At 68.9% G+C, this 56,964-nt stretch carries 51 protein-coding genes (1 of these 51 only partly in view); 38 read left to right on the top strand and 13 right to left on the bottom strand.

Features of this window, described 5'->3' with window-relative positions; genetic code table 11:
• Positions 1–1,338: YadA family autotransporter adhesin (locus tag BM133_RS31740; protein ID WP_256219421.1), on the top strand; the 1,338-nt coding region annotated here is incomplete at its 5' end.
• A 108-nt stretch (positions 1,339–1,446) separates the two neighbouring features.
• Complete coding sequence (locus BM133_RS31745; protein ID WP_177225011.1) at positions 1,447–2,133, top strand: winged helix-turn-helix domain-containing protein; 687 nt, start codon at positions 1,447–1,449, stop codon at positions 2,131–2,133.
• Here BM133_RS31745 and BM133_RS31750 read toward each other — a convergent pair.
• Positions 2,130–3,050, bottom strand: a complete 921-nt coding sequence (locus BM133_RS31750; protein WP_093443078.1) for a LysR family transcriptional regulator — start codon at positions 3,048–3,050, stop codon at positions 2,130–2,132. The genes BM133_RS31745 and BM133_RS31750 overlap by 4 nt on opposite strands.
• Before the next feature lie 49 nt (positions 3,051–3,099).
• On the opposite strand from BM133_RS31750, the gene BM133_RS31755 reads away from it, so the two are divergent.
• Positions 3,100–3,633 carry a GNAT family N-acetyltransferase gene (locus tag BM133_RS31755; RefSeq protein WP_093443080.1) on the top strand — a complete coding sequence of 178 codons (534 nt, stop codon included), beginning with the start codon at positions 3,100–3,102 and terminating at the stop codon, positions 3,631–3,633.
• 38 nt (positions 3,634–3,671) lie between these two features.
• Here the strand turns inward: BM133_RS31755 and BM133_RS31760 are convergent, their stop codons facing one another.
• Positions 3,672–4,064, bottom strand: a complete 393-nt coding sequence (locus BM133_RS31760; protein ID WP_093443082.1) for a tautomerase family protein — start codon at positions 4,062–4,064, stop codon at positions 3,672–3,674.
• 98 nt (positions 4,065–4,162) lie between these two features.
• Between BM133_RS31760 and BM133_RS31765 the strand changes: the two genes are divergently transcribed.
• Positions 4,163–4,636 (top strand): winged helix-turn-helix transcriptional regulator, encoded by a 474-nt coding sequence (locus tag BM133_RS31765; protein WP_093443084.1) that lies wholly within the window; start codon positions 4,163–4,165, stop codon positions 4,634–4,636.
• A gap of 23 nt (positions 4,637–4,659) precedes the next feature.
• Here the strand turns inward: BM133_RS31765 and BM133_RS31770 are convergent, their stop codons facing one another.
• Entirely contained in the window at positions 4,660–5,106 is a 447-nt protein-coding gene (locus BM133_RS31770) for a tautomerase family protein (RefSeq protein ID WP_093443086.1), read from the bottom strand.
• Between the two features lie 41 nt (positions 5,107–5,147).
• Between BM133_RS31770 and BM133_RS31775 the strand changes: the two genes are divergently transcribed.
• The gene (locus tag BM133_RS31775) at positions 5,148–5,810 is read left to right on the top strand and encodes a TetR/AcrR family transcriptional regulator (RefSeq protein WP_256219422.1); all 663 of its coding nucleotides are present in this window, start codon (positions 5,148–5,150) and stop codon (positions 5,808–5,810) included.
• Between the two features lie 6 nt (positions 5,811–5,816).
• Here BM133_RS31775 and BM133_RS31780 read toward each other — a convergent pair whose 3' ends face one another.
• The 3 genes from BM133_RS31780 to BM133_RS31790 are packed head-to-tail and all read right to left on the bottom strand — an operon-like array spanning position 5,817 to position 8,964.
• Positions 5,817–7,148 (bottom strand): AI-2E family transporter, encoded by a 1,332-nt coding sequence (locus BM133_RS31780; RefSeq protein ID WP_093443090.1) that lies wholly within the window; start codon positions 7,146–7,148, stop codon positions 5,817–5,819.
• Positions 7,145–7,891 (bottom strand): LytR/AlgR family response regulator transcription factor, encoded by a 747-nt coding sequence (locus tag BM133_RS31785; protein WP_093443092.1) that lies wholly within the window; start codon positions 7,889–7,891, stop codon positions 7,145–7,147. The genes BM133_RS31780 and BM133_RS31785 overlap by 4 nt, the downstream gene beginning before the upstream one ends.
• A complete protein-coding gene (locus BM133_RS31790; RefSeq protein WP_371286377.1) occupies positions 7,888–8,964 on the bottom strand; it encodes a sensor histidine kinase in 1,077 nt (358 codons plus the stop codon). The genes BM133_RS31785 and BM133_RS31790 overlap by 4 nt, the downstream gene beginning before the upstream one ends.
• Positions 8,965–9,022: 58 nt before the next feature.
• Between BM133_RS31790 and argH the strand changes: the two genes are divergently transcribed.
• From argH to BM133_RS31835, 9 genes are all read left to right on the top strand, one after another.
• On the top strand, positions 9,023–10,420 hold the full coding sequence (gene argH / locus BM133_RS31795) for an argininosuccinate lyase (RefSeq protein ID WP_093443096.1): 1,398 nt from the start codon (positions 9,023–9,025) through the stop codon (positions 10,418–10,420).
• Positions 10,421–10,554: 134 nt separating this feature from the next.
• On the top strand, positions 10,555–12,033 hold the full coding sequence (locus tag BM133_RS31800; protein WP_093443098.1) for a rhomboid family protein: 1,479 nt from the start codon (positions 10,555–10,557) through the stop codon (positions 12,031–12,033).
• Positions 12,034–12,235: 202 nt separating this feature from the next.
• A complete protein-coding gene (locus BM133_RS31805) occupies positions 12,236–13,489 on the top strand; it encodes an efflux RND transporter periplasmic adaptor subunit (protein ID WP_093443100.1) in 1,254 nt (417 codons plus the stop codon).
• A 9-nt stretch (positions 13,490–13,498) separates the two neighbouring features.
• The gene (locus tag BM133_RS31810; protein WP_093443102.1) at positions 13,499–16,684 is read left to right on the top strand and encodes an efflux RND transporter permease subunit; all 3,186 of its coding nucleotides are present in this window, start codon (positions 13,499–13,501) and stop codon (positions 16,682–16,684) included.
• On the top strand, positions 16,684–18,132 hold the full coding sequence (locus BM133_RS31815) for an efflux transporter outer membrane subunit (RefSeq protein ID WP_093443104.1): 1,449 nt from the start codon (positions 16,684–16,686) through the stop codon (positions 18,130–18,132). The genes BM133_RS31810 and BM133_RS31815 overlap by 1 nt, the downstream gene beginning before the upstream one ends.
• A gap of 208 nt (positions 18,133–18,340) precedes the next feature.
• Positions 18,341–19,033: a GntR family transcriptional regulator gene (locus BM133_RS31820; protein WP_093443105.1), complete on the top strand. Its 693-nt coding sequence runs from the start codon at positions 18,341–18,343 to the stop codon at positions 19,031–19,033.
• Positions 19,034–19,082: 49 nt separating this feature from the next.
• Positions 19,083–20,057 carry a Bug family tripartite tricarboxylate transporter substrate binding protein gene (locus tag BM133_RS31825; RefSeq protein ID WP_093443107.1) on the top strand — a complete coding sequence of 325 codons (975 nt, stop codon included), beginning with the start codon at positions 19,083–19,085 and terminating at the stop codon, positions 20,055–20,057.
• 50 nt (positions 20,058–20,107) lie between these two features.
• The gene (locus BM133_RS31830; RefSeq protein WP_093443109.1) at positions 20,108–21,478 is read left to right on the top strand and encodes an MmgE/PrpD family protein; all 1,371 of its coding nucleotides are present in this window, start codon (positions 20,108–20,110) and stop codon (positions 21,476–21,478) included.
• A gap of 26 nt (positions 21,479–21,504) precedes the next feature.
• Positions 21,505–22,338, top strand: coding sequence for an ABC transporter substrate-binding protein (locus BM133_RS31835; RefSeq protein WP_093443111.1), 834 nt, complete (start codon positions 21,505–21,507; stop codon positions 22,336–22,338).
• Here the strand turns inward: BM133_RS31835 and BM133_RS31840 are convergent.
• Entirely contained in the window at positions 22,335–23,648 is a 1,314-nt protein-coding gene (locus BM133_RS31840) for a DUF4013 domain-containing protein (RefSeq protein WP_093443113.1), read from the bottom strand. The two genes, BM133_RS31835 and BM133_RS31840, sit on opposite strands and share 4 nt — an antisense overlap.
• A 19-nt stretch (positions 23,649–23,667) precedes the next feature.
• Entirely contained in the window at positions 23,668–24,207 is a 540-nt protein-coding gene (locus BM133_RS31845; RefSeq protein ID WP_093443115.1) for a hypothetical protein, read from the bottom strand.
• Positions 24,208–24,364: 157 nt separating this feature from the next.
• Between BM133_RS31845 and BM133_RS31850 the strand changes: the two genes are divergently transcribed.
• The 3 genes from BM133_RS31850 to BM133_RS31860 are packed head-to-tail and all read left to right on the top strand — an operon-like array spanning position 24,365 to position 26,531.
• The gene (locus BM133_RS31850) at positions 24,365–24,940 is read left to right on the top strand and encodes an RNA polymerase sigma factor (protein WP_256219423.1); all 576 of its coding nucleotides are present in this window, start codon (positions 24,365–24,367) and stop codon (positions 24,938–24,940) included.
• 25 nt (positions 24,941–24,965) lie between these two features.
• The gene (locus tag BM133_RS31855; protein ID WP_093443119.1) at positions 24,966–25,724 is read left to right on the top strand and encodes an anti-sigma factor; all 759 of its coding nucleotides are present in this window, start codon (positions 24,966–24,968) and stop codon (positions 25,722–25,724) included.
• A gap of 30 nt (positions 25,725–25,754) precedes the next feature.
• Positions 25,755–26,531, top strand: coding sequence for an SGNH/GDSL hydrolase family protein (locus BM133_RS31860; protein ID WP_093443381.1), 777 nt, complete (start codon positions 25,755–25,757; stop codon positions 26,529–26,531).
• A gap of 6 nt (positions 26,532–26,537) precedes the next feature.
• On the opposite strand, the gene BM133_RS31865 is transcribed toward BM133_RS31860, so the two are convergent.
• Both BM133_RS31865 and opgC read right to left on the bottom strand, forming a co-directional pair.
• Positions 26,538–27,350, bottom strand: coding sequence for an SEL1-like repeat protein (locus BM133_RS31865; RefSeq protein ID WP_143100270.1), 813 nt, complete (start codon positions 27,348–27,350; stop codon positions 26,538–26,540).
• Between the two features lie 40 nt (positions 27,351–27,390).
• Positions 27,391–28,533, bottom strand: a complete 1,143-nt coding sequence (gene opgC / locus BM133_RS31870; RefSeq protein ID WP_093443123.1) for an OpgC domain-containing protein — start codon at positions 28,531–28,533, stop codon at positions 27,391–27,393.
• 182 nt (positions 28,534–28,715) lie between these two features.
• Between opgC and BM133_RS31875 the strand changes: the two genes are divergently transcribed.
• The 19 genes from BM133_RS31875 (at position 28,716) to BM133_RS31965 (ending at position 47,073) form a co-directional block, all read left to right on the top strand.
• The gene (locus BM133_RS31875) at positions 28,716–34,748 is read left to right on the top strand and encodes an alpha-2-macroglobulin family protein (protein ID WP_093443125.1); all 6,033 of its coding nucleotides are present in this window, start codon (positions 28,716–28,718) and stop codon (positions 34,746–34,748) included.
• A gap of 105 nt (positions 34,749–34,853) precedes the next feature.
• Entirely contained in the window at positions 34,854–35,498 is a 645-nt protein-coding gene (locus BM133_RS31880) for a hypothetical protein (protein WP_093443127.1), read from the top strand.
• Between the two features lie 36 nt (positions 35,499–35,534).
• Positions 35,535–36,074, top strand: coding sequence for a protein-tyrosine phosphatase family protein (locus BM133_RS31885; RefSeq protein WP_093443129.1), 540 nt, complete (start codon positions 35,535–35,537; stop codon positions 36,072–36,074).
• Entirely contained in the window at positions 36,074–36,487 is a 414-nt protein-coding gene (locus BM133_RS31890) for a VOC family protein (protein WP_093443131.1), read from the top strand. Before BM133_RS31885 ends, BM133_RS31890 begins: the two co-directional genes overlap by 1 nt.
• Complete coding sequence (locus BM133_RS31895; protein WP_093443133.1) at positions 36,484–36,795, top strand: antibiotic biosynthesis monooxygenase; 312 nt, start codon at positions 36,484–36,486, stop codon at positions 36,793–36,795. The genes BM133_RS31890 and BM133_RS31895 overlap by 4 nt, the downstream gene beginning before the upstream one ends.
• Positions 36,796–36,835: 40 nt before the next feature.
• Positions 36,836–37,327, top strand: a complete 492-nt coding sequence (locus tag BM133_RS31900) for a YcxB family protein (protein ID WP_093443135.1) — start codon at positions 36,836–36,838, stop codon at positions 37,325–37,327.
• A gap of 87 nt (positions 37,328–37,414) precedes the next feature.
• Complete coding sequence (locus BM133_RS31905; protein ID WP_093443137.1) at positions 37,415–37,780, top strand: nuclear transport factor 2 family protein; 366 nt, start codon at positions 37,415–37,417, stop codon at positions 37,778–37,780.
• A 25-nt stretch (positions 37,781–37,805) separates the two neighbouring features.
• Positions 37,806–38,237 carry a GNAT family N-acetyltransferase gene (locus BM133_RS31910; protein ID WP_093443139.1) on the top strand — a complete coding sequence of 144 codons (432 nt, stop codon included), beginning with the start codon at positions 37,806–37,808 and terminating at the stop codon, positions 38,235–38,237.
• A gap of 129 nt (positions 38,238–38,366) precedes the next feature.
• A complete protein-coding gene (gene blaOXA, locus BM133_RS31915) occupies positions 38,367–39,233 on the top strand; it encodes a class D beta-lactamase (protein WP_093443141.1) in 867 nt (288 codons plus the stop codon).
• A 54-nt stretch (positions 39,234–39,287) separates the two neighbouring features.
• The gene (locus tag BM133_RS31920) at positions 39,288–40,205 is read left to right on the top strand and encodes a LysR family transcriptional regulator (protein WP_093443143.1); all 918 of its coding nucleotides are present in this window, start codon (positions 39,288–39,290) and stop codon (positions 40,203–40,205) included.
• Between the two features lie 144 nt (positions 40,206–40,349).
• Positions 40,350–41,027 (top strand): DUF4286 family protein, encoded by a 678-nt coding sequence (locus BM133_RS31925; RefSeq protein ID WP_093443145.1) that lies wholly within the window; start codon positions 40,350–40,352, stop codon positions 41,025–41,027.
• Positions 41,028–41,083: 56 nt separating this feature from the next.
• Complete coding sequence (locus tag BM133_RS31930) at positions 41,084–42,400, top strand: MFS transporter (RefSeq protein ID WP_093443147.1); 1,317 nt, start codon at positions 41,084–41,086, stop codon at positions 42,398–42,400.
• Between the two features lie 7 nt (positions 42,401–42,407).
• A complete protein-coding gene (locus tag BM133_RS31935; RefSeq protein WP_218158418.1) occupies positions 42,408–43,121 on the top strand; it encodes a DUF2848 domain-containing protein in 714 nt (237 codons plus the stop codon).
• Entirely contained in the window at positions 43,121–44,470 is a 1,350-nt protein-coding gene (locus BM133_RS31940) for an amidase (protein WP_093443149.1), read from the top strand. Before BM133_RS31935 ends, BM133_RS31940 begins: the two co-directional genes overlap by 1 nt.
• A 60-nt stretch (positions 44,471–44,530) precedes the next feature.
• Positions 44,531–45,115, top strand: coding sequence for a GNAT family N-acetyltransferase (locus BM133_RS31945; RefSeq protein WP_093443151.1), 585 nt, complete (start codon positions 44,531–44,533; stop codon positions 45,113–45,115).
• The gene (locus BM133_RS31950) at positions 45,112–45,606 is read left to right on the top strand and encodes a GNAT family N-acetyltransferase (RefSeq protein WP_093443153.1); all 495 of its coding nucleotides are present in this window, start codon (positions 45,112–45,114) and stop codon (positions 45,604–45,606) included. The genes BM133_RS31945 and BM133_RS31950 overlap by 4 nt, the downstream gene beginning before the upstream one ends.
• 35 nt (positions 45,607–45,641) lie before the next feature.
• Positions 45,642–45,920, top strand: coding sequence for a DUF2277 domain-containing protein (locus BM133_RS31955; protein WP_093443155.1), 279 nt, complete (start codon positions 45,642–45,644; stop codon positions 45,918–45,920).
• A 75-nt stretch (positions 45,921–45,995) separates the two neighbouring features.
• Positions 45,996–46,397, top strand: coding sequence for a GFA family protein (locus tag BM133_RS31960; RefSeq protein ID WP_093443157.1), 402 nt, complete (start codon positions 45,996–45,998; stop codon positions 46,395–46,397).
• 49 nt (positions 46,398–46,446) lie between these two features.
• Positions 46,447–47,073 carry a LysE family translocator gene (locus tag BM133_RS31965; protein WP_093443159.1) on the top strand — a complete coding sequence of 209 codons (627 nt, stop codon included), beginning with the start codon at positions 46,447–46,449 and terminating at the stop codon, positions 47,071–47,073.
• A gap of 58 nt (positions 47,074–47,131) precedes the next feature.
• On the opposite strand, the gene BM133_RS31970 is transcribed toward BM133_RS31965, so the two are convergent.
• Positions 47,132–47,335, bottom strand: coding sequence for a thrombospondin type 3 repeat-containing protein (locus tag BM133_RS31970; RefSeq protein WP_371286374.1), 204 nt, complete (start codon positions 47,333–47,335; stop codon positions 47,132–47,134).
• A gap of 265 nt (positions 47,336–47,600) precedes the next feature.
• Here BM133_RS31970 and pbpC point away from each other — a divergent pair, with 265 nt between their 5' ends.
• Together pbpC and BM133_RS31980 are read left to right on the top strand one after the other, a co-directional pair.
• The gene (gene pbpC, locus BM133_RS31975; RefSeq protein ID WP_093443161.1) at positions 47,601–49,838 is read left to right on the top strand and encodes a penicillin-binding protein 1C; all 2,238 of its coding nucleotides are present in this window, start codon (positions 47,601–47,603) and stop codon (positions 49,836–49,838) included.
• On the top strand, positions 49,835–51,301 hold the full coding sequence (locus BM133_RS31980) for a TPM domain-containing protein (protein ID WP_093443163.1): 1,467 nt from the start codon (positions 49,835–49,837) through the stop codon (positions 51,299–51,301). Before pbpC ends, BM133_RS31980 begins: the two co-directional genes overlap by 4 nt.
• Positions 51,302–51,311: 10 nt before the next feature.
• Here BM133_RS31980 and BM133_RS31985 read toward each other — a convergent pair whose 3' ends face one another.
• Both BM133_RS31985 and BM133_RS31990 read right to left on the bottom strand, forming a co-directional pair.
• Positions 51,312–56,201 carry a CapA family protein gene (locus BM133_RS31985; protein WP_093443165.1) on the bottom strand — a complete coding sequence of 1,630 codons (4,890 nt, stop codon included), beginning with the start codon at positions 56,199–56,201 and terminating at the stop codon, positions 51,312–51,314.
• Positions 56,202–56,314: 113 nt separating this feature from the next.
• Positions 56,315–56,964, bottom strand: the 3' portion of a protein-coding gene (locus BM133_RS31990) for an OmpA family protein (protein WP_093443167.1). 397 nt of this gene lie beyond the right edge of the window; 650 of the gene's 1,047 nt are visible here — the last part of the coding sequence; its start codon lies off the right edge, out of view — the gene reads right to left on this strand; it ends in the stop codon at positions 56,315–56,317.

Raw genomic sequence — 56,964 nt, forward strand, 5'->3', positions numbered from 1 at the left:
AGCAACGTGAGCAGCTTGTCGACTTCGACGTCGTCGGGCCTGAGCACCGCCACGAGCAGCATCGACAGCCTGTCGACCTCCACATCGACCGGTCTGAGCACCGCAACCAGCGGCATCTCCAGCCTCTCCACCGGCCTGAGCACCACCAACACGAACCTCGGCAGCCTCTCGACGTCCACATCGGTCGGCCTGAGCACGGCGGTGAGCGGCATCGGCAGTCTGTCCACGGGGCTGAGCACGACGAACCTGAACGTCAGCAACCTGAGCACGACGGTCAGCACGATCTACAACACCGGCACCAAGTATTTCCACGCCAATTCGACCGCGGCCGACTCCCAGGCGATCGGCCAGGAGTCCGTGGCGATCGGCCCGCAGTCGGTGGCCAGCGGCGCCAACTCCTTTGCCGCCGGCAACGGCGCGAAGGCAACGGCCGACGGTGCCGTGGCCATCGGCTTCGGCGCGCAGGCCACGGGTGCCAACGCCATCGCGATCGGTACCGGCGCATTGGCCACGGGCTCGCAGGCCATTGGCGAAAACGCCCGTGCGGGCGGTGGCGGTGCCGCCCTGGGTGACGGCGCCGATGCCGGCGGCACGCCGCTGAGCCAGGCGCAGAACGTTTCCAAGGGCACGGCCATCGGCTTCGGCGCAGTGGTGCAGCAAAGCGGCGGCGTCGCACTGGGCTCGGGCTCGGTGGCCTCCACCGCAGCAGGCGTGGCCGGCTACGTGCCCGCCAACGCGGCTGCGCAACAGGCGGCGGCGGTCAACGCCACCACCAGCACGCAAGCCGCAGTGTCGGTCGGCAACGCAGCCAGCGGCCAGTTCCGCCAGATCACCGGCGTGGCCGCGGGCACGGCCGACAGCGACGCCACCAACGTGGCGCAGCTTCGCGCCAGCGCCAGCGCGGTAGCGGCAGGCAGCGTGCAGTACGCCACCAACGCGGACGGCTCGGTCAACTACGGCCAGGTCAACATGGGCAATGGCCAGGCGCCCAACGGCACGCGCATCTCCAACGTGGCGCCGGGTATCGCACCCACCGATGCGGTCAACCTGGGCCAGTTGTCGGCCGCGCAGAGCCAGCTGCAGGGCCAGATCAGCAGCACGCAGCGCATTGCCTACTCGGGCGTGGCCATGGCCACCGCGATGAGCTCGCTGCCGCAGGCGATGACGCCGGGCAAGACGCTGCTCGCGGTCGGGGTGGGCAACTACTCGGGCTACAGCGCGATGGCCGTCGGCTTCTCCTCGCGTTCGGACAACGGCAAGTGGGTCTACAAGGTCAACGGCGGCTACAGCGGCACCAAGTTCAACATCGGCGTGGGCGTGGGCTATGAGTTCGATTGACGACCGTCGTGCGCCGCGGGTCGTTGCCGGCGGCAACGCGCGCGGCCGTGCGCGAGCGGGACGAAGCCGCACGACCGGATGACGGTGCGTTTGCGGGGCCCGTTGTCATTGGCGCTCCTGGAAGAAAAGAATGCGCACGGCCCGGCGGTGCAGCACCGGCTGGAAACGGCGGGCCATCGGGTGGTCACCTTCGCCAGCGCCGCCGACCTCCTCGCGGCACTGGGTTGCGGGCAGCGCTTCGACCTGCTCCTGCTGGCGTCGCCGGACGAGGTGACGCACAGCCGCCTGCGCGCGGCATGCGAAGTGCCGGGCCTGGCGATCCTGGTCATTCCACAGGGCGCGCCCTGGAAGGGCCTGCCCTCCTGGAACGCGGAACTGGTGCGCCGAAAGCACGCCGTTCTGCGGCGCAGGGATTCGCCGGTGCGCGAGATCGAACCCGACGGGATGGTTCGAGGCGCCTACCGCTTCGTCGACACATCCGGCACGGTGCTTCTTGCGGGTCGCGAGATCCATCTTTCGCCGCAAACCTTCGCCTTTGCGTCGGCGCTGTTTCGCAACGCCGACACCGTGCTGACGCGCGAGTGGTTGTGGCGCTCGATCTGGAACGCCCCGCCCCAGCGCGAAGTGGGCCGGGTGATCGACGTCTGCGCCGCGAACCTGCGCAAGAAGCTGGCGCTGGATGCCGGAAATGGCTTCGTGCTGCGGGCTGTCTACGGAACAGGCTACAAGCTCGTGACCGTCGCACCCGGCTCATCGGATGAACGCGATCCGCAGGGCGAATCGCACGCGCGCTAGCGGCGCGACTTTCCGGCCGCCACGATCGCATCGAGCACCACGCGCAGGGCCTTGCTGACCGGCTTGTCCCGCCGCATGACGACCGCCAGCGTGCGGTGCATGCGCGGCGCGAGGCGGCTGATCTTCAGGTCGGGATGCGCGCCGCGGCCCGTCATTGCCATGCGGGGCACGATGCCGTAGCCCAGCCCCGCGGCCACCATCTCCTTCATGGCCTCGACGCTGCCCAGCTCCATCACGGGCTGCGGCTGCAGGCCGTCGGCGGCGAACCAGCGGTCGACCAGCTTGCGCGTGTTGGCCGCGGGCTCGAACAGCACCAGCGGCAAGGCGCCCAGGTCCGCGGGTGTCACGCGCGCCTTCAATGGCGCGAGGTCGCTGCGGCCGATGGCGACGAACTCGTCGTCGAGCACCGGCGTCACGCTCAACGAACGGCCCGCGGCGGGGAGCGTGACCAGCGCGAGGTCGATGCCGTTCTCCTGGACCTTGCGCACGTGGTCGTCGGTATTGCCGGTGCTCACCACGATGCCCAGCGCAGGAAAGTCCTTTCGCAGCGCGTGCAGCACGGCCGGCAGGAAATGCAGGCAGGCCGTGGCGCCGGTGCCCAGCCGCACGCGGCCCGTCACGCCGCTCGCGTGGTCGGCCAGGGCGTCGATGGCGTTGTCCACCGCGGTCTCGATGTGGTGTGCATGGCGCAGCAGCTCCACGCCGGCCGGCGTGGCGCGCGCCCGCTTGCCGACCCGCTCGACCAGGCGCACCGCGAGCCTGCGCTCCAGTTGGCGCACCTGCAGGCTGACGGCCGGCTGGGTGAGGCCGAGCCGGTCGGCCGCGGCCGAGAAGCTGCCGGTTTCGATCACCAGACCGAATGACTTGAGCTGGTCGAGGTTCAGTGTCTTGTCCAAAGTATTCCTTATGGCTTGCATAGGCTACCCAAGCTTCACTTATCGACGATGGATCGTCAAGATTCGCGGCATGCCCTCACCGACCCTCTCGCCCCTTGCCTGCACCACCGTTGAAATCCTCGATGCCGAGCCGCACCACATGCCCTCGGTGCAGGCCATCTACAGCCACTACGTGCAGCACGACCTGTGCTCCTTCGAGGAAGAAGTGCCCACCGCCGAACAGATGCAGGCCCGGCGCACCGAGGTGCTCCGCCGCGGCCTGCCCTATCTGGTCGCGCTGAAAGATGGCCAGGTGGTCGGCTATGCCTACGCGAGCCCCTACCGTTCCCGCTCCGCCTATCGCCACACGGTGGAAGACTCGATCTACGTCGCGCAGGGCATGCAGGGCCATGGCATCGGCAAGGCGCTGCTGCAAGCGGTGATCCGCCGTTGCACCGAGAGCGGCTTCACGCAGATGGTGGCGGTGGTCGGCAACAGCGCCAACGCCGGCTCGCAGCGGCTGCACGAAAGCCTCGGGTTCGAAACGGTCGGCGTGCTGCGCAACGTCGGCTTCAAGTTCGGGCAGTGGGTGGATACCGTGCTGATGCAGCGTGCGCTGCGCTGACACCAGGCTACGGCGCGGCGGGCGCGCGCCGGCCGCGCTCAGCCGGCCTCGTCCTGCGACCACTCGGGGCTGTAGCCGCCGAGCGTCGGGTGGTACATCTCGTCGCCCGAGTGCTGGGTGAACTCGACGTTGAGCCGGTCTTCACGCAGGCCCAGTATCTCGGTGCAAGCGCGGCACAGCGCCTTGGCGACTTCGAGCCGCAGTTCGGCGGAGCGGCCGCGCCGGATGTCGCACATGAGCACCGACACCTCGGCGGGCTCGCCGTCCACCATGCGCCAGACGCCGCCCTCGCCCACCTCGCGGATCGCGACGCTGATGCGGCGGATGTCCACGCTCATCAGTTGTGCATAGGTTTCGCAAAGCTGGCGCGCGAGGCGCTTCTTGTCGGCCGCTTCATGGCGGCCGTTCACGTCGAGCTGGAGATAGGGCATGCCCGCCACCTTACGGACAATCGATTCCCATCAGTTCCAGCGCAGGCATTCAGGTTTTTATTTGCCACCGGAAGACCATCCCCCGTCTAATACGGGCCATGGCCAAGAGACGAAGCCTCAAATCAGACACGTGCCCGATGGCGCGCTCGCTCGACATCGTCGGGGACCAGTGGTCGCTGCTCATCATCCGCGACGCGTTCGACGGCATGAAGCGCTTCGGCGAATTCCAGCAGAGCCTGGGCGTGGCGAAGAACATCCTGGCGGACCGGCTGAAGAACCTCGTGCAGGAGGGCGTGCTCGCGCTGGTGCCCGCCTCCGACGGCACGATGTACCAGGAATACGTTCTCACGCCCAAGGGCAACGGCCTCTTTCCCGTGGTGGTGGGCCTCAGGCACTGGGGCGAGCAGCACCTCTACGGCAAGGGCGAGGCCCACTCGGTGCTGCTCGAGCGGGACAGCGGCAAGCCGGTGCGCAAGCTCGAGCTGCGAGCGCACGACGGCGCGCCGCTCGATGCGGCCGCGACCTTCGTGAAGAAGCTGCCCGTCAAGACGGCGCGCGCCAAGGCCCGATAAGACTGCGCAAGGCCGCGTGGGCCCTAGGCGCCCGCGGCGGCCTTCGCCTTGGCAGCGAGCGCCGCGAACTCTTCCTTCCCGAAGGCCGTGCCGAACATGCCCCAGCCGCCCTCCGCGGCCTCGGTGAGGATCACCCAGGTGCGCGCCGCCTGGCTCGCATCGCCCGTGAGCTTCACGACGATCTCGGTGGCCTCCCGGGTGATCTGCTTTTGCCCTTCGCGGTTCAGCGAACCGGGCGGCGTGACGATCTGGATGCGCACGGTGCGGGCCTGTGCCGTCGTGGCGGTCTGCACGGCCGACGCCGGCAGGCGGTGGATGTAGGCAGCCGTATTGTCGAGATGGAAGGGGCCGGGTCTGGCCACGCCTTCGGCGCGCAGCACGGCGAGCGTGAGCGCCTCGCCGAGCTGGCGGTCGGTTTCGGCACCGGCCGGGAACAGGTCCGCGGCGGCGTAGACGTCGATCATGGGCATGGGGATTCCTCGATGGCTGTGGGAGTTGTTTTGAATTCTGAATGACGATCATCATCCACATCGAGGATGATGATGAACATAATCCTGATCGTCAAGCACCCCGATCGAGGACTTTCACGGACATGGGCCACTCCAAGGAGAACAAGGCGCAAAGCCACGACCGCATCGTGCAAACGGCTGCGGCGCGCTTTCGCGAAGCGGGCGTTGAAGGCGTGGGCGTGGCCGACCTGATGAAGGAAGCCGGCCTCACGCACGGCGGCTTCTACCGGCATTTCGCATCGCGCGACGAACTGGTCGCCGAGGCGGTCGAATGCGCCCTGCGCGACGGCGGCCGCGCGGTCCAGGCGCTGGCATCGGCCAAGCTCGCCCGCCCGGTGCTGGCGGCTGCGCTGGTCGATGCCTATCTGAGCACCGCGCACCGCGACGGCCTGGCAACGAGTTGCGCCGTCACGACCCTCGCCGGCGACGTGGCGCGCAGCAACGACAGGGCGCGCGCCGCGTACACGCAGCAGGTCGACATCTACCTGAAGCTGCTCACCGGGCTGGTGGCGGGGGACAAGCCCAAGGCGAGGCGCATAAAGGCGATCGCGGCGTTGTCTTCGCTGGTCGGCGCGGTATCGCTGTCGCGCGCGGTGAACGACGAGAAGCTGTCGCGGGAAATCCTCAAGTCGGCGGCCGACGAGTTGAAGGCGCAGCTGGGCTGAACGGCCCTACTCGCCCAGCAGCTCGCCAATGGGCTGCAGGTCTTCCACCCGGTCGCAGATCGACTTGATCACCATCGTGATCGGAATGCCCAGCAGCAGCCCCCAGATGCCCCAGAGCCAGCCCCAGAAGATCACGCCCACGAACACCGCCACCGGGTTCATGCGGCTGGTGCGGCTGGTGAGCCAGGGCATCAGCAGGTTGCCGATGAGCGTGTGGATGGCCAGCGAGACGCCGGCGACCACGATGCCCATCTGCAGGCTGTTGAACTGCAAAAAGGCCACCAGCCCCGCGGCCACCAGCACGATCACCGAGCCGATGTAGGGAATGAGGTTGGTCACCGCCGCGATGATTCCCCACACGACGGCGTTCTCGACCCCGATGAGCCAGAACGCCACGCCGGTCGTCACCCCCACCACCGCACTGACCAGGATCTGCACCAGCAGGTAGCGCTCGATGTTGCGCGTGATGTCGTCCAGCACGTGCACCGTGACCTTCTTCTTCTGCAGGCTCGATCCCGTGATCTTGATGAGCTTGCGGCGGAAGGTGTCGCCCGAGCACAGCGCGAAGTAGGTGAGGAAGGCCACCAGCGTGAACTGCCCCATCGCGCTCAAGAGGCCGACCGTGCCGCTCAGCAGGTAGTCGCGCACGTTGAAGCCGGGCCGCTCGATGATGACGCGGGCCACGCCGCGCCGCGAGGCGACTCGCGCGGAGTTTTCCTCGGCGGCTTTCTCCAGTTGCGCGGCGGCCTGCTGCACGCTTTCGAGCGGCGTGGCGCTCGCGCCCTTGTCGCGGCGCATGGCCTGCCCGAGCTTCTGCGCGGCGACCGGCAGCGAATCGACCAGTTGCGATGCGTTGCCCGACAGCGAATAGCCCGTCCAGCCGATGCCGCCGAACAGGCCCACGAGGATGAGCGCCGCACCGATCCAGCGCGGCAGGTGCCAGCGGTGCAGCATCTCGACCACCGGCGACAGCGCGTAGGTCAGCAGGAGGCTCAGCATCAGCGGAATGAACACCGCCTGGCCCCACTGCAGCGCGAACACGCTGGCCAGCACGGCGAGCACCACCAGCGAGGCGCTGCGCACATCGACCGGCATCTGCAGCAGCAGGCGGCGGCGCTGGGCGGCGGTGGGCTCCGCGGTGGGCTCCTCTGACGCAGATGCGGAGGCAGAGGCCGATGCCGACGCGGCCTCGAGTGCGGCGGGAGAAGGCACCTCCAGCGGTTCAGAGGCTTCGGCGGCCGGCGCCTCTGGTGCGCGCCGCGGCGCCTCTGGCGCGGGCCGCGGCGCCTCTGCAGCCGGGGCGTTGTCGGGCACCGGGGATTGGCGTTCGTCGGTCATCGCGTTTCCTTGAGCACCTCGCGCACGGCGGCGAGCTGGCGCCGCGACACCGCGACGGGTTCGGGAATCGCGTCGAGCCTGAGGGCCCAGCCCTCGGCGTCCTCGCCGTCGTCGTATTTCTCGAGCGCGCGGATGGCCGAGCGGGCCACCAGCGCGTTGCGGTGCACGCGCAGGAAGCGGTTCGGATAGCGCTCCTCGAACTCGTTGAGCGAGCCATCCAGGATGTGGCTGCGCGTGGCGGTGCGCACGGTGAGGTATTTGTATTCGGACTTCAGGTACAGCACCTCGGACAGCGGCACGCGCTCGGCGCGGCCGCGGTCCTGAATCAGCACGGTCTCGGGTGCAGCTTCGGCCTGCAGCGCGCGGCGCTCCTTCAGGAAGCGCTCGGCCTTCTGCAGCGCCTGCTGCAGCCGCTCGGCGCGCACCGGCTTGGTCAGGTAGTCGACCGCATCGAGCTCGAAGGCCGTGACCGCATGCGTCGCGTGCGCCGTGACGAACACGACCGCCGGTGCATCGGGGTTGCTGCGCAACGCGCGCGCCACCTCGATGCCATCGACGCCGGGCATGTGCACGTCCAGCAGCACCAGGTCCAGCGCCATCGTGGCCAGGTGCTGCTGCGCCTCGGCGCCCTGCGAGGCCTCGGCCACCACCTCGGCGGCGGGCGAGTTGCAATCGCGCAGCAGGGTGCGCATGCGGGAACGCGCCAGGGCTTCGTCGTCGACGATCAGGGTCTTGAGGCTCATGGTGATTCGGCGGGGATCGCGATGCGTACCCGGTAGTTTTTCTGGTCCATGCCGGCGCTGAACTGCATCTGCATGTCGTGCAGGAGGCGCAGGCGGTCGCGCACATTCGCCAGCGCGATGCCATGGCCGCGCGGCAGCGGCTCGTCGGCCCAGCGCAGCGGCGGCAGGCTGTTGACCACCTCGATCACCACCATGCTGCCGCGCCGCTCGGTGCGGATGCGCAGCTTGGCGCCCTCGGGGCTGGGCTCCACACCGTGCTTGATGGCGTTCTCCACCAGCGGCTGCAAGAGGAGCGGCGGCAGGCGCGCATTGCTGGCGGCGGCATCCAGGTCCCAGCGGATGCGCAAGCGGTCGCCGAAGCGCACCTGCTCGATCGCCAGGTAGCGCTCGGCCAGCGCGATCTCGTCGGCCAGCGTGCCCGATTCGCCCGGGTCGGCCAGCGCCTGGCGGAACAGCTCGGCCAGGTCTTCGAGCATGGTCTCGGCCTTGGCCGGCTCCTCGCGCACCAGCGCGATGGCGCTGTTGAGCGTGTTGAACAAAAAGTGGGGGCGGATGCGCGACTGCAGTTCCTCCAGCCGGGCCGTGGTGGCGGCGGGCGTCTGGCCGCGCGCGCGCAGGGCCATCGCGGTCATCACGAGGCCGGCGAACAGCGCGCCGGCCAGTGCACTGGCCAGCCACGGCGCGCTGGCCAGCACGCCCGTCAGGCGCAGCAGGCCGCAGCCATAGAGCGATGCGAGCGCACCGAGGATGGCGCCGGCCGCGTACTGCCACTGGCGCGGCAAGCGCCGCAACTGCTTCTTGAGCCCGCAGGCCGTCACCAGCCACAGCAGCGTGGCGGGCAAGGCGCCGCCGGTGACGGTGGCCGTCTGCACCAGCCATTCGCCGGGCGTGGAGACCACGAACAGCGCGGCGATGGCCACGACCAACTCGACGAACACCACCGTGCGCAGCACCACCCCGATCTGGCACGCATCGAACAGCGAAGGCCCGCCGCGCAGGGGTGCGCGAGCCCTTTCCGACGGCGTCGGGGACGTGGAGCCAGGGCTGGCCGATAAAATCGCCGGGTTGCGCATCGCAGACATCACAGATACATCGGGTGACCAACCCATTATTGCCTCCTGGACGGCTCCCATGACCCAAAACCAACTCGACAAGAAATCCGAAGCCTGGTCGGCCCTGTTCTCCGAACCGATGAGCGACCTGGTGAAGCGCTACACCTCCAGCGTCTTCTTCGACAAGCGCCTCTGGCAGGCCGACATCGAGGGCTCCCTGGCCCATGCCGGCATGCTGGCCGCCCAGGGCATCATCCAGCAGCAGGACCACGCCGAAATCGAGCGTGGGATGGCGCAGATCCGCAGCGAGATCGAATCCGGCGCCTTCGAGTGGAAGCTCAACCTGGAAGACGTGCACCTGAACATCGAGGCGCGCCTCACCCAGCTGGTGGGCGACGCCGGCAAGCGCCTGCACACCGGCCGCAGCCGCAACGACCAGGTGGCCACCGACGTGCGCCTGTGGCTGCGCGGCGAGATCGACCTCATCGGCGACCTGCTCACCGAACTGCAGAAGGCCCTGGTGGACATCGCCGAGAAGAACGTCGAGGTGATCCTGCCCGGCTTCACCCACCTGCAGGTGGCCCAGCCGGTGAGCTTCGGCCACCACATGCTGGCGTATGTGGAAATGTTCAGCCGCGATGCCGAGCGCATGGGCGAAGTGCGCCGCCGCGTCAACCGCCTGCCGCTGGGCGCCGCTGCGCTGGCCGGCACGAGCTATCCGCTGGACCGCGAACTGGTCGCCACCACCCTGAACATGGACGGCGTGTGCCAGAACAGCCTGGACGCCGTGAGCGACCGCGACTTCGCAATCGAATTCACCGCCGCGGCGAGCCTGTGCATGGTGCACATCAGCCGCATGAGCGAAGAGCTGATCCTGTGGATGAGCCAGAACTTCGGCTTCATCCAGATCGCCGACCGCTTCACGACCGGCTCGTCGATCATGCCGCAGAAGAAGAACCCCGACGTGCCCGAGCTGGCACGCGGCAAGACCGGCCGCGTGGTCGGCCACCTGATGGCGCTCATCACGCTCATGAAGGGCCAGCCGCTGGCCTACAACAAGGACAACCAGGAAGACAAGGAGCCGCTGTTCGACACCGTCGACACGCTCAAGGACACCCTGCGCATCTTTGCCGAAATGATCGGCGGCATCACCGTGAAGCCCGAGGCGATGGAAGCCGCGGCCCTGCGCGGCTACGCGACCGCCACCGACCTGGCCGACTACCTTACGAAGAAGGGCCTGCCCTTCCGCGACGCGCACGAAACCGTGGCCCACGCCGTGAAGGCCGCCACCTCGCACAAGGTCGATCTGGCCGAGCTGCCGCTGTCGGTGCTGCAGCAGTTCAATCCGAACATCGAGAAGGACGTGTACGACGTGCTGAGCCTGCGCGGCTCGCTGAACGCACGCAACATCCTCGGTGGTACGGCACCGGCGCAGGTGAAGGCGCAGATCGCGCGCCACCGCAAGCGCCTGGGCTGAACATGTCGGCCCCCCGGCTTTTCACTCGCTGCGCTCGTGTAGCTCCACCCCCCCAGGGGGAGGCGCGGCACGCCTTGGGGCGGCCCGGCGGCGGCCGTCCGCTGCCGGCAACGTCTGCGCACTGAAGGCACCACGTGTTCTACGCCATCCCGCTCGAGAACAAACCGAGCTGGCGCAACCCACCGTGGCTGACGGTGCTGCTGATCCTCGTCAACATGATCGTGTGGTGGGGCCCGCAGACCAGCGAGGAGAACGGCCGCGAGCGCGCCGCCCACTACTACGTGAAGAGCGTGCTGCCCGAGCTGGAACTGCCGCCCTTCGTGGCGTGGCTGAAGAAGAGCGACGCGAAGCGCGGCAAGCTGGGCGAGCGCATGTTGAAGGCCGAGGTCTACGAGCAGCTTGTCGAAGCCATGGAGCGCGACAAGGCCTTCCTGAAGAAGCTCAAGGCCGAAGAGATCATCACCCCCGCCCACCCGCAGTACGCCGAGTGGAAACGTGACCGCCAGCAGTACGAGTCGATGCTGCCCGCCCCCTTCACCGAACGCTGGGCGCAGGACTACGGCAAGGACGCCGGGTTCAGCAAGCCCTGGACGCTCGTCACCTCGGCCTTCCTGCACGGCAGCACCGGCCACCTGCTGGGCAACATGCTGTTCCTCTTCCTGTTCGGCGCCTCGGTCGAGCTGGCACTGGGCCGCAGCACCTACCTCACTTTCTACCTGCTGGGCTGCGTGGGCGCCTCGGCGCTGGCCGCCTGGGCCTATGCGGGCAAGGGATCTTTCGGGCTGGGTGCCTCGGGCGGGGTCTCGGCGCTGATGGGCATGTACGCGGTGATGTACCGGCTGCGGCGCATCCGCTTTTTCTACCAGCTGTTCTTCTATTTCAACTACGTCAGCGCGCCGGCCCTGCTCCTGCTGCCGGCCTGGATCGTCAACGAACTGATGCAGCACTGGCTCGCCGACGAGGGCGTCGCCTACATGGCCCACCTGGGCGGCCTGCTCGCGGGCGCCGCGCTGATGGCCGGCGCCATGCTGCTGGGCCGCGTGAAGACGCCCGAGACCGTGAAATCGGAAATGGTGAACGACGACGACCGCTTCCATGCGCACGTGGCGGCCGCCCGCCGGCTGGGCGCCGCGATGAAGTTCGAGCAGGCCGCGGCCGAATGGCGCGCCGCCGCGGCCCTGAGCCCCGGCGACACCGACACCCTGCGCGCCTGGTTCAACACCGCGCGCCTGCAGCCCGCGAGCGAGGACTTCCACCAGGCCGCGCGCCGCATCTTCCGCCTGCCCGCCACCGACCCCGAGACGATCGCCCTGCAGCACGCGAGCTACCGCACCTACCTGGACCAAGCCAAGCCGGGCCTGCGCCTGAAGCCCGACGACATGGCCCGGCTCGCGCGCCGGTTCGCCCGCATCCGCGAGTTCGGCGATGCCGACATGCTGTGCCGCATCCTGCTGAAGACGGCACCCGACCATCCCCAGCTGGCCGACACGCTCTCGGTGTGCGCCAACGGCCTGCTGCACGCGGGCGAGCGCGAGAAGGCGATCGGCCTCCTGCCGCACCTGCTGCGGCTTGCGCCCAACGACATGGTCACGCGCGCCCTGCAGCGCGCCTGACACCACGCCCGCCCCTTGGGGCTCTCCTGCCTCTTGGCGCTGCGCCGGGGCTGTCATGCCCCTGTAGAGCGACGCCCGCAACATGTGGCACTGCAATTGCTGCATCCCGCGTGTAAAGCCGGCCCTTGCGCCCGCGCCTCGTTGAACTTGAGGCTGCCCGCCCGCTCCATCCGGGGCTTTTCCTACTTCCGTCGCCTGATTCATGCCTGACCACATCTCCTCCCGCTTCGCCCTGCTCGTTACAGCCCTGGCCATCGCCGCGCTCGCAGGCTGTTCACGCACCAGCGTGGAGACGCCCACCGCGGCCAAGGCGGCCGCCGCACCAGAAAAGGAAGTCGGCGCGGTCACCCTGAAGCATGAAACCCTCGCGCTGAGCACCGAGCTCCCCGGCCGCACCGCCGCGCCGGTCATCGCCGAGATCCGCCCGCAGGTCGGCGGCATCCTGAAGGAACGGCTATTTACAGAAGGCTCGCAGGTCAAGGCCGGACAGGTGCTCTACCAGCTCGACCCGGCCTCGCTGCAGGCGGCGCATGCCAGCGCCCAGGCCAGCGTGCGCAAGGCCGAATCGGCCCTTTCGACGGCCCGCACGGTGGCAAGACGCAATGCCGAACTGGTGAAGATCGATGCCATCAGTCGCCAGGTGTTCGACGAATCGCAGGCCGCCGAGCAGCAGGCCGAGGCCGACGTGGGCGTGGCCCGCGCGGCCGAGCAGACCACGCGCATCCAGCTGGGCTACACGCGCATCACCTCGCCGATCACGGGCTGGGCCGAGCTCTCGAGCGTGACCCCGGGCGCGCTGGTCACAGCCAACCAGGCGGCGGCCATGACCACCGTGCAGCAGCTCGACCCGATGCACGTGCACGTCACGCAATCGAGCAGCGAGCTGCTGCGCCTGAAGCGCGAGCTCGCCAGCGGCCGCCTGCAACGCGCGAACGGCGCCGAGGCGAGCATCCAGCTGCTGCTCGAAGACGGCAGCAAGTACCCGCATGCGGGGCGCCTCACCTTCAGCGGCGTCACCGTCGATGCCGGCACCGGCAGCGTCACGCTGCGCGCGGTGGTGCCCAACCCCGACCGGATGCTGATGCCCGGCATGTACGTGCGCGCGGTGCTGCAGGAAGGCGTGAACCAGGCCGCGCTGCTGGTGCCGCAGCAGGCCGTCACGCGCGCGCCGGATGGCAGCGCCTCGGCGCTGGTGATCGACACCGAGAACAAGGTGGCCAAGCGGCCCATCAGTGTGGGCCGCGCCGTCGGCACGCAATGGCAGGTGATCGACGGCCTGGCCGCGGGCGACCGCGTGATGATGGAAGGCTCGCAGCGCGTGAAGGTCGGCGACAAGGTGCGCGTGGTCGACCTGGGCGCAAAGCCGGCAACGAGCCCTGCAGCAGATGCGAGGCCGGTCCCCGGCCCCGTGGCCATCGCCAAGCCCGACGCCGCTTCCGCCACCGTCGCGCGCTGAGGCCCCGCCATGGCCCAGTTCTTCATCGACCGCCCCATCTTCGCGTGGGTGCTCTCCATCGTCATCATGCTCGCCGGGCTGATGGCCATCCGCACGCTGCCGCTGGAGCAGTACCCCGACATCGCCCCGCCGCGCGTGTCCATCAACGCCACCTACACCGGCGCCTCGGCCAAGACGGTCGAGGACTCGGTCACCCAGGTCATCGAGCAGCAGATGAAGGGGCTGGACAACCTGCTCTACATGCAGTCGACCAGCAACTCCTCGGGCGTGGCGCGCCTGTCGCTCACCTTCAACGCGGGCACCAACATCGACGTGGCCCAGATGCAGGTGCAGAACAAGCTGCAGCAGGCCATGTCGCGCCTGCCGCAGCAGGTGCAGAGCCGGGGCGTGACCGTCACCAAGGGCGGCAACGACTTTTTGATGATCGTCTCGATGTACTCGGGCGACGGCAGCGCCTCGGCGGTGGACGTGGGCGACTACATCAGCAGCAACCTGGTCGACGTGATCAGCCGCATCGACGGCGTGGGCGAGGTGCAGACGCTGGGCACCGGCTACGCCATGCGCCTGTGGCTGGACCCCGACAAGCTGCGCAAGTACGCGCTGATGCCCTCGGACGTCAACGCCGCCATCACCGCGCAGAACGCGCAAGTGTCGGCCGGCCAGCTGGGCGCGCTGCCGGCCGGTGCGCAGCAGCAGTTGAACGCCACCATCACCGCGCGCAGCAAGCTGCAGACGGCCGAGCAGTTCGAGAACGTGGTGCTGCGCGCCACGCCCGACGGCGCCGTGGTGCGCCTGCGCGACGTGGCGCGCGTGGAACTGGGCGCCGAGAACCTCACGGTGCGTTCGCAGCTGGGCGGCCGTCCCGGCGCGGGCATGGGCGTGGTGCTGGCCGACGGCGCCAACGCGGTGCAGGTGGCCAAGGCCGTGAATGCCAAGGTGGCCGAGCTGCAGCCGCTCTTTCCCAATCAGCTGCAGACCTTCGTGAGCTACGACACCACGCCCTTCGTGAGCGCGTCGATCGACGAGGTGGTGAAGGCGCTGGCCGAGGCCATGCTGCTGGTCGTGCTGGTGATGTACATCTTTTTGCAGAACTTCCGCGCGACGCTGATTCCCGCGATCGCGGTGCCGGTGGTGCTGCTGGGCACCTTCGGCGTGCTCTCCATCGCCGGCTACTCGATCAACACGCTCACCATGTTCGGCATGGTGCTGGCCATCGGCCTCCTGGTGGACGATGCCATCGTGGTGGTGGAGAACGTCGAGCGCGTGATGCATGAAGAGGGCCTCTCGCCCAAGGAGGCCACGCGCAAGTCGATGGCCGAGATCACGCCCGCGCTGGTGGGCATTGCGCTGGTGCTGTCGGCGGTGTTCATCCCGATGGCCTTCTTCGGCGGCTCGACCGGCGTGATCTACCGGCAGTTCTCGATCACCATCGTCTCGGCGATGGCGCTGTCGGTGTTCGTGGCGCTCACGCTCACGCCGGCGCTGTGCGCGACGCTCCTGAAGCCCGTCGCCAAGGGCCAGCATGCGGTGCCGCGCAAGGGCGTGCTGGGCGCGGTCGACCGCTTCTTCGCGGGCTTCAACCGCAACTTCGACAAGGGCGCCGACCGCTACCAGGGCGTGGTGGGCGGCATCGTGCGGCGCGGCAAGCGCAGCATCGTGGTGTACCTGCTGATCGCGGCCGCGATGGCGGTGCTGTTCATGCGCCTGCCCACCTCCTTCCTGCCCGACGAGGACCAGGCCTTCCTGCAGGTGCAGGTGACGCTGCCGCCGGGCGCCTCGGACGCGCGGCTGCAGCCGGTGGTCACGCAGATGCAGGACTACTTCACCAGGCAGCCCGAGGTGGTGAGCGTGAACGTCATCACCGGGCAGAACGGCGACCAGAGTTCGGCGCGCGCCTTCGTGAAGCTCAAGGACTGGGCCGAGCGCGAAGGCGACGGGCAATCGGCCGCGGCGCTCGCGCGCCGCGCCAACAAGGACCTCTCCACCATCCGCGATGCGCGCGTGTTCGTGCTGCTGCCGCCGGCGGTGCGCGGCCTGGGTGCCAACGCGGGCTTCAACTTCCACCTGAAGGACATCAATGGCCTGGGCCACGACGCGCTGGTGAAGGCGCGCGACCAGGTCGTCGAGCTGCTCGGCAAGCGCTCCGACGTGGTGGTGAACGTGCGCAGCAACAACCTGGACGACACACCGCAGTTCGCGGTGGACATCGACGACGCGCGCGCGGGTGCGGCCAGCCTGGCCACCGCCGACATCGACAGCACGCTCTCCAGCGCCATGGGCGGCACCTACATCAACGACTTCCTGGACAACGGGCGCGTCAAGCGCGTGTACATGCAGGGCGACACCGCCTTTCGCATGCTGCCCGCCGACATCGACCGCTGGAGCGTGCGCAACGGCCTGGGGCAGATGGTGTCGTTCCCGGCGTTCTCCAGCACACGCTGGACCTATGGCTCGCCGCAGCTGCAGCGCTACAACGGCAGCCCGAGCTACGAGTTCGTGGGCGACGCCGCGCCGGGCGTGAGCTCGGGCGATGCGATGGCCGCGGTGGACGAGGTGATGAAGCAGATGCCCGCCGGCATCGGCTACGAATGGACCGGCGCGTCGTTCCAGGAACGGCTCTCGGGCGCGCAGGCGCCGGTGCTCTATGCGATTTCGATCCTGTTCGTGTTCCTGTGCCTGGCCGCGCTCTACGAGAGCTGGTCGGTGCCGTTCTCGGTGATCCTGGTGGTGCCGCTGGGCATCGTGGGCGCGCTGCTGTTCACCAGCTTCCGGGGCCTGAGCAACGACGTGTATTTCCAGGTGGGCCTCCTGACGACGGTGGGGCTCTCGTCGAAGAACGCGATCCTGATCGTGGAGTTCGCCAAGCAGTTGCAGGAGCAGGGCAAGGGCGTGATCGAGGCGACATTGGAGGCGGTGCGGCTGCGCCTGCGGCCTATCCTCATGACCTCGCTGGCCTTCGGCTTCGGCGTGTTGCCGCTGGCCATCGGCACCGGCGCGGGCGCGGGTGGCCGCCAGTCGATCGGCACCGCGGTGCTGGGCGGCATGGTGGTGGGCACGGCGCTGGGCATCTTCTTCGTGCCGCTGTTCTTCGCGCTGATCCGCGGATGGCTGGAGGGCAGGCGAAAGCCGGCACCGGCCAAGGCCGAAGCGACGGGTGCATTGCCGGCGCCCACCGCAGAACAGGGAGGCCACTGATGCGACGCACATCCCTCCCCCGCTTTCCGCTGCGCACGCTGGCCTGCGCGGCCATGGCTTCGGCCGTGCTCTCGGGGTGCGTCAACCTCGCGCCCGCGTATGAAACACCCGCCTCGCCGGTGCCGCAGTCCCTGCCCTCCGCAGGCGCAGCCGACGTGAAGGCGGCCACGCCGCTCGACGTCAGCTGGCGCGATTTCTTTATCGACAAACAACTGCAGGGCGTGATCGAACTCGCGCTCGCCAACAACCGCGACCTGCGCGTGGCGGCGCTCAACATCGAGCGCGCACGCGCCCAGTACGGCATCGCGCGCGCGGGCCTGTTCCCGACCGTCGAGGCCGGCGCGGGCGGCAGCCGCTCGCGCACGCCGGGCAGCCTCTCGACCAGCGGCGAGGCGCGCATCGCCTCGCAGTACAGCGCCGACCTGGGCATGACGGCCTACGAGCTCGACCTGTTCGGGCGCGTGCGCAACCTCGGCGAATCGGCGTTGCAGAGCTACTTCCAGACCGAGGAAATCCGGCGCAGCACGCAGATCAGCCTGGTGGCTTCCGTGGCCACGGCCTGGCTGCAGCTGGCCGCGGACGAGCAGCGCCTGGCGCTCGCGCGCAGCACGCTGGAGAGCCAGCGCAAGTCCTTCGACCTGATCCAGCGCAGCCACGCGCTGGGTTCGCAGTCGGGGCTGGCGCTCGCGCAGTCGCAAAGCACCGTCGAAGCCGCGCGGGCCGACGCCGCCGCGTTCGACAGCCTGGTGGAGCAGGACCGCAATGCGCTCACCCTGCTGGTGGGCACCACGCCGCCGGCCGAACTGCTGCCGACCACGGCGACGACCGAGGCCGCGCAACTGCTCGTGCCACCGGCCGGCCTCTCGTCGAACGTGCTGCAGCAGCGCCCCGACGTGCGCGCCGCCGAGCACGCCCTGCGTGGAAGCAACGCCGACATCGGCGCGGCGCGCGCGGCCTTCTTTCCGCGCATCGCGCTCACGGCCTCGGCGGGCACGGCGAGCAGCACGCTCTCGGGCCTGTTCACGAGCGGCAGCAAGGCGTGGAGCTTCGCGCCTTCGATCAGCGTGCCGATCTTCGACGGCGGCGCGAACCGCTCGAACCTGAAGGTGGCCGAGGCGCAGCAGAAGATCCAGCTCGCGACCTACGAGAAGACCGTGCAGACGGCCTTCCGCGAAGTGGCCGATGCGCTGGCCGAGCGCCGCACGCTGGCCGAGCGGCTCGATGCGCAGCGCTCGCTGCTGGGCGCGACCTCGCGCAGCTTCGAGCTGTCGCAGTCGCTCTTCAGGAGCGGCGCAAGCAGCTTTCTCGATGTGCTGGATGCGCAGCGCGCCCACTACGCGGCGCAGCAGACGCTGATCGGCCTGCAGCTCACCGAGCAGACCAACCGCCTCACCATCTACAGGACGCTGGGCGGCGGCTGGAGCGAGGGCGCGGAAAAGAACGGCTAGTTCGGTTCGGCAGCGACTCCTCGAAACCGAGAGGGGTCGCGCCCGTCCGGCCAGCATGTGGCGCTCGATCGCCGAGCGCATCAGCGTGCGGTTCACGGCCACGATCACTCCGGAGATTGCGTGCTGCGCGAGGGCCGGGGCGCGCCATCGCAGTGGACATCGATCGATTCATTCGTATACGATATCCCGCCAAAACAAGGATCTCCGCATGCTGCCCTGGCTCGTCGAACCCCCTGCAGACCACCTCTCGGCCGTGCGCGACACCCCGCTCGCGAAGCTGGTGCGCGACGACATGCTGGCCATGATCCTCAGGGGCGAACTGCGGCCCGGCCAGCGCATCAACGAGCCCGACGTGGCCGCGCGGCTCGGCGTTTCGCGGGTGCCGGTGCGGGAGGCATTGCGCGAACTCGAAAGCACCGGCCTGGTGGTCGCACGCAAGCACGCCGGCGTCTTCGTGCGCGAGCCCACCGCCGACGAAGTGCACGACCTCTACGAAATGCGCGGCCTGCTCGACGGCTTTGCCGGCCGCCGCGCGGCCCGGCTCGATGAACCCGCGCGCATCGCGCTGGCCGACCGGCTCGACGCCTCCATCGTCGCGATGAACGCGGCCTTCGATGCGCACGACGTGCAGCGCTACTACCGCGAGAACCTCGCCTTCCACTGGGCCATCGTGGAGGCCGCCGGCAACCACGCGCTGGCCGCGACCTACCGCACGGTGGTGCAGAAGCTGCACCTGTCGCGCCTGAAGAACCTGTCGCAGGACATGGGCATGCGCGCATCGATCGCCGAGCACACGCGCATCGCCCGGGCCCTGCGCAAGGGCGACATCGCGCGCTGCGAAGACCTGATGGCGCGCCACGTGAGCGACGCCTACGACCGCTTGCAGAGCTGCCGCCGCTGAACGCGCGGCCCGGCCGCCCTGGCTCGAACAACCACCAGGAGACAAGACCATGAAACGCCGCGCCTTCACCCTCGCCATTCCCACGTCCGCCTTCCTCGGGCTGCACCGCTCCGCGCGTGCCGAGGACTTTCCGAGCAAGCCCATCCGCTACATCGTGCCGGTCGCGGCCGGCGGCGGCAGCGACATGGTGGGCCGCACCGTCACCGAACGCTGGGGCAAGCTGCTGAACCAGACCTTCATCGTGGACAACCAGGGCGGCGGCGGCGGCGTGATCGCCTCGCAGAACACCGCGCGCGCACCGGCGGACGGCTACACGCTGATGCAGGGCTACGTCGCCACGCACGGCACCAGCCCGGCGACGCGCCAGGTGCCCTACGACCCGGTCAAGGACTTCACGCCCATCGGCATGATCGGCGGCACGCCCAACGTGCTGGTGATCAACGCCGACCTGCCCGCCAAGGACTTCAAGCAGTTCCTGGACTACGCCAAGGCCAACGCGGGCAAGCTCAGCTACGGCTCGGCCGGCGCGGGCTCGCTCACGCACCTGACGATGGAGCTCTTCAAGCAGCAGACCGGCCTGCAGATGACGCACGTGCCCTACCGCGGCGTCGCCCCGGCCTTCACCGACCTCATGGGCGGGCAGACGCAGGCGATGTTCCCGGGCCTGGCCGCTGCGATGCCGCACCTCAAGTCGGGTCGCGTGCGTCCGCTGGCCGTGACCGGCAAGGCGCGCCATCCGCAGATCAAGGACGTGCCCACGCTCGAGGAGCTGGGCCTTGCAGGCTTCGACGCGATGCAGTGGTACGGCGTGGTCGGCCCGGCCCACATGCCGGCCGCCGTCGTGAAGCAACTCAACGACACGCTCAACACGGTGCTCAGGGCGCCCGACCTCAGCGAGAAGCTCGCGGTGGAGGCCGTGGAGCCGATGCCCATGAGCGCGCAGCAGTTCGGCGACTACATCCGCACCGACGTCGCGCGATGGACCCAGCTCGCACGCGATCGCAAGATCGAACTGAGCACCTGAAGTCCGTTTCCGTTTTTCTCCTTCGCTATCCACCAGAGACTTTCAAACACATGGCCCGCAACACCCAGGTCGCCGCAGACCACAACGCCCCCCCCATCACCCGCATCCTTGCCGAGTACGTCGCGGGCCACGCCTCGCGCGGCTGGAGCGACGCGGTGGACCACGAGGCGCACCGCACCTTTCTCAACTGGCTGGGCTGCGCCGTCGGTGCCGCGAAGCACGAAGCGGTGGAGGCCGCGCTGGCGGCCGTGCAGGTGCTGCAGCCGGCACCGCAAGCCACCGTGCTCGGGCGCGCCGAGAAGGTCGACATCGCCAATGCGGCGCTGCTCAACGGCATCACCTCGCACACCTTCGATTTCGACGACACGCACCTGAAGACCATCATCCACCCCGCCGGCCCCGTGGCCTCGGCCGTGCTGGCGCTGGCCGAGCACACCGGCGCGAGCGGCCGCGCGGTGCTCGATGCGCTGGTGCTGGGCATCGACGTGGCGTGCCGCCTGGGCAACACGGTCTACCCCGAGCACTACGACCGCGGCTGGCACATCACCGGCACCACGGGCATGTTCGGCGCGGCGGCGGGTTGCGCGCGGCTGCTCGGGCTCGATGCGGACCGCACGGCGATGGCGCTGGGCATTGCCGCATCGCAGCCGGTGGGCCTGCGCGAGCAGTTCGGCACCATGACCAAGCCCTTTCATCCGGGCGGCGCGGCGCGCGCGGGCCTGATGGCCGCGCTGATGGCGCAGCACGGCTACACCGCGAGCCCCAGGGCGATCGAGGCACCCCGCGGCTGGGCGCAGGTGGTGTCGACCAAATACGCATGGAACGAAGTGACGGACGAGCTCGGTGAGCGTTTCGAGATCTCGTTCAACAGCTACAAACCGTTCGCTTGCGGCATCGTGATCCATCCGAGCATCGATGCCTGCGTGCAGTTGCGCGAGCGCGGCATCGCGGCGGAGCAGATCGAGCGTATCGAGCTCAAGGTGCATTCGCTGGTGCTCGAACTCACGGGCAAGAAGGAACCGGCCGACGGCCTGAGCGCCAAGTTCAGCGTGTATCACGGGTGCGCGGCGGGTCTCTTGTTCGGGCGCGCGGCCGAAGAGGAGTTTGCCGACGACATCGTGAACCGCCCCGACGTGGTCGCCCTGCGCCGCAAGGTCGTGGCCACGGTGGACGACAGCATCGACGAGGCCAGCGCCGACGTGACCGCGGTGCTGGCCGATGGCCGGCGCGAGCACGTGTTCATCGAGCATGCGATCGGCTCGCTGCAGCGCCCGATGAGCGATGCGGACCTGGAGCGCAAGTTCCACGGGCTGTCGGACGGCATCCTCGGCGCGAAGCGCACGGGCGAACTGCTCGCGGCCTGCTGGTCGCTGGGCGAGGCGGCCGATGTGCGCGGCCTCGCGGCGCTGGCCCGCCCCTGACAAGCCCCGACAAGGAGACATTCCACATGAAGCAGCCCGATCTCTCCCACGCCATCGACCGCCGCGCCTTCTGTGCCGCAGGCGCGCTCCTGCTGGCGGGCTGCGCCGGCACAACGGCAGGCTCGCAAACAGCAGCGGCTGCGGAACTCGGCGGCACCGGCAAGCTGCGCGCCGCCATCAATTTCGGCAACCCGATCCTGGCCAGCCGCGGCGCGGGTGGCGAGCCGAGCGGCGTGTCGGTGGACCTCGCGCGCGAGGCGGCGCGCCGGCTCGGCCTGGCGATCGAGCTGGTGCAGTTCAACTCCGCCGGCAACGTGGTCGAAGCCGTCAAGGCGCGCCAGGTCGACATGGCTTTCGTCGCGATCGACCCGGTGCGCGCGGCGGACATGGAATACACCGCGCCCTACGTGGTCATCGAAGGCGCCTACCTCGTGCGCAACGCCTCGCCGCTGCAGCGCAACGCGGACGTCGACCGCGCCGGCACCCGCGTGGTGGTCGGCAAGGGCAGCGCCTACGACCTGTACCTCACGCGCGAGCTGAAGGCCGCGACGCTGGTGCGCGCGCCGACCTCGCCCGAGGTCACGAACCAGTTCATCGCGCAAAGCCTGGACGTGGCCGCCGGCGTGAAGCAGCAGCTCGAAGCGGATGCCAAGCGGGTGGGCGGCGTGCGCCTGCTGCCGGGGCGCTTCATGGTGATCGAGCAGGCCATGGGCGTACCGAAAGGCCGGCTCGCCGCACAGGCGTGGCTCAGCGGATTCATCGAGGAGATGAAGGCTTCGGGCTTCGTCGCAGAGGCGCTGAAGCGGCACGGCATCGCGGGCGCCGCGGTGGCGCCTCCCCCTCCCAGGACCGGGCGTTAAGCGGAGGCCTCGGGCGCCGGCCGCAGCAGCCAGCGCACTTCCTGCGTCTGCTCGCTGTCGGGGTAGCGCGACTCCATCGTGGTGAGGATGGGCTGCGCCATGTCCGCACGCCCCAGGCCTTGCACCAGCGCGCGGGCCGCGAGTTCGTAGGCCTGCGGAATCGCCTCGTGGCCCCGGAAGCGCCGGTCGAAGCCCGACAGCAGCGCGAGCGTGGCGTGCGCATCGCCGTTGCGCCATTCGGCCCGCGCCATCGCGATCACCATGGCGGCATCGTCCAGCGCGAAGGCCTTGTCCTTCTCGCGGCAGCTCTTGAAGACCTTGAGCGCTTCGGAGGACAGGTCGCGCCGCATCAGGAGCGGAATGAAGCGCCTGGCCTGGTCGAGCATCGTGCCTTGCTTGTCCGGCATCATCGACAGCACGCGGTGGTAGCGGCGCTGCGCGGCCAGGTCGTCGATCGCGGCGGTGCGCTGCGCCTCGTAGGCGGTGCCCAGTGCGGCGGCCAGGTCGCCTTCGGTGATGAACTGCGCCACTTCGGCATCAATGCGCTGCGCGGCGATCTGCGCGGGCGTGCGGCGGTCCACCGGCATGCCCTCGCCCACGCCGGCACCGGGCACCACGTCGATGCCGAAGGCGTCGTGGTGCTGGTACATCACGTAGCCCAGGAGGCTCGCCATGACCCAGCCGAAGTAGATGAACGCGAAATTGACGATCGGCAGGATGATCCGGCCGTCGAACATCGGCACCACCATCGAGATGGCGATCTGCGCGCCCGTGCTCAGCATGAACAGGAACAGGCACAGCAACGCATAGGGCCAGCCGACGGTGCGGATCGCATCCCACACATGCCCGGGATTCATCGCCTGGAAGAAGCTGCCCGACTGCACCAGCACCAGCACCGCGGCCGGGAAGCTGAACGACATGACGAACAGCGCGACGGTGCCCAGCACCGGCTCGTACCACGCGAGCCAGGCGATCAGGGCGCCCTGCACCAGCGAGATGGCAAAGAGCTTCCACGGCAGGTAGGTCCACTCGTCGCTCGATTCGCGCCCGAAATCGGCCGACTGCCAGATGCCGCGCGCGCCCAGCGCGGTGATCTTGAAGCCGTAGCGGCTGGCCGCCAGCATGATGCCGATCTCGATGACGACGAACGCCAGCGCGTCGGGCAGGAAGAAGACCGCCTCGAAGAGCAGGCTGCAGAACGACAGCACGAGGCCGTAGGCCAGCGGCCGCAGTTGGAGCGGAAAGGCGAAGAAGCTGTTCAGGCGGTGCCAGAACGGCGGGGGGCGCGGCGGCGAATCCTGGGCGATCATGGCGGCTCTGTCCCTCGGTCTATTTGCGGAAGAACTCGCTCTGGCTCATGGCGCCGCGGCCGCCCACGCGCACCACCGTGGCCTCCTCGGCATGCACCAGGCGCACCTGGCCCAGCTCGCGCTCCAGGCGCTGGGTGAAGCTGGTCTTGAACTGGAGGAGCGACTCGCCCATCTTGAGCACGTTGGTGCCCTGGACGGTGGCGCTCTTGCGGTCGGGCGCGAGCTCGACGCTGTCGATCTGGTAGTCGTACTCGATGGACAGGATGCTGCCGACCTGGTCGCTGACCATGCGCAGCTTCTCGAAGGTCCGGTGCTGGGCCTCGCAGGCTTCGTCGCGGTTGTGCGTGGTCTCCACGGTCTTGCCCATCATCGTGGTCTTGCTCTCGATGACGGCCTTGCGGCTCAGCTGCTTGCACAGCTTGTCGGCGTCGTTGGCGGAAATGGCGCGCGCTTCCTTGTAGTAATAGTCGCGAACCATCGGCTCGTCGAGCTTGCGGCCGCCGATAAAGAAGTACCACGCGCCCACGCAGAGCACGATGACGATCGCAATTTGCTTCATTCCGCCTCCCGCGCATGCGCGGCCCCGCTCCGATTTTGCGGGGCAGTATACGTTAACGAATGTTTCCAGAAACAGGATCTGGCGACCTGTTGTTTGAATCCGGCGACCCGGCGGGGCCGTACCTTGTCCATGCCCACCGATGCCCGACAATCCGCCGATGACAGCACCCAGCCCCGACGCCGAACTGATGGCGCTGATCGATCGCATCGGCCATCGCGACGAAGCCGCCCTGCGCCAGCTGTACGACCGCACGGCGCCCAAGCTCATGGGCCTGGCGATGCGCGTGGTCCGGCAGCGCGAATGGGCCGAGGATGTGCTGCAGGAGGCCTTTCTCACGGTCTGGCGCGTGGCCGGCGACTACCGCGCCACGCTGAGCCCGCCGCTCGCCTGGCTGGGCCTGATCGTGCGCAGCCGCGCGCTCGACCTCCTGCGGCGCCGCACCGCCGACCGCGCCCAGCTCACGCAGGAGTTCGACGAGCTGATGGCCGACACCCTCGAATCCGACGCGCCCAACCCCGCCGACACGGCCGATGCGAGCGAACAGGCCTGGGCGCTGCACCAGTGCCTGCGCCAGCTCGAGGGCAAGCAGCGCGAAGTGGTCAGCCTGGCCTACCTGCGCGAAATGAGCCACGGCGAGCTGGCCGAGCAGCTCAAGCTGCCGCTGGGCACGGTCAAGACCTGGATCCGGCGAGGGCTGGAAAAACTGCGCACCTGCATGGGTCGTTTTGCGTGATGACGGTGAAGAAAGCGGCCCCCTCATGAACCTCATCGCCCACCCCGAACTGCTCGAACTGCTGGCCGCGAGCCACGCGCTGGGCACCCTGCGCGGCGGCGCCCGCCGCCGTTTCGAATCCCTGGCGCGCGAGCAGGCGCCGGTGCGCGCCGCGGCGCTGGTCTGGCAGGGCCGGCTCGCGAGCATGACCGAGCTGCAGAGCCCGGTCGTCCCCGATGCCGCCGTCTGGACCCGCATCCGCAACATCATCGATGCCGAGAAGGCGCAGCACGCCCTCGAACGGCAGCGCGACGAGGCCAATGCCCGCGACGCCGCCAAGCCTCGGGGCGGGTGGCTCAGCAGCTTGGCGCTCTGGCGCGGTGCCACGGCCGCCGGCGCGCTCGCCACGGTGCTGGCGGTGGTGGTCGGCCTGAACCTGCGCGACCAATTGATCAATGCGCCGGCCGTGCAGTACGTGGCCGTGCTGTCCGACGACCAGGCCGCCGCCTCGATGCTGGTGACCTTCGACCCCAGGAAAAAGCAGCTGGTGCTGCAGCGCGTAGGCAGCTACGCCGAAGGCGCCGACAAGTCGCTGCAGCTGTGGGCCCTGCCGCCCGGCGGCGCGCCGCGCTCCCTCGGCGTGCTCGACAACGCGCCGGCCCTGCGGCTGGCTGCGTCAGAATCCGATGTGCACCAGGTGCCGACCCTGGCCGTTACCCTGGAAGCCAAGGGCGGCGTGCCACCGGGCAGCGGCCCGAAGGGGCCCATCGTGTTCAAGGGCGCCCTCATTGAAAAAACCATCTGACCTGATATCCCTGCCTTTCCGATGCCTTCGATGAAATCCGCGCTGGCCGCGGTCGCGCTGCTCGCGGCGGCGCTCGCCTCCCACGCCCAGACCGCCTCGGCCGCCTTCCCCTACGAGGCGGACGGCGCCACCGCCGCGGACGCCTCCTCCGACTACCTGGCCGCCAAGGCGCGCTGGCACAACGAGCTCGCGGCCTTCGCGCGTGCCGACCAGGAGCGCCTCCCGCCTCCGGGCGGCGTCGTGTTCGTGGGCAGTTCCACCGTGCGCATGTGGACGCGCCTGTCGCAAGACTTTGCCCGCGTGCCCGGCGGCGTCGTCAACCGCGGCTTCGGCGGCTCGACGCTGGCCGACTGCAGCCTGTTCGCGCGAGAGCTGGTGGTGCGCTACAGGCCGCGGCAGGTGATGGTGTATGCCGGCGACAACGACCTGGCCGAGGGCCGCACGCCGCTGCAGGTGCTCGACAGCTTCGCGCGCTTTGCCAACGCGGTGCGCGCCGAGCTGCCGGACGCGCGCATCAGCTTCATCTCGGTCAAGCCCAGCCCGTCGCGCGAGCAGTTGATGCCGCAGATCCGCGAGACCAACCACGTGATCTCGGCCTACCTCAACCTGCTGCCCAACAGCGAGTACATCGACATCTACACGCCGATGCTCGGCGCCGACGGCCGGCCGCGGATGGAGCTGTTTCGCGGGGACAGGCTGCACATGACGGACGAGGGGTACCGGCTGTGGCAGTCGGTGATTGCGTCGCACCTGCCGGGCGCAGCCGCGCCCGTGGCGCCGGCAGCGCCGGCCAGCGGCCTGCCTTGATCGCCATCAGGGCGGCGGCAGCAGATCCTGGTACTCGGGGAGCGTGAGCAACTCCAGGTCCGGGAATTTTTGCGCCGCTTCCCGGATGTTCTTGAGCGTCTGCACCATGCGCGCGCGCACTTCCCTGCGCACCTCAACCTGCTCGCCAGAGGGCAGGCTGCCAAGGTAGTAGGTGCCTGGCACGCAGCCGTGCAGAAAGTTTTCCGCCTTCGGCTCAGCTTCCCGCAGAAGCACTGCATGCCTCTGCGCCGCAATCTGCGAAAAATCCGCGCTCGGCGACGCTTCGCGCGCCTTGTGCAACGCGACCGTCATGTAGCCGGCGGTATCGAACGAGGCCGGATGGCAGGAAACCCATGAAAGAAACATGCGATCGGCCACCGATTTGCGGTCCAAGCCATCAAGGCCGATGCGCCCGCCCAACTGCTTCGCAGCATCGGCGATGCCATGCTCGGCCGCGAGCCAGCGCCAACGCAGGCTCTCGCTTCTGTCGGAACCTCGCTCCAGATGGATCGCGAGGGCTTCATAGGCGGGCGGATAGCCTTGCGCCGCCGCGAAGCGGAAGTCTTCGATCGCGCGCGCACGGACACCTGAGTCGACTGTCGAACTCCGCATGAGCGCATGGCCGCGATGCACACGCCCGAACGGTGTGCCACTGTTGCCGAGCGCGATTTCGCATGCGCCCTGATCTGCGGTGCTGTAACAGGCCAAGCGTTGCTGCACGTCCTGCTGAACTGCGTCCGGCAAGGCCGAGTGCGCCATGCCACCCAAATCCATTGCCCAGGCTGCCAGGACATTTCTGGAGAAAGCAGAATCGATCATCGTCATCCTCATCACATCCCAAAAGGAGATGTCGCGACAGCTAGGCCGGCGCGGGGCTCGAAGGCACATCGTCCGCCGGCGGCGGCACATCCGCCCCGCGCGTGAACCGCGCCACGACGTACATCCCCGCGAACACTGCCAGCAACAGGAGCCCGTCGCCCCACCACGGCCGCGCGGTCTGGCTGTCGCCGTAGAAGGCCAGCACCAGCAGCACCGCCACCAGGTGCGCGCAGAACACCGGCAGCGACGCCGAACCCATTGCCTCCAGCCAGTGCAGCCGCGGAATCCGGCGCATCAGCCAAGGCCCGAAGCGCACCGCCAGGATGCCCAGCGCCACAAGGTTCACGAGGCGCAGCGGGCCCAGCTGCCACTTGTCGAACAGCAGGTTCAGCTCCACGTCGCCACCGAACGGCGCCTGGCCGTTGATGCCGGTGTGGCGCCAGTAGACGCCGTAGAGCGCGATGCCCGCCGCCAGCGCCAGCAGCCACCACGGAAAGCGCAGCGGCCGCGCCTGCGGCCCGCTGCGGGTGGCGCCGATGCACAGGCCCGCGAACCACAGGAACTGCCAGGCATAGGTATTGAAGGCCCCCATCTCGTGGAACGGAACCGGGATGTGCAGGTAGTGCACCGCCAGCCCGTAGATCCATTCGCTGATGCCGAACTGCGCCGCCGCCCACACGGCGACGCTGGCCACCATCACCAGCGTCCAGCCGTGGCGCATGGCGAAGGCCAGCACCCAGGGGCTCATGAGCATGAAGAAGATGTACATCGGCAGGATGTCCAGCAGCGCCGGCTCATAGATCAGCAGCAGCCCGAACAGGAAGCCGTCGCGCGGCTCCGCCAGGTAGTACGACACCAGGTTCTTCACCGCCGGCTGGTCGATGTGCAGCCCGAGTGCTGCGATCACGGTGAACAGGAACAAAAGGATCGCCGCCTGGCACAGGTAGACCTTGACCACCCGCCGCCAGAACGCGGTGCGCATCGAGTCCACCCCGCGGGCGTAGCCGATGCGGCTGTAGACCAGCCCCGCCACGAAGGCCGACAGCAGCACGAAGCCCTCGGCCGCCGAGACGAAGCCGAAAGGCTGTCCCAGCGGATCGGTCAGGCGGGTGGGAAGGTGGGTGACGGTCATCAGCACGAGCATCAGCCCGCGCAAGGCGTCTATTTCCCAGTAGCGTTTCATCGGTCGGCGGCGAGGTCTTGGTGGCGGTCTGCGCGGCGCACGCACGACGGTACGGATTGTAAGAAGCCCGGCGTAAACCCCGTGTGAACCGGGCCGAAGGCACGAACGACATATGACGGTTGGCACTGCCGTACTGACGCGCAAATCGGCTACGCTGCGCGCTGCCCCAAGGAGGAGATTCCGTGACCCGTTTCGTTCCCTCATTGCTCCTGGCCGCGAGCGCGCTGCTGGCCGCACCGAGCTTTGCACTCCAGATCACCAGCCTCACGCCCCAGGGCGAAGTGGCGCGCGTGCGCCAGATCGTCGCCAAGTTCGACCAGGCGGCCGTCAACTTCGGCGACCCCAAGGCGCCCGCCCCGCTCTCGGTGAGCTGCACCGATGCGCAAGCCGGCAAGGGCACCGGCCGCTGGACCGACGCCAAGGCCTGGGTCTACGACTTCGAGAACGACCTGCCGCCCGGCGTGCGCTGCACCGTCACCCGCATTCCCACCTTCAAGCCCAGCGCGGGCGGCGAGCTCACCGGCCCGGAACGCTATCAATTCAATAGCGGCGGCCCGTTCGTGCGCAACTTCATGCCGGGCACCTACGCCCGCATCGACGAGCAGCAGATGTTCGTGCTCGAGCTCAACGGCGCGGCCACGCTGGAGAGCGTGCGCCAGAACGTCTGGTGCGCGGCCGACGGCGTGGGCGAGCGCATTCCGGTCAAGCTGCTTGAGGGCGAGCAGCGCGCGGGTCTCCTGAAGGCCTTCAGCCGCGACAAGGCGGCCGAGAAGGAGCCGCTGCGCTTCATCACGATGCAGTGCAACCGCACGCTCACGCCGGGCGCCAAGGTGCAGGTGGTCTACGGCAAGGGCGTGGCCACGCCCTCGGGCGTCGCCAACAACGTGGAGCGCCGGCTGGACTACCAGGTGCGCGAACCCTTCGCGGTTTCGTTTACCTGCGAGCGCGAGAACGCGCAGGCCGCGTGCCTGCCGCTGCGCCCGATGCAACTGAGCTTCAATGCGCCGGTCACGCGCAAGCTGGCCTCGCAGATCGAGCTCAAGGGCGACGGCAAGACGCTCAAGGCCAGGCTCGAGAACGAAGGCGGCACGCAGAGCGACGACGACGTGGTCAACAACGTGAGCTTCGGCCCGCCGCTGGCCGAGAGCACGCAATACAGCATCGAGCTGCCCGCCAAGTTCGAGGACGCCTCGGGCCGCCCGCTGGCCACGCCGTCCAGCTTTCCGCTGAAGGTCGCGACCGGCGCGATGCCGCCGCTGGCCAAGTTCGCCGCCTCGCCCTTCGGCGTGATCGAGCGGCTGGCCGAACCCGACACGCCGGCCATGATGCCGGTGACCGTGCGCCGCGTGGAGCCGCAACTGATGGTGCAGGCCCTCACGCCCGGCAAGGTGAGCGACATGAACCCGAAGACCGACGCGGAAATCATCGCGTGGTATCGCAAGGTGCGCCGCTACGACAACAGCTATGTGGTCAACCGCGATGTCGCGCGCAAGGACGTGAAGGGCGCCCTGCCCCCCGTCATCGACAAGGACGACCGCACCACCGTGCAGACCCGCATGCTGTCGCTCCTGGCCGGCCAGCCGGGCGTGAAGGCGCTGGACATGCCCAAGTCCGAGGCGGGCGATCCCCGCCCCTTCGAAGTCATCGGCATCCCGCTGACGCCCGGCTTCCACGTGCTGGAGATCGCCTCGCAGAAACTGGGCGAAGCCCTGCTCGACGAGCGCTACCCCGCCGGCCGCACGATGTACGTGCGCACCACGGCGCTGGCCACCAACCTGGCCGTGCACTTCAAGCTGGGCCGCGAGAACTCGATGGCCTGGGTCACCACGCTGGACAAGGGCAAGGTCGTCGCGGGCGCCGAGGTGCGCGTGTCCAGCTGCGACGGCAAGGCCGTGGCCACCGGCACCACCGACGCCAACGGCATCGTCACGCTGCAGGGCGTGTCGCCGCAGGCGCCCAACTGCAACGGCCCGAACGAATACGACAGCGGCGCCTGGTTCGTGAGCGCCCGCGCCAAGGACGACAAGGGCGTGGAAGACCTCGCCTTCACCTTCAGCGACTGGCAGCGCGGCATCGAGCCCTGGCGCTTCAACGTGCCCACCAACCTGCAGCCCGAGCCCGACCGCATCGCCCACACCATCTTCGACCGCACGCTCCTGCGCGCCGGCGAAACGGTGTCGATGAAGAGCCTGATCCGCACGCAGACGAGCAAGGGCTTCGGCCTGCCGGAGAGCCGGCCCGACACGCTGGTCATCACCCACACCGGCAGCGGCCAGCGCTTCACGCAGCCGCTGGCCTGGCGCAAGACCGCCACCGGCGGCCTGAGCGCCGAAAACACCTTCCCCATTCCACCCGCCGCCAAGCTCGGCGTGTACGAGGTGATGCTGCGCAGCGGCGCCGGCAAGGACGCCAACGGCGACGGTGAAGAAGGCGATGAAGGGGGCGAAGGCGGCGGCAGCCGCAGCTTCAGCACCGGCACGTTCCGCGTCGAGGAATTCCGCCTCCCCGTGCTCGAAGGCCGCATCGCGCCCACCGAGAAGAAGCCGCTGGTGGCCGCGACGAGCGTGCCCACCGACGTGCAGATCAACTACGTGGCCGGCGGCGGCGCCGCCAACCTGCCGGTGCGCGTGTCGGCCATGGTGCGCGGCAAGAGCCTGAGCTTCTCCGACTACGACGCCTTCAGCTTCAACCCGCCGCGCGCCGAACAGGGCGAAGGCACGCAGGCCGCGTCCGCGGCCGACACCGCGGGCGCCGAGGAAGACATCAACAGCGCCAGCGACACCCGCGTGATCGCCGACAAGCTCGCGCTCACGCTCAACAAGGACGGCGCGGGCAAGGTCACCATCGACAAGGTGCCCAAGGTCAAGGCCGCGCGCGAGCTGCTGCTCGAAGCCACCTACGCCGACCCGAACGGCGAGGTGCAGACCATCCGCAGCACGCAGACGTTGTGGCCCGCGTCGGTCATCGCCGGCATCAAGACCGAGGGCTGGGTCTCCACCAGCCAGAAGCTCAAGTTCCAGGCGCTCGCGCTCGACCTCACGGGCAAGCCCCAGGCCGGCGTGACGCTCAACGTGCGCGCCGTGGCACGCATCACCACCACCAGCCGCAAGCGCATGGTGGGAGGCTTCTACACCTACGACAACAAGACCGAGACCAAGGACATCGGCACCGTCTGCAGCGGCAAGAGCGATTTGCGCGGCCTGCTGCTGTGCGAATCGGAGCTGAAGGAGGCCGGCGAAGTCGAACTCATCGCCAGCGCCACCGACGGCGACGGCCGCGATGCCAAGGCCGTGAGCTCCGTCTACGTGACCAAGCAGGGCGAGCTCTGGTTCGGCGGCGAGGACAACGACCGCATCGACGTGCTGCCCGAGAAGAAGAGCTACCAGCCCGGCGAAGTCGCCAAGTTCCAGGTGAGGAGCCCCTTCCGCTTCGCGACCGCGCTGGTCTCGGTGGAACGCGAAGGCATCATCGAAACCCACGTCGTGCAGCTCGACGGCAAGGACCCGACGGTCACGCTGCAGGTCAAGCCCGAATGGGGCCCCAATGCCTACATCAGCGTGCTCGCGCTGCGCGGACGCCTGCGCGAAGTGCCGTGGTACAGCTTCTTCACCTGGGGCTTCAAGGCGCCGCGCGAGTGGTGGACCGCCTTCTGGTACGAAGGCAAGGAATATGTCGCACCCACCGCGATGGTCGACCTGAGCAAGCCCGCCTACCGCCTGGGCATGGCCGAGATCCGCGTGGGCACGCGCGCCCACCAGCTGGACGTGACCGTCACCAGCGACAAGCCCAGCTACCCGATCCGCAGCAAGGCACAGCTCACCATCACCGCCAAGCTGCCCGACGGCAAGCCCGCAGCCGGCGCCGAAGTGGCGCTGGCCGCGGTCGACCAGGCGCTCTTGGAGCTGATGCCCAACGACAGCTGGAACCTCTTGAACGCGATGCTGCAGCGGCGCAGCTGGGGCGTGAGCACCTCCACCGCGCAGATGGAAATCGTCGGCCGGCGCCACTACGGGCGCAAGGCCGTGCCCGCGGGCGGCGGCGGCGGCAAGGGCCAGACGCGCGAACTGCTCGACACCCTGCTCCTGTGGAACCCGAAGGTGGTGCTCGACGCCAACGGCCAGGCCGTGGTGACGGTGCCGCTGAACGATGCGCTCACCACCTTCAAGATCGTGGCAGTCGCCGATTCGGGCACCAGCCTCTTCGGCACCGGGCAAGCGAGCATCCAGGCCACGCAAGATTTGCAGATCATCAGCGGCCTGCCGCCACTGGTGCGCGAGGACGACCAGTTCCGCGCCCAGATCACGCTGCGCAACACCACGCAGAAGCCGATGAAGGTGGAAGCCACGCCGCGCGCCACCCTGCTCACGCTGGAGACGCAGACCGTGGACATCCCGGCCGGCGAAGCGCGTGAAGTGGCATGGACCGTGACCGCGCCCGCGCAACTCGCGCAGACGCGCGCCGAAGCCATCCTGTGGGAAATCGAAGCCAAGGACACCATCGGCGGCGCGCGCGACGCGCTCAAGGTGCGCCAGCGCATCGTGCCCTCGGTGCCGCTCACGGTGCAGCAGGCCACGCTGGTGCAGATCGACGGGCCTTTCACGCTCGACGTGGCGCCGCCGGCCGACGCCCTCCCCGGCCGCGGCGGCCTGAAGCTGTCGCTGCAACCCAAGCTGGCCGAGGGCCTCCCGGGCGTGCGCGACTGGTTCGCCAACTACCCATTCATCTGCCTCGAACAGAAGACCAGCAAGTCGGTGGGCCTGCGCGACGCGAAGATGTGGCAGGGCGTGCTGGCGACGTTGCCGACCTACCTGGACAGCGACGGCCTGGCCAACTACTTCCCGCCGCGCGACGGCGAAGCCAACCGCGGCAGCGACATCCTCACCTCGTACCTGCTCGCAGCGACCAATGAGGCCGCGCAGCTGAACCCCGCCTTCGCGCTGGCCGACGACGTGCGCGCCCCGATGGAGTCGGGCCTGATCGCCTTCGTCGAAGGCCGCATCACCCGCGAGTTCTGGAGCCCGCGCAAGGACCTGGACGTGCGCAAGCTCGCCGCGCTCGAAGCGCTCTCGCGCTACGGCAAGACCAAGGGAAGCATGGTCGGCAGCATCACCATCGCGCCGAACCAGTGGCCCACCAGCGCGGTGATCGACTGGCTCAATATCCTGAAGCGCGTGCAAGACGTGCCGCAGCGCCAGCAGCGACTGGACGAAGCCAACAGCGTGCTGAAGGCACGCCTGTCGTACCAAGGCACCAAGCTCATCTTCAGCACCGAGCAGGACGACTACTGGTGGTGGCTCATGACCAACGGCGACGTCAACACCGCGCGCCTGTTGCTCAGCGTGATGGACGACCCGGCCTGGAAGGACGACATCGGCAAGCTCGCCAACGGCTTCATCGGCCGCCAGCAGAACGGCGCCTGGCACACCACCACCGCCAACCTGTGGGGCGGGCTCGCGCTGGAGAAATTCAGCAAGGTCTTCGAAAGCACCCCGGTGGCCGGCGTCACCGCCGCCACGCTCGGCGCGGTGAAGGCGCAGGTCGACTGGAGCCGTGTGGAACGCGTGAAGACCAGCGACCCGGCCGGCGCACCGAACCAGACCACGATGTTCGGCGCGCCCGCATCGCCCGGCAACCTGAAGAGCAACACGATGTTCCTGCCGTGGGCTGCATCCCCGTCGGGCGCACCGGTGCGCGACACCCTGCTGGTCACCCAGCAAGGCACCGGCAAGCCGTGGCTCACGCTGCAGTCGCTGGCCGCCGTGCAGCTGAAGGCGCCGTTCGCCGCCGGCTACGCGATCAAGAAGACCATCACGCCGGTCGAGCAGGCCACCGCGGGCAAGTACACCCGCGGCGACGTGCTGCGCGTGAGCATCGAGGTGAACGCCAGCGCCGACATGACCTGGGTGGTGATCAGCGACCCGATCCCGGGCGGCGCCACCATCCTGGGCGGGGGCCTGGGCCGCGACTCGCAGATCGCCACGCAGGGCGAGAAGAAGTCGGGCGCCGGCTGGCCGGCCTTCGAGGAACGCAGCTTCGAGGCTTTCCGCAGCTACTACGAATACCTGCCCAAGGGCGTGGTGAAGATGGAATACACCGTGCGCCTGAACAACGTCGGCGACTTCGCGCTGCCGCCCAGCCGCGTCGAAGCGATGTATGCGCCCGAGATGTTCGGCGAGGCGCCGAATGCGCGGGTGAAGGTGGAGGCGGCGAAGTAATCGCGCGGCCCCACCAGCGCCGGACCCTCGGCGAACGCGCGTGCCGCGCCGGCAACGCGTTCGCCGATCCGAGGACCCAGTGACCATTGAAACAAGGAGGACCCCGTGGGCCTGTCCATTTCCGTCGGCATCCTGGCCGACCTGATCGAAAACGATCCCGAGAGCGCCGAGCGCTTCGATGAAGATTTCGCCGCCGCGAACCGCAAGCTCGCCGAGGCCGGCCTGCCGCCGCACGTGGAGCCCCGCGCGCTGCCGCCGCTCGATTCGCGCGCGCAGATCGACGGCCTGCCCTACTCGTTCATCCACTACCTGCGCCGCGCCTACGCGCACCGCGTGACGACGCCCGGATGGATGGCCACGCCGCTGCCCGAGGACACCGATCCCACGGAAGACGAGACGCTCGAAGACGTGGCCAGCACCTTCGAGAGCCACCTGCTGTGCCACTCCGACGCGGAAGGTTTCTACCTGCCGGTCGACTTCGAGGAGGTGATCTTTGCCGAGGAAGACGAGACCGACCTGCCCGGCGGCATGCTCGGCTCGTCGTACCGGTTGCTCGAAGAACTGGTGCTGGTCGCCCCGGCGCTCGGCATCGAACTCTCGGATGGCCAGCTGTCGGACGAGGAAGCCGCGCGACTCGGTGACACCATGGGCGACGACGAAGGCCTCTACCGGGAGATCGAGTCGTGGCTGCTGCTTTACGAATCGGCGCGCTTGAGCATTGCGCACAAGACGGCGATTGTTTTTTCCTAGGACCCGGCGGCCGGATTACCCGCTGAAATCGAGGCCATGTTCGAGACAACCATCCACTGGGTACAGGACATAACGCCTCACAGGCTGGGTCTCATGGCGCGCCCGCGCGGAGGTGAATCACTTTGCGAGGAGATCGCCTCCTGGCAGCGCGCGTCCGTGGGTATGGTGGTCTCGTTGCTCGAGTCCCACGAGATTCGAGAGCTCGAACTCAGGGAGGAAGCGTCGCTCTGTGCCGAACGTGGCATCGCATTCCGGCAGTTTCCGATTCCGGACCGAAGTACACCGCGGTCACAGAGGGAAGTTCGAGCACTCATTGCTGAACTGACGGCAGAACTTGCCAGCGCACGGTCCGTTGCCATTCATTGCCGCGCAGGCATCGGTCGCACGGGCCTGATCGCAGGATGCGTGCTCCATGCACTGGGTGTTCCTGAAAAGGACATCTTCCGCCTGCTGAGCCGCTCCCGCGGCGTGGCAATGCCTGACACGACGGAACAGGCGGATTGGGTCCGAAAGTACGCCCTCGATACGATCCGGGAGCAAATCGATCAACGCTCCGGATTCAATCCTCCGTCTTGATGCCCCGCCACCTCGCCACCGTCACCCTCCTCGTCCACGACTACGACGAGGCCATCCGCTTCTTCACCGATGCGCTGCGCTTCGACCTCCTCGAAGACACGCCGCGCGGCCCTGGCAAGCGGTGGGTTGTGGTCGCGCCCTCGCACAACGCGGGTGCCACGCTGCTGCTCGCCAAGGCCGCGAACGACGAGCAGAAGGCAGCGGTCGGCCACCAGGCCGGCGGGCGCGTCTTCCTGTTCCTGCACACGCGGGACTTCGCGGCCGACCACGCGCACATGAAGGCGCACGGCGCCCGCTTCCTGGAAGAACCGAGGCATGAGCCCCACGGCACGGTGGCGGTCTTCCAGGATCTCTGCGGCAACAGGTGGGACCTGCTCCAACCCCTCACGGCCCCCGACGAAAGCGCCTCATGAACCGCCTCCTCGAAATCCGCACCTACCGGCTGAAGCCCGGCACGCTCGAAGCCTTCCACAAGGCCGTGCACGAACGCGCGGTGCCGATGCTGCGCAGCAAAGGCATGGACGTGGTCACGTATGGCAGGTCGGACCACGAGGAAGAGGCCTATCACCTCGTTCGCGCCTACGAAAGCCGCGAGGCGCTGGAGGCCGGGCAGGCCAGGTCTACGGATCTTCGGAATGGCGCGACGGCCCGCGCAGCGATCTGGTGGACCGCATCGACACGTATCTCAACACGCTGCTGTGGGTGTCGCAGGAGGCGGTAGACAGCATGCGCACGCTCAATCCTTCGACCCTGTCCTGACGATGCAACACACCGCAACCCTCGCCTACGACGAAGCGCTGATCCGCGAGGCGGCGTTCTGCTTCTGGCGCCGCACGGTCGGCTGGGGCTTCCCCCTGGCGCTGGCGGTGCTCGCCGTGTCGCTGTGCGTGCTGCTCCTGGGCGGCAACCGGTCCTGGATCGTCGGTGTCGAGGCGAGCGCGCTGGCCGTGGGCATCGGGTTCGCCATTGCCATCTACGCTGTGCATTACCGCAATGCGATGACCAGGTTCCGGGCCCTGGTTTCGGGAAAGGCCACCTTCATCGCGCAGGACGACGGCCTGTCGTTCTCGTCGGAACTCGGCAGCACGACCCTGCCCTGGTCCGCGGTCACGGAGGTGTGGCGGTTCGAGCGCGTCTGGCTCCTGCTCTTTTCGAAGGCGCAGTTCTCGACGCTGCCCCTCGCCTCGATCCCGCCGGAGATGCAGTCTTTTCTATTGCAGCGGGTCGAGGCATCGGGCGGCAAGATCGTCTGAGCGTCTCGCTGCGAACGCTGCCACGAACGGGCGCGCAGGCCTACACTGCGGCTCGGTCACCACCCCCTACATCCATAGGAGAAACGCATGAACACCCAGGAAATCGCCAACCAGCTCGTGGCGGTGTGCAAGGCAGGGAATTTCGAGGACGCCCTCGTGCTCTACGCCCCCGACGCGGTGAGCGTCGAGGCCGGCGGCCCGCCCGGCCAGTCGCGCGAGGCGGTCGGCCTTGCGGCCATCAAGGCCAAGGGCGAGTGGTGGGTCGCCAACCACGAGGTGCACTCCATGCAGGTCGCCGGCCCGTGGCCGCATGGCGACCGCTTCATCGTCGGCTTCAAGATCGACGTGACCATGAAGGCCACCAAGCACCGCTTCACGATGGAAGAAATGGCGCTCTATACCGTCGAGGGCGGCAAGATCGTGCGGGAAGAATTCTTCTACGCGATGGGCTAGCGCGGATGCGCAACCCGGCGTTGCCATGACCCTCGAATGGCGCCACACGCTCGACGCGCTCGACTGGAACGAGCTCTCGCGCCTCTACGAGATCGCCCCGCTCGGCCACAAGAAGCCGGCCGACCTGCAGGTCGTGTTCTCGAACAGCCTGTTCAAGTGCCTGGTCTATGAAGGCGATCGCTTGATCGGCGCGGGTCGCGCAGTGGCCGACGGCCTGGACTGCTCCTACATCTGCGACGTGGCGGTGCACCCCGACCACCAGGGCATCGGCCTGGGCAAGGCGATCGTCGCGAAGCTCGTCGAGTTCTCGCGTGGACATCGCAAGATCATCCTGTACGCGGTGGCGGGCAAGGAGCCCTTCTACAAGAAGCTGGGCTTCAGGCGCATGCGCACCGCGATGGCGATCTTCGGCAACGAGCAGCAGGCGCGCGAGCGCGGGCTGATCGACGACAGCTGAATCACCAAAGCAGCGCGGGCGGGCGGCGTGACAGCCGTTACGCCCGTGACGAAGCGCGGGGCCGCCTGCGTTGTGAATGGCCAGCGTGCACTGGATGATCCGCACCTTCCATCACGCGCCGCACACGACATGCCTCTGCTTCCTCCGCCTTTCACGACCCACACGCCCCGCGCGCGCCGCACCTTTCTCGCCCAAGGCGGCTGCGGCCTGCTCGCCGCGCTCGGCGCCGCCCGCTTCGCCGACGCCGCCACGCCCGCCGCACACGTGGAAGAGCGGCCAGACCTCGCCGCCCACTTCAAGGAAGCCGGCGTGCGCGGAACCTGGGTGGTGCTCGACAGCGCCACCTCGAAGCTCACCGTGGTCGACCGCCGGCGCGCCGAGAAGCGCTTCAGCCCCGCCTCGACCTTCAAGATCCCCAACAGCCTGATCGCGCTGGAGACCGGCGCGGTGAAGGACATCGACGAAATCCTTCCCTACGGCGGCGGCACCTACAAGCGGAAGGACTGGGAGCGCGACATGAACCTGCGCGATGCGATCCGCGTCTCGCACCTGCCGATCTACCGCGGGGTGGCGCGCCGCATCGGCTTGGCGCGCATGAACGCGTGGATCGCGAAGCTGCACTACGGCAACGAGACGCTGGGCACCGAGGTCGACCAGTTCTGGGTCAACGACAAACTGCGGATCTCCGCCGCCGAGCAGGTGCGCTTCCTGATGCGGCTCGCGCAGCGCAGCCTGCCGATGTCGATGCGCACGCAGGACATGGTCCACGAGATCACGCGGCTCGAGAAGACGCCCACGCACGCCCTGCACGGCAAGACCGGCTGGTACGAAACGCCGGGCTTCTCGCTCGGCTGGTGGGTCGGCTGGGTCGCGCAGGCGAACGGCAGCGTGCAGAGCTTCGCGCTGAACATCGACATGCACGGCGAAGCCGACCTGGCCAAGCGCATTCCGCTGGCCCGCAAGCTGCTCTCGCAGATGAACCTGCTCCCGTCCTAGGGCAACACCCCTCATGCGGACGCGTTGCGGGCAAAATGCCCCGCAGGTGCCCTCATGAATACACGATTTGTCGAAGCCTTCCTCTGGGCCGCGCGGCTGGGCAGCTTTCGCGCGGCGAGCGACCGGCTCCACATCACGCAGGCGGCGGTGTCCAACCGCGTGGCCTCGCTGGAAGAAGACATCGGCGCGCGCCTCTTCGAGCGCGACGCGCGCGAGCTGCGGCTCACGCCCGTGGGCGTGCGGCTCATGGACTACGGCGAGCGGCTGCTCGAACTGCGGCGCGAGATCGTCTCGCTGGGCCGGCCGCGCGGCGACATCCTCGGGCTCGTGCGCATCGGCGCCATCGAGACCGTGGTCCACACCTGGCTCCTGGGCTTTCTCACCAACCTGCGCTCCACCTACCCGGGCATCGAGGTGCAACTGACCTCCGAGACCACGCTCGCCCTGCACCGGGGCCTGCGCGAAGGCGCGCTCGACATCGCGCTGCAGACCGACCACATCGCCGGCGCGGGCATCGTGAGCACGCCGTGCCTGCCGATGCCGATGGGCTGGGTCGGCCCGCCCGGCGCCGAGGGCACGCAGACCGTCGAGCAGCTGCTGCGCCAGCCCGTGCTCACCATGAGCCCCGGCTCGCAGCCGCACGAGGCGCTCAAGAACCTGTTTCGCGCGGCGGGCATTCCGCTGGGCAAGGTGCACTGCGTGAGCTCGATCTCGGCGCTCGCGCGCCTGGTGAAGGCGGGCTTCGGCAATGCGCTGGTGCCGCTGCCGCCCTGCTACGAATACGTGGCCATCGGCGATGTGCGGATCATCGCGTGCGATGCGCTCATCTCGCCGCAGCGCATCGTGGTGAGCCACCTGGAAGCGGCCGACTCCGATGCGATCCGGCTCGTGGCCGAACTGGCCTGCCGGGCCTCCGACCAGTTCACGACCTCGGCAGTCGCACCAACCTGGAGCGCAGCTTCAGAGGGTTAACCCTCAAATTGGCGCATTCCGGCCCCGAAAAGGGGCCAGTAATTCTTGTGGCTGTCGCCCAAAAAAACTCGTTTGTGACAGTCCGACCCCGCGACGGAAGATCGCGCCTTTATTTTTCGAAGGCCCGCCTCCTCTTCCGCCGCCATGAACACACCTGACCTTTCCTCCCCCGCAGCGATCGCGAACGGCATGCTCTTCGTCGCGTCCGACGTGGAGCCGGCCGACGAGGCCGACTTCAACCGCTGGTACGACAGGGAGCATGTGCAAGAGCGCGTGCGCATCCCCGGATTCCTTTCGGGCGCGCGCTATGTCTCGCTCGAAGGCGGACGCAAGTACCTGGGCCTGTACCGCACCGAATCGCTGGCCGTGTTCGGCTCGCCGGGCTACCGCGCCGCGTTCGAGAAGCAGACGCCGTGGTCCATCGCCAACCTCGACCGCATGCGCCAGCCGATCCGCCGCGTGTGCGCCGTGCGGGCCGTGACCGGCTTGGGCAGCGGCAGCCACGCGGTCGTGCTGCCGCTGGCTGTCACCGGCGACGTCGAGGCACTGGTCGCGCGCGCCGCTGCGGCCGGCCGCCAGCTCGCCGAGCAGGCAGGCTTCGTGCAGTCGTACCTGCTCGCACCCGACACCACGCTCAGCACGCCGCTGCCGCGCGAATCCACCGAAGGCCGCGTGCTGCAGCCGATGCTGGTCGTGGAGACCAGCAGCGCCGATGCAGCGCGCGCCGCTCGCACGCTGGCAGCCGCCGCGCTCGATGCCGACCCGGCCACCGGCTGGCTGCTTGCACTCGGCTGGAAGCTGGGCGCGGCCGAGCTGAACTGATCACGCTTCCTCGCACCTCCTCGCACTCTTCCTCTTCATCGAACAAGGGCATCTCCATGACCGAACACGTTCTCAAGGCCCCGGCCACCGCCGCAGCACCGCCTGCGCCCAAGATGGGCCGGCTCGCGATGGCCAGCTCCATCGGCACCACGCTGGAGTGGTACGACTTCACCGTCTACAACATCATGGCCGCGCTGGTCTTCAACGCGGTGTTCTTCCCGTCGTTCGACCCGCTCACGGGCACCATCCTCGCCTTCTCGACCTACGCGGTCGGCTACATCTCTCGCCCGCTGGGCGGCGTGGTGTTCGGCCACCTGGGCGACCGGCTCGGCCGGCGCTTCGTGCTGGTGGCCACGCTGGTCATCATGGGCGTCTCGACCGGCCTCATGGGGCTCTTGCCGACGTATGCGACCTGGGGCATCTGGGCGCCCGTGGCGCTCGTTGCCTTGCGCTTCGTGCAGGGCGTGGCGCTCGGCGGCGAATGGGCCGGCGCGGTGCTGCTGTCGATGGAACATGGCAAGCCCAACGAGCGCGGCCGCAACGCCTCGTTCACGCAGATCGGCCCGTCGTTCGGCACGCTGATCGGCACCGGCTTCATCGCGGCCGTGTCCGCATGGCTGAGCCCGGAAGACTTCATGGCCTGGGGCTGGCGCATTCCGTTCATCTCCAGCGTGGCGCTGGTGCTGTTCGGCCTGTGGCTGCGCAGCGGCGTGGAAGAAACGCCGGTGTTCCTCGAAATGGAAGAGAAGAAAGCCACCGCCAAGACGCCCGTGAAGGAAGTGTTCACGCAGCACTGGCGCCGCCTGCTGGTGGCCGGCGGTTCGCGCATCGGCTCCGACGTTCTGTATGCGCTGGTGGTGGTGTTCACGCTGACCTACGTGACGACGGTGCTGCACCTGTCGCGGCCGCTCGCGCTCACCGCCACGATGATCGGCGCGGCCTGCAACGCGATCGCGGTGCCCTACTTCGGCAGCTTGTCGGACCGCATCGGCCGCAAGCCCGTCTACATCGCCGGCGCGTTGCTGGGCATCGTCTGGGCCTTCGTGTTCTTCGTGCTGATGAACAGCGCGCAACCCATCGCGATCTGCGCGGCGGTGGTGGTCGGCCTGATCATCCACGCCATCATGTACGGCCCGCAGGCCGCCTTCGTGACCGAGCAGTTCCCGGGCCGCGTGCGCTATGCCGGCTCGTCGCTGGCCTACACGCTGGCCGGCATCCTGGGCGGCGGCTTCGCGCCGCTGATCATCGCGAGCCTCTACAAGTCGTGGGGCACCACGGTGGCCGTGTCGCTGTACGTGACGGTGGCCCTCTGCATCACGCTGGTCGCGCTCTTCATTGCCCGCGAAACCGCCAAGAAACCCCTGGAAGCCTGAGACCGACATGCATCTGCGTTTTGCCTGCGAAACCGTGAGCGCCGACGGCGCACGGTCCATCGAATTGCGCTCCATCGAACCCACCGCGCTGGTGGTGGCCGGATGGACCGGCCGCGACGTCGCGGCCATCGAACACCACATCCAGGAGCTGGCCGCCATCGGCGTGCCGCGCCCTTCGAGCGTGCCGCTGTACTACCGGGTGGCGTCCCAGCTGCTGACCCAGTCGAGCGCCATCGAAGCGCTGGGCGACCAGAGCTCCGGCGAGGCCGAGCCCGTGTTCTTCTTCTCGCAAGGCGAGTGGTGGCTGAGCGTGGCCTCGGACCACACCGACCGCCAGGTCGAGAGCTACTCGGTCGCCGTCTCCAAGCAGATGTGCGCCAAGCCCGTGGCCCAGGTGGCCTGGCGCTGGCACGACGTGCAGGCGCACCAGGACGAGATCGAATTGCACTCGCGCATCCTCGAGGACGGCCGCTGGGTGGACTACCAGCGCGGCACGCTCGCGTCGATCCGGCCGCTGGCCGCGCTGCGCGACGGCATGCCCGGCACGAGCGCCGCGCCCGAGGGCCTGTTCATGACCTGCGGCACGCTCGGTGCGCTGCCCAATGCGAAGGGCGAGGGCATCCGCCCCGCCGCGCAGATGGAAATCGAACTGCGCGACCCGCGCCTGCAGCGGCGCATCGTGCATCGCTACGCGGTGAACGCACTGCCGGTGGTGGCGTGATGCGCGGCACCGGCCACCTCACCATCGCCGCGCTGCGAGAACGCATTGCGCGCGGCGAGCTGTCGCACGAAGCGTTGATCGGGCAGGTGCTCGAAGCCGCTGCGCTGCCCTCGGCGCAGCATGTGTTCACGAAGACCTACGCCGATGCGGCGCTCGCGGCGGCGCGTCATGCGGATGCCGCGCAGAAGGCCGGCGTGCAACTCGGCGCACTCGCGGGCCTGCCGGTGTCGGTCAAGGACCTGTACGACGTCGCGGGCGAAACCACGATGGCCGGCTCCGCCGTCTGCGAAGGCGAACCGCCGGCCGCGCGCGATGCGGTGGCCGTGGCGCGGCTGCGCACGCAAGGCGCGGCCATCGTCGGCAAGACCAACATGACCGAATTCGCGTTCTCGGGCGTGGGCATCAACCCGCACCACGGCACGCCGCACAACCCGGCCGATGCGGAGACACCGCGCATCCCGGGCGGCTCGTCCTCGGGGGCGGCCGTGTCGGTGGCGCTCGGTCTCGCGGTCGCCGGGCTGGGCTCGGACACGGGCGGCTCGATCCGCATCCCGGCCGCGCTCTGCGGGCTCGTGGGTTTCAAGAACACGCAGTCGCGCGTGCCGCGCACGGGCGCCTTCGAGCTCGCGCGTTCGCTGGACACCGTCTGCGCGATGGCGCGCAGCGTCGAAGACTGCCTCGTCGCCGATGCGGCGATTGCCGATGCACCGCTGGCGGTGCGCCGGCGTCCGCTCGCGGGCCTGCGCCTCGCGGTGCCCCGCACGCTGATGTTCGACGGCATCGAGCCCGCGGTCGCTCGCGCCTTCGAGCGCTCGGTGCAGGCGCTGTCGGCGGCGGGTGCGCAGGTGGTCGAGATCACGCTGGCCGAGCTCGCGGAGATCGCATCGATCAACGCGCCCGGTGGCTTCTCGCCGGTGGAAGCATCGGCCGTGCACCGCGAGCGCTTCGCCGCGAAGCGCGAGGGTTTCGACTCGCGCGTGGCCGCACGCATCGCACTCGGCACCGAGGTGCGCGCCGCCGACTACATCGTCATGCAGGACCGCCGCCGCGACTGGATCGGCCGCGTCGAACACGCGCTCGAAGGCTTCGACGCCCTCGTCTGCCCGACCGTGCCGATCGTCGCGCCGCCCATCGCGTCGCTGGCCGAAGACGCAGCGTTCTTCCAGGCCAACGGCCTCTTGCTGCGCAACACCTTCGCAATCAACTTCCTCGATGGGTGCGCGTTCAGCCTGCCGTGCCATGCGCCGGACGAACTGCCGGTGGGGCTGATGCTCTCGTCGGTGCGCGGCGACGATGCGCGGCTCGCAGCCGTGGCGCTGGCCGTGGAGCCGGTGCTGCGTTTCGCCTGAGCGAACGGGGCCGGTCGGGCCGTGTCAGGGACCGGCCCCGATTCGGCTATCGTCTTGCGAATGCCGCTTTCGCACCCCACCCTCACCGGCCCGCGCATTCTCCTGCGCCCCCTGCTTGCATCCGATGCGCCGGCGCTCATCGACGCCGCCGCCGACGGCGAGCTCTGGAACCTGCCGTTCACCGTCGTGCCTTCGGCGGAGACGGTCGATGCGTACATCGGAAACGCCCTGCAAGGGAAAGCGGCCGGCACCGTGATGCCCTTCGCGACCGTGCTGCGCGAGACCGGCCGAGTCATCGGCTCGACGCGCTTCTGGAAGATCGACCGCATCAACCGCAAGCTGGAGATCGGCAGCACCTGGATCTCGGCGTCGTGGCAGAAGAGCTTCGTCAACACCGAGGCCAAGCACCTGATGCTGTGCCACGCCTTCCAGGAGATGGCGTGCGTGCGCGTGCAATTCACCACCGACGAGATCAACGCAAAATCTCGCGCGGCCACCCTGCGGCTCGGCGCGAAGCAGGAAGGCATCGTGCGCCACGAGCGGATCATGCCGGACGGCCGCAAGCGCAACTCGGTGCGCTTCAGCATCATCGATGACGAGTGGCCGGCCGTGAAAGCGCAACTGGAAGCGAGGATTCGCACATGACCCATTCCGTCGTAGCGACCCAAGAGCGCCACTTCGAGAGCCTGTACCAGGCGCTCGACACCGTGGCGCGCGAAAAGAAGTACCTCGCGCAGACCCAGGCGCCGCCGTGGCAGCAATCGCTCGCCTTCTATCGCAACGTGCTGGCCGAAGGCTTTCCGCATGTCGTCGCGGTCGATGCCGGCGACCGGGTCGTGGGCTGGTGCGACGTGTCGCCGGTCTTCGGGCATTCGAGGGCGCACATCGGCATCCTGGGCATCGCCCTCTTGCCCGAGGCGCGCGGCCGGGGCCTGGGCACGCAGCTGCTGCAGGCGGCCATCGACAGGTCGTGGTCGCGCGGGCTCACCCGCATCGAGCTCTCGGTCCGCGCGGACAACCTGAACGCCAAGGCGCTGTACGAGCGGCTGGGCTTCGAGCACGAAGGCCTCGCGCGGCGCGCCAGCCTGATCGACGGCATTTACCACGACGCTTTCAGGATGGCCCTGCTTCGCTAGACTGAAGCATTCACTGCAATTTGGAGAGAGCGCCCATGTGCAGAAGCATCAAGACCCTCTACAACTTCGAGCCCCCCGCCACCGAGCAGGAGATACGCGCCGCCGCGCTGCAGTTCGTGCGCAAGCTCAGCGGTTTCAGCGTGCCGTCCAAGGCCAACGAAGAGGCCTTCGAGCGCGCGGTCGATGAAGTGGCCGCGACGGCCGCGCGCCTGATCGAGTCGCTGGTCACCACCGCCGAGCCAAAGGACCGCGTCGTCGAGGCCGAGCGTGCCAAGGCCCGCTCGGCCGCCCGGTTCGGCACAGCGCCTGCCTGAAAAGCCCCCGCCGCTGCCCATTGGCACGGCATTTGATATGGTGTTTGCCGGCTGCCCGACGCAGCGAACAAGCACATGAAAAAGACTTACACCGGCGGCTGCCACTGCGGCGCCGTGCGATTCGAAGCCGACATCGACCTGAGCCTGGGCACCCTGCGGTGCAACTGCGCCATCTGCACCCAGACGCGCTTCTGGCCGGCCATCGTCGCAACCAATGCCTTCCGCCTGCTCGAAGGCGAATCTGAACTCAGCGACCAGATGCTGGACACCCGCAACAGCCACTACATCGTGTGCCGCCATTGCCGCGTGCGCTCCTTCGGCGTGGGCCATTCGCCCGAGACAGGCGCGAGCGCCTACGGCGTGAACGTGACCTGCCTGGACGACGTGGAACTGGACGACCTCACCAGCTCGCCGATCAGCTACGTGGACGGGCACCGCGGCGCCTGGCACGTCGCGCGCACGGCCCTCGGCACCTGACGCGGACCATCGCCTTCCAAGAACACCGACACCACCAGGAGACAACCTCATGCCCATCGAACTCTGGCTCGCCTTCGTCGCGGCCTCCGCCGTGCTCCTGATCATTCCGGGGCCGACCATCCTCACGGTGATCAGCTACTCGATGTCGCACGGCCGCCGCGCCAACGTGCCGCTCATCGCCGCGGTGGCGCTGGGCGACTCGACCGCGCTGGTGGTGTCGCTGCTGGGCCTGGGCGCGCTGCTGGCGACCTCGGCATTCTGGTTCACGGTGGTGAAGTGGGTGGGCGGGCTGTACCTGCTGTACCTGGGCATCCGGCTGATGCGCGCGGGGATCACGTCCACCGAGATGGCCGCGCCCGCAGCGCCCGCCTCGCGCTGGAGGCTCTTTGCCAACACCTACCTGGTGACGGCGCTGAACCCCAAGGGCATCGTGTTCTTCGTGGCGTTCCTGCCGCAGTTCATCAGCCCGGCCGCCGACGTGACGCGGCAGATGTGGGTGCTGGCCGTGACCTTCGTGGCGATGGCCGCGCTGAACGCGACGCTGTATGCGGTGTTCGCGGGCTCGGCGCGCAAGCTGCTCTCGTCGCCGCGCGCGCAGCGGCGCTTCAATCTCACCGGGGGGTCGCTGCTGAGCGCAGCGGGCCTCTGGGCGTTGATGGCGCGCCGGCCGGGGTAAAGGCAGGCCGCTTGAAAAAAAGGCCGTGAAGCGCAGAGCTTCGCGGCCTTTTTTTGCTTCAGCGGTTCGGGTTGTTCGGCGCCCGGTCGTAGCGGTTCGGAACCCCGTCGCCATCGCGGTCGCGGTCGGCGCGGTTCGGTATGCCGTCGCGATCGCGGTCGCGCTGGGCGCGCGGTGGCGGGTTGTTGTCGTACGGTGCGACCACGCAGCCGGCCAGGGCGGCCGATGCGGCCAGCAGGACTGCCAATGTCTTCATCATCATGATGCGTTTCTCCTTGGAGTGGTTATGAAACCGGGCTCGCCTCCTGCGAGCCGGTAGGGCATTGAAGGCCACGCCGGTACGCGTTCGGTTTCTCCATTGAAGCCATCGCGTGAAGTTCGTTACCGGATGTGGAATCTGCTGTGAACTTTGGGTCGAAGTCGTCGCGCCGGCAAGGCGGCGAGCCACCCGTCGCCGAGTAGGCGAGGTTCCCGTGGTGCATCGCAGAGAATGCGGGCAACCGTCCTGAACCATCCCCTTGCCTTCGATGCAGTTGCTTGCGCTTTCCATTCACAGGGCCTTCGCCGTGGCCGTGCTGTCCGCGGCCTGCGCGCACCCCGCCTGGGCGCTTGCGAGCTTCGAGGACGTAAAGCGCGATTTCCGTTCCTCCGACACCGCCGTGCTCGACCGCAACGGCGAACTGCTGCAGCGCGTGCGCACCGATGCCACCGTGCGGCGCGGCCAGTGGATCGCGCTGGCCGACGTGTCGCCGGCCCTGCGCGCGGCCATGGTGCTGAGCGAGGACCGCCGCTTCTACGAACACAGCGGCATCGACTGGCGCGCGGTGTCCTCCGCGGCCTGGGGCAACCTCTGGAACACGCGCACCCGCGGCGCATCGACCATCACGATGCAGCTCTCGGGCCTGCTCGACGAGGACCTGCGCCGCGCGGCCAGCGGGCGCAGCTTCACGCAGAAGATCGGCCAGACCGTGGCCGCCGCGCAGCTGGAGCGCAACTGGCGCAAAGACCAGATCCTGGAGGCCTACCTCAACACCGTGCCGTTCCGCGGCGAGATCGTGGGCATCGATGCGCTCTCGCGCACCCTCTTCAGCAAGGCGCCCAGCGGCCTGGACGCGCGAGAAGCCGCCGTGGCCGCGGCGCTGGTGCGTGCGCCCAATGCCAAGCCCGCGCTCGTCGCGCAGCGCGCCTGCGAGGTGCTGCGCGCGATGGAGCCCGAACAGAAGGTCGATTGCGACGCGATCGACATGTTCACCAGCGCGGCGGTGCAGCGGCGCGCCTTCGATGCGAACGAAGGCATCGCGCCGCATGCCGCGCGGCGGGTGCTGCGCGAGATGCGGGATGCGGCAACCACGGCTCCGGTGGCCCTGCCGAAGGGAAAGGAAACCAGCGTTCGCACCACCTTGCGCGCGCCGCTGCAGCGCTTTGCGCTCGACTCCCTGCAGCGCCACCTGCGCGAGCTGCGCGACCGGCACGTGGAAGACGGCGCGCTCGTGGTGCTGGACAACGCGAGCGGCGAAGTGCTCGCATGGGTCGGCTCCTCCGGCCCCTTGAGCCAGGCGGCCGAGGTCGACGGCGTGACCGCGCTGCGCCAGCCCGGCTCCACGCTCAAGCCGCTGCTCTACGGCCAGGCGATCGCCGAGAAGCGGATCACCGCGGCCTCGCTGATCGAGGACTCGTCGGCACAGATCAGCACCGCGAGCGGCCTCTACATTCCGCAGAACTACGACCGCCAGTTCAAGGGCCCCGTCTCCGCGCGCACCGCGCTGGCCGCATCGCTGAACGTGCCGGCGGTGCGCACGCTGGTGATGGTGTCGCCCGAGTCGTTCGCGCGCAGCCTGCGCGCCGCCGGCCTGCCGCTGCGCGAGAGCGGCGACTACTACGGCTACAGCCTCGCGCTCGGCAGCGCCGAGGTGTCGCTGCTGTCGCTCGCCAACGCCTACCGGATGCTGGCCAACGGCGGGCGCTACGGCACCACGACGCTGACCGCGCGGCCGCCAGCGTCTGCCGCCGACAAGGCGAAGGCCGCGGCCGCCCCGCCACTGCTGGATCCGCGCGCCGCCTTCATCGTCGGCGACATCCTCTCCGACCCCAACGCGCGCACGCGCACCTTCGGCCTGGACAGCATCCTCTCCACCCGCTTCTGGACCGCGGTGAAGACCGGCACCAGCAAGGACATGCGCGACAACTGGGCCGTGGGCTGGTCGCAGCGCTACACGGTCGGCGTGTGGGTGGGCAACGCGAGCGGCGCCTCGATGTGGGACGTGAGCGGCACCAGCGGCGCGGCGCCGGTGTGGGCCGAGGTGATGCGCTTCCTGCATGCGCGGGAGCCCAGCCGCGCGCCCGCACCGCCGGCCGGCCTCGTCGAGGCGCGCGTGGAGTTCGGCCCCGCGGCCGACGGCAACGCCATCGAGGCTGCGCGCAGCGAGTGGTTCCTGCAGGGCACCGAGCAGCCGCTCTTCGCGCTGGACACCGGCATGGCGACCGACGCCTTCGCCGCGCGCATCACCGCGCCCTCGGACGGCACCATCATCGCGCTGGACCCCGACATCCCGCCGCTGCGCCAGCGCGTGCGCTTCGAGTCCGAAGGGCGCGGCGTGCAGTGGCGCATCGACGGCAAGCCCTTTGCGCGCGGCAACAGCGCGCAGTGGCTGCCCTGGCCCGGGCGCCATGTGATCGAACTGGTCGATGCCTCCGGCAAGGTGGTCGACCAGCGCAGGCTCGAAGTGCGCGGCGCGGGCGTGGTGACGAAGAGCGCAAACAGATGAAGGCGTCGCGCATCGGGTTCGGCTTTCTGCTGGCATGCGTCGCGATGCTCGCCTGGCTGCCTGCCGCGCAGGCCAGGCCGCTGCCTGTGCCCGCCATGTCGTCGCGCGTGGTCGACCTCACGAACACGCTGCAGGCTTCCGAGGCCGAGGACCTGCGCCAGCAGATCGACGCGCTCCAGACCGACACAGAGGCGCAACTCGCCGTGCTGATCGTGCCGACCACCGGCGAGGACTCCATCGAGCAGTTCGCCACGCGCGTGTTCGCGGAGTGGAAGCTCGGCCGCGAGGCAGAAGACGACGGCGTGCTGCTGCTGGTGGCGCTGAAGGACCGCCGCATGCGCATCGAGGTGGGCACCGGCCTGGAAGGCAGGATCACCGACATCCAGGCCGCCCGCATCATCGACCAGCAGATGACGCCGCGTTTTCGCAGCGGCGACTTCGCCGGCGGCATCCGCACGGCGGTGCAGTCGCTGTCGCTGCTGATCGGCGGCACGCTGTACGGCACGCAGCCGTCCGGGGCGGTCGAGCTGCCGCAAGCGCTGGACATCGGGCCGTCGGCTGACAGCGCGCCGCCAACCGCGGGCGGCGTCACGCCCGCGGGCTGGGCGCTCTTCGGCGTGCTGCTGTGGAGCACCGCCATCGGCGCATGGCATGGCCGCCGGCGCGCGAAGCCGGCGGACACGGCCCAGGAGTGGCTCGCGCACCGCACCCCGGCAGAGGAGAGCCCGGCCCACGCCTCCGGAAAACGCAAGAAGCGCCGCAAGAACGCCGACCGATCGCGGCCACCGGTGCCGGTGGCGGCGCCGGCGTCCGCGCCGTTCAAGCGCTGGCCGTTCTCGATGGCCCTGCTGGCCGCCGCGCCCCTGGTGGCGGCGACCGTGCTGGTCAGTCCCGCGCTGCTTGGAATGCTGCTCCTGCTGCCCGCGCCGATCGGCTTCGGCCTGGGCATCGCCTGCAGCCGCTCGGCGTTGGCACGGATCATCACCGCCATCGCCGTGCTGCTGATCGCGGCGCTGACCTTCGCCGGCAAGGTCATGAACCCGGACGACCTGGCCCTGGGCATGATGTACACGGTCATCGCGGCGATCGGACTCGCCTACCTCGCGGCCGTCGGCCTGGGCGCGCGCAACGCCTGGCGCGAAAGCCCGCGGGGCTTCTGGGCCCGCCTCCTCTTCGTGCTCGGGGCCATGGCGATCCTGGGCTGGAGCTTCTACGAGGGCGACGCCGACGAGCTCGCGCTGCCGCTGCTGCTGGTCGCCGCCGTGAGCGCGGCCTTCGCGTTCCTGCCGAAGGCCTTCAACCTGGAGAGCGACGGCGACTCCGGCGGCAGTTCCGACGACAGCGGCTGGAGCAGCAGTTCGTCGAGCGATAGCTCGTCATCGTCCTCCTCGTCGTCGTCTTCTTCTTCCTCGTCGGGCGGCGGTGGCTCCAGCAGCGGCGGCGGTGCGTCGGGCAGCTGGTAGCTGCGCAACGTCAGGCGCGTGCCGGCGGGGTCGGTGCGGACGGCGCTGCGACGCGCCGGATCACGACAGCCGGCGGCATCGGTGGCGCGGGCTGTTGCAGCTTTGCCAATGCATGCACGATCTGCCAGAGCTGCATTCCGTTGGAGCCTTTCAGGAGCAACAGGTCGCCTTCGCCGATTGCATCGAACAGCGCGCGCTGGAGGTCGGCGAGCGTCTCAGGCGCATGCACGAGCGATGTCGGCGGCAAGGCCGCCGCGAGCCGGTCGCGCAGCCTGTGCATGTGCGGCCCCCGGAGGAACACCAGTGGAGGCCGGCATTGCACGATGTGCGCGACGAGCTCCTCGTGGTAGCGGGCGGCATCGCTGCCCAGCTCCAGCATGTCGCCGAGCACGAGCACCTTGCGGCCACCGGCACACGGCTCCCCGGCCATCATCGCCAAGGCCATCGTCATCGACAGCGGGTTCGCGTTGTAGGTCTCGTCGATGAGCCGGAAGCGCCGCTGCCCGAGCGAGAGTTCCAGGAGCTGGCCCCGCCCGGCCACCGCCGCGAACGATGCAAGCTGCGCCGGAACCTTCGCTTCGTCGAGCGCCAGGGCGCGCGCCACCGCGAAGCACACCAGGCTGTTGATGGCCATGTGCCGCCCTTTCGCACCCAGCATGTACGAGAAGGTCTGGCCGCGGTGGCTGGCCGTGACCTTGCCGGACATGGGGTCGTGCGCTTCGAGGCGGACGTCCGCGCAAGCCGCCTCTCCGTAGGTGAGCACCGTGAGCCGTCGCGCCCGAGCCCGTCTCAGCAGATAGTCGAAATGATCGGTGTCGGTGCACAGCACGGCGATGCCGCCGGGCCGCATGCCGTCGAAGATGTTCGCCTTGCGCCGCGCGATGTCCAGCACCGTCTGCCCTTTTCCCAGGTGCGACGGCGCGATGTTGGTGACGATGGCCAGGTCGGGGTCCACCAGCTTGATGTTCTGGAAATTCGGCGCGTTGATGCCGCTCACCGCGGTCTCCAGCACGACGAGGTCGGTGTCGGCCGAAACGTTCGCCAGCATGGCGAGCATGCCCACGCGCGAGTTGTAGTTGTCCAGCGTCGAAAAGACGCGATGCGAAGCTGCGAACGCATGCGCCAGCATCCGGCACACGGAGGTCTTGCCGGCGCTGCCGGTGATGGCCACTACCCGGCCCCGCAGGCGTTGCCGCGCCGTGGCGCCCAGTTCGATCAAGGCGTGGATCGAATCGTCGACCATCAGCACCGGGAAGTCCGGGGCCAGTCCTTCCACGGGCTTGCTCAGCACCGCCCCAGCCAGGCGCCGCTGCATTCGCACAAGCCGCGCGCCCGCTTCCGCATCCATGCGAGTCGGCGCGGCCGCATAGCGCTCGTGCAATGCGCGCGTGGGTTGATCGGACACAACGAACAGTGCCGGTGCCGGCAACAGATCCAGGAACGTGCGGCCGCGCGCCACCGAGCGAACGAACCATCCGGGCGGCGGCTCGACCAGCCAGGTTCCGCCGGTAACAGCGGCCACCTGCGCGGCGTTCCATGTCTGGCCGGGCACGTCCGGCAGATCGGGCGGCAACTCGTCGGGTGCTGTCGCGCGGTAGCGCGGTGGCGGCGGATACGTCTCCACGGGCTGCGGCGTGACCTTGCCTCTGCGTGCTGTGAACGGGATCGGCGACCCCACCGACACGCCCGCGAAGTCCCCCGAGGTGCCAACCCAACCGATCACGAGCTGCAGTTGCGCGTCGTGCAGCGTATTGCCCGCTGGAGGACGCAGGCCGCAGTAATCGCGGTAGATCACGCCGGGCTGCCAACGGCTGGTGGGCCACATCCAGTCGCAGGGGTCGTGGTCCATGGCGGCGCCCCATGACGGCATCGTGGCGGGCGCGAGGGGCACCGCGCGGATGTCCAGTCGCCAGTCGGTGTCGAGGGGCTGGTCGATCTGCGGGTCGATCTGCCAGAAGGTCTCGACGAACAGCAACTGACGGCCTTCGACGGCCTTCGGCGCCGCCTGCACGCCGAGCAGGCGAAGCGGCCCGAACGACAGGGGCGACGCGAGCTTCGCCTCGGACGGCACGGCGTCCACCCGCCATTCGTCGCGCGGCACGGACACGGGCCGGATCGCCTCCGGCCGAACCGCCACGGAAGGCAGGTCCGGCAGCGCTTTGCGCGCCCTGGGCGGCGGCTGAAGCTCGAGCACGCACTGGCCCGTCGGCGCCATCGTGAAGGCCGATCCCAGGTCCGCGCATTTCTGCAGGAAGCGGCCCGCCGAGGCCGCGGCGCGTTCGCCTTCCAGCTGCACCGTCTGGCCGAAGCCCGTACCGATGGGCGTGAACATCACGCGCCGCACGCCGTCTTCGGTGAGCTGCAGCGAGAACACGCCGCCCTCGTCGTCGTCGCGCCGCACGGCGTCGAACAGGAAGTCGCCGGCGTCGTGGACGATGGGCCGGTCCCTGTGGATCTCGACACCCTGCAACATGTGGGCCGATGCCCCCAGCACCGCGTCGGCACCGGCCTCGATGATGGCGTGGCCCACGGCGATCTCTTCGCCGCCGGGCGCGGGCTCCTGGTTCTTTCCCCAGTGCACGGCCACCAGCACCACGTGCGCCTGCGCGCGGACCGCGGCGATGCGGGGCGCGAGGCATTCGAGCCACGCGGCCGGCGCGGACAGCGGCAGGTACGCGCTCCCGCCCGTGGTCTCGCCGGCCGCGAAGCGCGGCTGGGTCGCATCGATGACGAACAGCGCCACGTTGAGCGCGCCCACGCGGCGCAGCACCGGCTTGAGCGCGGCTTCGAGCGTCGCGCCGGTGCCCGCGTGGCCGATGCCTGCGGCGTCCAGCAGGCTCGCCTGCTCCAGCAGCGCCTGGACACCGTAGTCGCCGCTGTGGTTGTTGGCGGTGGCGACCACCTCGATGCCGGCCTCGGTAAGGACGCGCAGCATCTCCGGCCGCGCGCGGTAGTAGTAAGGCGTGGCCTCGTCTTTCTCCACGCCCTGCGCGCCGAGCGTGGAGACTACGCATTCGAGGTTGACGATGCGCAGGTCCGCTTCGGCCAGCACCGGCACTCCGCCAAGCACGGCAGCCAGGCCCACCTCCTGCGTGCGGTAGTGCTGCCGGCGGCCGAGGTTGACGTCGCCGCCCCAGGCCACCACGGGTCCATCGGCCGGCGGCAGCAGCCGGGGCGCGGGGGCATCGCCCACGCCCGGGGCGGTTGCATCGACATTGTCCTTTCCTTGCTGCAGCAGCTTCAGGTACGCCACGTAGCCCGAGAGGTAGTGCTCCACGTCGTCGATGCGCACGCGAAAGCTGTGGTGCTTGATGAAGAACGAGCCGGCCACGCGGTCGGGGTTGCGGAAGAACATCGCCAGCTCGGGCCAGAAGTGGCCGTTGGCGAGGTACCGCGCGCGGTGCTCCAGCGCGCGGTCGAACTTCTCGCGGTCCAGCCCCTCCAGCAGCGGGCGCAGCGCCGGGTCGGCCTGGATGCGCAGCACCATCTCGCGCGCGGCCATCATCAACTCCAGCAGCGTCGGGAAGGTGGTGATGCGCTCCAGCACGAAGTCCAGGTAACCGGCCACGTTCTGCAGCCCGAACCGGTAGTAGCGCGTCTCGGGCCGGTAGCGCGTGAGCTCGTTCACGCAGTAGCTCAGCCAGTGGTCGTGCGCCTCCCAGTGCCTGGCGGCGATGAAATGGTCGAAGGCTTTTTCCACCACCGAGAGCCAGCGCTCGTCGCGCGTGAGCCCATAGAGGCGCATCAGCCCGAAGGCGGCCTCGCCGTCGTAGTAGATGACGCGAAACGCATCCTTGATGTCCAGCTTGGGGAAATTGAGCACGTGCACGAAGCGCCCGCTCTTCTGGTCCTGCATGGCGCGGATGCCGAGCGCGAGCTGCTCCATGAGGGTCATGTACTGCCGGTCGCCGGTGAGCTCGGTGTACTTCACCAGCGCGAGCAGGCAGACCGCATTGCCGCCGAGCTTGACCTCGTTGCCCACGTCCACCAGCAGCGCCGCCTGTGTGCCGTCGGGCAGCGGCACCTGGCGGATCAGGCGCTGCGTGAGGATGCCCAGCGAGCGGTCGATGGCCGCCTTCTGCGTGGCGCTGCGCGTGAGCTCCCAGGCCTCCAGCATCGCGTAGGTGGTGCTGGCGTGGCGCAGGGTGTTGTAGGTGGGAATGGCGCGGTCGAAGCAGGGAAACCAGCCGTAGTGGAATTCGCCGGTGGGCTTGACCTGTTCGGCGAGATAGTCGCTCGCCGAATCGATCAGCTGGCGGACCTGCCGCGCATTCCAGTGGTCCAGCCGGCGGTAGCCCGCGGCCTGCCCTTCGGCGGTGATCGGCCACGCGCCCTCTGCATCGACGTACACGGCGCGGGTGGTGAAGCACCAGACGGGCGCGGCATCGTCCGCGGGAAAGTCGATCTCGGCGCCGAAGCGGCGCTTGGCATGCAGGCGCAGGTTGGTGGGGTTGGGCAGCGCGTGCTCCACCTCGCCGCTGTAGAGGACTGCGGCGCCCTGCATCTCCTGCGCGAGCAGCGCGTGCTTGAAGCCTGCATCGAATGCGATGCCGAGGTTGAAATAGTTGCGCTTGGTTTGCGCCAACTTCGCTTTCAACTCGCCCCAACTCATGGCCGTGACCGTGTCGACGATTTCCGCGCGCAGGCGCTCGGGCAGCCGGTCGCCGCGCTTTGCCTGGACGGTGGCCGCATCGGCGGCCCGCTGCCATGCGGCTTCGATGTCGGGTCCGCGTCCGGCCACCACGCGCGCGCGGCTCTCGCCTTCGCCCATGGCGAAGAACACCACGCATCCCGCCTCCGCCGTGGCGGGCGACGCAGGGGGCAGAACGCCCTCGACATCCGCCAGGGCAAGCCTGGCGCGGTTCAACAGATCGGCGAGGGGATTCGGGTCGTGCGTCATTCCACCGCGGATGATGACAGGCCACGGCGCCGCCTGCCATCCCGGCGATCCATGATCCGAGCGTGGCCAGGCACTGCCCGGGTGCTGTTCAGGTGCTGCTCAGGTAACCGGGTCTAGAGCCGCAACAACTCCACGCGCCGGTTCTTCGCGCGGCCGTCTTCGCTCGTGTTCGGCGCCACGGGCTCCTTGGAGCCGGCGCCGCGCGAGGTGAAGCGGCGCCCGTCCACGCCCGTCTTCGCCAGCGCCGCGATGACCGACACGCTGCGCCGGCGCGAGAGGTCCGCGTTGTGCGGCTCCTCGCCCTGTGCATCGGTGTGGCCCACCACCTGCACGCGCAGTTGCGGGTTGGTGCGCATGAGCTTGGCGATCTCGTCCAGCGTGGGTTGCGACTCGGGCTTGATCGTGTCCTTGTCCAGGTCGAAGCGGATGCCGTAGAGGTTGACGCGGCCGGCTTCCGCCAGGCCCTTCTGCATCGCGGTGGCATCGACGAAGACGATCTTGTCGGCCTCCATCGCCTTCGTCTCGACCACGCGCACGAAGGCGAAGTTGCCCTTGCCCGGCGTGCTCTCGGCCAGCGCGATGCTGGCGTACACCGTGCCCGCGGGGCCGTCGTACTGCGCGAGCACGTAGCGGCCGCTGTTCTCGAAGTAGTTGCTGACGAACTGGCGCCCGCGGCCGATCTGCGGCCACTCGGGCGTGTCGATCGCGTTGGCCAGGCCCGAGACGTCGGTGTACGGGGTCTCGCGGTCCGGGTCCTTCCTGT

Source organism: Variovorax sp. 770b2, assembly GCF_900115685.1.
Classification (GTDB): Bacteria; Pseudomonadota; Gammaproteobacteria; order Burkholderiales; family Burkholderiaceae_C; genus Variovorax.

Bases quoted from the DNA above. Each gene is read 5' to 3' on its own strand.
- BM133_RS31750 (WP_093443078.1), bottom strand. From the start codon at position 3,050: ATGCAAGCCATAAGGAATACTTTGGACAAGACACTGAACCTCGACCAG.
- BM133_RS31755 (WP_093443080.1), top strand. From the start codon at position 3,100: ATGCCCTCACCGACCCTCTCGCCCCTTGCCTGCACCACCGTTGAAATC.
- BM133_RS31760 (WP_093443082.1), bottom strand. From the start codon at position 4,064: ATGCCCTATCTCCAGCTCGACGTGAACGGCCGCCATGAAGCGGCCGAC.
- BM133_RS31765 (WP_093443084.1), top strand. From the start codon at position 4,163: ATGGCCAAGAGACGAAGCCTCAAATCAGACACGTGCCCGATGGCGCGC.
- BM133_RS31770 (WP_093443086.1), bottom strand. From the start codon at position 5,106: ATGCCCATGATCGACGTCTACGCCGCCGCGGACCTGTTCCCGGCCGGT.
- BM133_RS31775 (WP_256219422.1), top strand. From the start codon at position 5,148: ATGACGATCATCATCCACATCGAGGATGATGATGAACATAATCCTGAT.
- BM133_RS31780 (WP_093443090.1), bottom strand. From the start codon at position 7,148: ATGACCGACGAACGCCAATCCCCGGTGCCCGACAACGCCCCGGCTGCA.
- BM133_RS31785 (WP_093443092.1), bottom strand. From the start codon at position 7,891: ATGAGCCTCAAGACCCTGATCGTCGACGACGAAGCCCTGGCGCGTTCC.
- BM133_RS31790 (WP_371286377.1), bottom strand. From the start codon at position 8,964: ATGCGCAACCCGGCGATTTTATCGGCCAGCCCTGGCTCCACGTCCCCG.
- argH (WP_093443096.1), top strand. From the start codon at position 9,023: ATGACCCAAAACCAACTCGACAAGAAATCCGAAGCCTGGTCGGCCCTG.
- BM133_RS31805 (WP_093443100.1), top strand. From the start codon at position 12,236: ATGCCTGACCACATCTCCTCCCGCTTCGCCCTGCTCGTTACAGCCCTG.
- BM133_RS31810 (WP_093443102.1), top strand. From the start codon at position 13,499: ATGGCCCAGTTCTTCATCGACCGCCCCATCTTCGCGTGGGTGCTCTCC.
- BM133_RS31815 (WP_093443104.1), top strand. From the start codon at position 16,684: ATGCGACGCACATCCCTCCCCCGCTTTCCGCTGCGCACGCTGGCCTGC.
- BM133_RS31820 (WP_093443105.1), top strand. From the start codon at position 18,341: ATGCTGCCCTGGCTCGTCGAACCCCCTGCAGACCACCTCTCGGCCGTG.
- BM133_RS31825 (WP_093443107.1), top strand. From the start codon at position 19,083: ATGAAACGCCGCGCCTTCACCCTCGCCATTCCCACGTCCGCCTTCCTC.
- BM133_RS31830 (WP_093443109.1), top strand. From the start codon at position 20,108: ATGGCCCGCAACACCCAGGTCGCCGCAGACCACAACGCCCCCCCCATC.
- BM133_RS31835 (WP_093443111.1), top strand. From the start codon at position 21,505: ATGAAGCAGCCCGATCTCTCCCACGCCATCGACCGCCGCGCCTTCTGT.
- BM133_RS31840 (WP_093443113.1), bottom strand. From the start codon at position 23,648: ATGATCGCCCAGGATTCGCCGCCGCGCCCCCCGCCGTTCTGGCACCGC.
- BM133_RS31845 (WP_093443115.1), bottom strand. From the start codon at position 24,207: ATGAAGCAAATTGCGATCGTCATCGTGCTCTGCGTGGGCGCGTGGTAC.
- BM133_RS31850 (WP_256219423.1), top strand. From the start codon at position 24,365: ATGACAGCACCCAGCCCCGACGCCGAACTGATGGCGCTGATCGATCGC.
- BM133_RS31855 (WP_093443119.1), top strand. From the start codon at position 24,966: ATGAACCTCATCGCCCACCCCGAACTGCTCGAACTGCTGGCCGCGAGC.
- BM133_RS31860 (WP_093443381.1), top strand. From the start codon at position 25,755: ATGAAATCCGCGCTGGCCGCGGTCGCGCTGCTCGCGGCGGCGCTCGCC.
- BM133_RS31865 (WP_143100270.1), bottom strand. From the start codon at position 27,350: ATGATCGATTCTGCTTTCTCCAGAAATGTCCTGGCAGCCTGGGCAATG.
- opgC (WP_093443123.1), bottom strand. From the start codon at position 28,533: ATGAAACGCTACTGGGAAATAGACGCCTTGCGCGGGCTGATGCTCGTG.
- BM133_RS31885 (WP_093443129.1), top strand. From the start codon at position 35,535: ATGTTCGAGACAACCATCCACTGGGTACAGGACATAACGCCTCACAGG.
- BM133_RS31890 (WP_093443131.1), top strand. From the start codon at position 36,074: ATGCCCCGCCACCTCGCCACCGTCACCCTCCTCGTCCACGACTACGAC.
- BM133_RS31895 (WP_093443133.1), top strand. From the start codon at position 36,484: ATGAACCGCCTCCTCGAAATCCGCACCTACCGGCTGAAGCCCGGCACG.
- BM133_RS31900 (WP_093443135.1), top strand. From the start codon at position 36,836: ATGCAACACACCGCAACCCTCGCCTACGACGAAGCGCTGATCCGCGAG.
- BM133_RS31905 (WP_093443137.1), top strand. From the start codon at position 37,415: ATGAACACCCAGGAAATCGCCAACCAGCTCGTGGCGGTGTGCAAGGCA.
- BM133_RS31910 (WP_093443139.1), top strand. From the start codon at position 37,806: ATGACCCTCGAATGGCGCCACACGCTCGACGCGCTCGACTGGAACGAG.
- blaOXA (WP_093443141.1), top strand. From the start codon at position 38,367: ATGCCTCTGCTTCCTCCGCCTTTCACGACCCACACGCCCCGCGCGCGC.
- BM133_RS31920 (WP_093443143.1), top strand. From the start codon at position 39,288: ATGAATACACGATTTGTCGAAGCCTTCCTCTGGGCCGCGCGGCTGGGC.
- BM133_RS31925 (WP_093443145.1), top strand. From the start codon at position 40,350: ATGAACACACCTGACCTTTCCTCCCCCGCAGCGATCGCGAACGGCATG.
- BM133_RS31930 (WP_093443147.1), top strand. From the start codon at position 41,084: ATGACCGAACACGTTCTCAAGGCCCCGGCCACCGCCGCAGCACCGCCT.
- BM133_RS31935 (WP_218158418.1), top strand. From the start codon at position 42,408: ATGCATCTGCGTTTTGCCTGCGAAACCGTGAGCGCCGACGGCGCACGG.
- BM133_RS31940 (WP_093443149.1), top strand. From the start codon at position 43,121: ATGCGCGGCACCGGCCACCTCACCATCGCCGCGCTGCGAGAACGCATT.
- BM133_RS31945 (WP_093443151.1), top strand. From the start codon at position 44,531: ATGCCGCTTTCGCACCCCACCCTCACCGGCCCGCGCATTCTCCTGCGC.
- BM133_RS31950 (WP_093443153.1), top strand. From the start codon at position 45,112: ATGACCCATTCCGTCGTAGCGACCCAAGAGCGCCACTTCGAGAGCCTG.
- BM133_RS31955 (WP_093443155.1), top strand. From the start codon at position 45,642: ATGTGCAGAAGCATCAAGACCCTCTACAACTTCGAGCCCCCCGCCACC.
- BM133_RS31960 (WP_093443157.1), top strand. From the start codon at position 45,996: ATGAAAAAGACTTACACCGGCGGCTGCCACTGCGGCGCCGTGCGATTC.
- BM133_RS31965 (WP_093443159.1), top strand. From the start codon at position 46,447: ATGCCCATCGAACTCTGGCTCGCCTTCGTCGCGGCCTCCGCCGTGCTC.
- BM133_RS31970 (WP_371286374.1), bottom strand. From the start codon at position 47,335: ATGATGATGAAGACATTGGCAGTCCTGCTGGCCGCATCGGCCGCCCTG.
- pbpC (WP_093443161.1), top strand. From the start codon at position 47,601: ATGCAGTTGCTTGCGCTTTCCATTCACAGGGCCTTCGCCGTGGCCGTG.
- BM133_RS31980 (WP_093443163.1), top strand. From the start codon at position 49,835: ATGAAGGCGTCGCGCATCGGGTTCGGCTTTCTGCTGGCATGCGTCGCG.
- BM133_RS31985 (WP_093443165.1), bottom strand. From the start codon at position 56,201: ATGACGCACGACCCGAATCCCCTCGCCGATCTGTTGAACCGCGCCAGG.